Source organism: Ancylothrix sp. D3o, assembly GCF_025370775.1.
Classification (GTDB): Bacteria; Cyanobacteriota; Cyanobacteriia; order Cyanobacteriales; family Oscillatoriaceae; genus Ancylothrix.
Genome location: NZ_JAMXEX010000002.1, coordinates 173,014 through 230,684, shown reverse-complemented (window position 1 = coordinate 230,684; position 57,671 = coordinate 173,014). Strand labels below are relative to the sequence as shown.

Sequence of the window (57,671 nt, the reverse complement as noted above, 5' to 3'; positions counted from 1 at the left end):
GGTTTCCAAAAAAGTTTGCAATTCACTTTGAATGATGTTATCACCCAAATACATAATAAACGAATCATCGCCTAAAAATGGTTGGGCAACTTTCACCGCGTGGGCCAAACCGGCAGGTTTTTCTTGCAAAATATAAGTGATGTTGACGCCAAATTTTTCGCCATTGCCGGTTTTGGCCTTCACTTCTTCGCCAGTTTCTGGACTAATAATGATGCCAATTTCCGTAATACCGGCCCCGATAATATCTTCGAGTCCATACCACAAAATCGGTTTATTTGCAACCGGCACCAGTTGTTTTGCGCCGGTGTACGTTAGAGGACGTAACCTTGTTCCTTTTCCGCCAGAAAGAATTAAAGCTTTCATTGATGATTGCGTATTGTAAGGTAATTGGGTATGACTACTGGTTTTTTTCTAACATTTTTCTGAGAGATTGTCGCCAGTGTGGAGGGTGAGATCCCAAAACAGCCGAGATTTTTTTAGAAGATAAAACAGAAAAAGCAGGCCGGCGGGCCGGTGTGGGATATTCTGATGTCGTAATAGGAACGACTCTTGCAACTTTTAAAGGAAAATTCCGTTGTTTTGCCTCTTCAAAAATCGCCACCGCAAAATCATACCAACTGGCGACACCGCTATTCGTGTAATGATAAATTCCTGAGTCCCATTTTAACTCAATTAACCTGCCAATCGCCTCCGCTAAATCACCTGTCCAAGTTGGACTACCAATTTGATCGCAAACCACCCGAATTTCTTCTCTGTCGCCTCCTAAACGCAACATAGTTTTGACAAAATTGCCTTTTCCACCTACCCCATAAACCCATGCAGTTCGCAAAATTAGATACTCTCCGCCAACCTCCTCAATAGCTTTTTCGCCTGCTAATTTAGACTTGCCATAAACTCCCAAAGGGTTGGTTTCATCGGTTTCTAAATATGGCTGACTTGCCGTACCATCAAATACATAATCTGTCGAAACATGAATCAAACGCGAATTGATTTTTTTGGCTTCTTCTGCTAAAATACCGGCTGCTTTTCCGTTAATAGCATCAGCAAGTTCGGGTTCGCTTTCTGCTTTGTCCACTGCTGTATAAGCACCGGCATTGATAATAACATCAGGTTTAATTTCTTGCAAAACTTGGCGAATGTTATCAGGGTTTGCTAAGTCTAGTTTGTCACGACTTAGGCCGGTGATGTTATAGGTTTTTTCGCTGAGATGGTGATGCAATTCTTGGCCTAGTTGGCCGTTTGTCCCTGTGATGAGGATTTTCACTTTTTTGATTTTTTAAGAGGAAAAGATTTTTAAACCGCAGATAAACGCGAATTAACGCGGATGAATTGACGATTTTTTTGGGAGTTTAGGGGAAGGTTTCGGCGTTTTTTAAGGGGATGCCGGCTTGATCTTTTGCTGATAATATTGGCGTTTCGCCATTTAAGGGCCAATTAATGCCAATATCGGGGTCATTCCAAAGAATACAACGGTCATATTGTGGGGCATAATATTCGGTTGTTTTATATAGGACTTCGGCAATTTCGGAGACGGCTAAAAATCCATGTGCAAATCCTGCCGGTATCCACAATTGACGATGGTTTTCTGCACTCAAATAATACCCTACCCATTTACCAAAAGTGGGAGAATTTTTGCGGATATCGACAGCGATATCAAAAATTTCTCCCACTACTACCCGGACTAATTTACCTTGGGGTTGTTGAATTTGATAATGCAGTCCCCGCAAAATGTTTTTAGAGGAACGCGAGTGGTTATCTTGAACAAAATCACAATCAAGGCCGGTTTTTTCTGCAAAAATTCGCCGGTTAAAGCTTTCCAAAAAAAAGCCTCGCGGATCTGCAAAAACCTTCGGCTCAATAATTAAAACTTCGGGAATCTCTGTTTGAATTATATTCATTTTGTCCTTTGTCAATTGTCCTTTGTCAATTTTCCTTTGTTAATTCTCCTTTGTCAATGGTTCTTTGTCCACCCTCCTATAGCAATACTTCTGGGTGATTGATTATAACCCAAGACTGGACAAATCAGCCTAAACTATTGACAAATGACCAAGGACAAATGACCAAGGACAATTGACTATTTAACCGTTTCCAAAGTTTTAACTTTGCGGCTCATGCTATCCAAAAACATCTCCATAACCGTGCGTTTGCCAATTTTAATAGTACCTTGAATCGCCATCCCCGACTGAATAGGATATTCCTTTCCATTTAATTCAAACGCCTGCACCGGCAACTCTACCTCCGCAGGAAACGCATAAAAAGGACGTTCGTTAGGAACAGGTGACAAAGCATCCGAACCAATTGATTTTAATTTCCCCTTAATTGTCCCAAACTGCATCGACGGATACGCCTCCACATTAATTTCAACATCCATCCCTGGCTGCACCAAAGTAATATCTTTGTTATTGATATAAACCTTAGCAATTAGGCTATCTTGGGGAATCAATTTCATCATCGGGTTTTGGTCAACTTCCCGCGCCACAAAACCTGGTGAAGCTTTTAAATCAAACACAAACCCATCCACCGGCGCTTTCACTTCTTGATATTGCAGCGCTTGTTGGGCTTTAGTTAACTGTCCTTCAATTTGAGAAATTTGCTTAGAATTCTCTTGTTTCTTTTGACCAATTTGCGAATCAACTTGAGCAATTCTTTGCTTATTAGTTTGCAGTTTATCTCGCATATTTCTCATCCAAGATGCTCGTTTACTGTCTGCATCTTTGCGAGCCACATCAATTTCTGCTCTCACTTGATCTTGTTGGGAACGCAAGCGATCTACTTCAGCTTGACGCGCCGTAACCTCATCTTGAGTTTGTAAAATTTCCCGCTGTCTGGCTTCAATTTCTCCCCGCAAGGTATCTAATTCTGCTGTTGCAGAAATCACACTTCCTTGCTTAGTCAAAACTTCTTGTTGTTGACGCTGTTGTTGCAATTTTGACAGAGCCCCTTCATCCACCAAAGGATTAATTTGCCCTAAAATTTCCTCGTTAATAGTAAGCACTTGTTGATCAGTTACCAGCTTATCTTGGGCTTTCGCTAACTGCGCCTGTGCCGAAGAAAGCCGATTTTGAGCCCTTGGCATTTGTTCGCGCGAACGAATCAAACGTTCCACACCGGCAGCCAACTGGCCATCAATTTCATTCAGCTTTTCATTAAGATTGCGAATTTGCGCTTGCTCTTGCTCTTGAATAGCCAAATATTCGCGCCGGTTTGCCAAAAAAAGCGCCTGTTGCGTGGCACTAAAACCACCACCGCCGCCGCCAGTCCCCAAATCAAACTCATTTAAAAGCGCTTGATAAACGTCATTATCCCCCACTAACGACAATCTTTCCCGCGTCAGCGTTTCCAAATCTGTATTCGCAGCGGCCAGAGTTTCCCCATTGACCGCCTTATCATAAAATTGGTTTTCTTTCAAGAGAGATTCTTTTACATTTCGTAAAGACTCCACATCAGCTTGAGAAGAAGTGGGGTCAAGAGTCAGCAAAACCTCACCTCGTTTGACCAGTTCCCCTTCCTTGACCAAAACTTCTCGCACCACACCGCCGGCGGCGGGACGCACATCTTGCGGAGCTTGTTGCGGTTCCAGTTTGCCGGCAGCCGGCACAGCTTGCTCAATTTGGGCAAATGTAGCCCAAAGTAAACCAAATCCCGTGACACTGACAATTGCCCAGACAAAAATTTGTGTCCAATAAGCCGGTTTCTCTAAAATTACCGGCTGGTCGTAAACTGAATCAGAAAAGGAATTTGAATTAAAAGAATCGCTTTTCATTGAAATAACTCCTAAATGTCATTTGTCATTTGTAATTGGTCATTTGTCATTTGTCATTTGTCATTAGTTTTTTTCTTTAACAAAAGACAAAGGACTCTTGACCAATGACTTTTTACAATTGTGATTCCTGTTGTTGATAAAGAGCGTAATAACGGCCTTTAAGTGCCATCAATTCATCATGCTTACCTTGTTCAACCACCGAACCCTGATCCATCATTAAAATCACATCAGCATCTCTGACCGTATTCAGCCGGTGAGTAATAAAAAACACCGTCCGATCTCTAAAAGCTTTCTGCAAGTTATCGCACACCTGACGCTCTGTGTTGTAATCTAGCGCACTCGTCGCTTCATCCAGAATCAACAATTTGGGATTTTGTAAAATCGTCCTCGCCAGGGCAATACGCTGACGCTGACCACCCGATAAAGAAGAACCCCGCTCTCCCACAATAGAGTTATAACCATTGGGCAAAGACATAATAAAATCGTGAGCCACCGCAATTTTTGCCGCCTCAATAATTTCTTCCGTCGAGGCTTCTGGGTTGTTGAGAGCGATATTTTCTTGAACCGTACCATTAAAAAGCAAAGTGTCTTGTAAGACCATCCCAATTTGCCGGCGCAGAGAATATAACTCTACTTTAGCAATATCATAGCTATCAACTTGAATACGCCCCGAAAGAGGTTCATAAAGGCGCTGAAGCAGTTTCATCAACGTACTTTTTCCCGAACCGCTTTGCCCAACAATACCCACAAATTCACCCGGAGTGAACTCGAGGTTAATATTCACCAATTGCAAAGCCCCGGCTTCTTTAAAACGGAAAGAAATGTTTTCAAATTTAACGCCCCCTTCAATTTCCGGGATAGGAATATTGGTGCGATTTTCTTCTGTGACTTCCAGAGGAGCATCGAGAATATCGCTGAGTCGTTCAATAGAAAGAGCAGTTTCTTGGAAGTTTTGCCAAAGTTGAACCAAGCGCAAAAGCGGGCTGGTGACATAACCGGCAATAATGCGGAAAGCAATAAGTTGACCAAGACTAAGTTGATTTTGGATAACCAAGTGAGCGCCAACCCAGAGAATAAGTAAACCAGAGAGTTTTTGTAAGAAACCGCTAATACTACCGGCATTGCTGGAAGTCAGAACCGATTGAAAACCGGCACTCACATATCTCGCGTAGCGTTCCAGCCATTTCCAGCGCGAGAGCATTTCAATATTTTGGGCTTTGACAGTTTGAATACCGTTGAGAACTTCCACCAGATAAGATTCAGCATCGGCGTAACGTTCGGCCCGTTGTCTGAGTTGACCTCGGATAATGGGAGAAACCATGAGGGTGAGGGCAGCAAACAGAGGCACAGTGGAGAGAGCAACTATAGACAGCAGCCAACTGTACACGAACATCACAACGATGTAAACCACAGAAAAGACGGCATCAAGCACAACGGTGAGGGCGGTGCCGGTGAGGAATTGACGGATGCGTTCAAGTTCGTTCATCCGACCGGCCAGTTCGCCAACGCGGCGGTTATCAAAAAAGTTCAGAGGCAAGCGGACGAGGTGGTTAATGACTTCGCTGCCTAAACTCAGGTCAATACGGTTAGTAGTGTCTACAAAGAGGTAGGTACGCAGAGCAGTCAGGAGAGCTTCGAGAAGGCCCACACCCAATAAGAAGATGCCCAAAACGTCGAGAGTTTCGATGCTGCGTTGCACCAAAACTTTATCGATAATCACCTGAGTGATGATCGGGTTGGCGAGGCCAAATAGCTGAACAAAAAACGAAGCAACTAAGACTTGGATGAGGATGCTGCGATATTTGACGACGTAGGGGATGAACCACTTGAGGCCAAATTTTTCTTTGGTGAGTTCATTTTCTGGGGCTGTTAAAAGCAAAACTTGGGTGGCTTCGCCGGCAACATCGGCAAACTCGGCGGGTTTTTTGCGAGAAATTCCGCTTTCGGGGATAGCCATCACCAGTTCTTTTTCGGTGATGTTGTAGATGATGGCAAAGCTGTCGTACCAGGGCACCATTGCCGGGGCTTTGAGTCTGCCGATATAGCTAGAGGGTATTTGAACGAGTTGGGATCGCAGTCCCATCATTTCGGTGATGGCGCCGCAGGTTTGCAGGGTGATTTGGCCTTTGGTTTTGATTTGGCCTTCGAGGACGCGGCGGATGATGTCTTTGCGGAAAGTGGCGCCGGTGTGTTTGCTGAGCATTTGAAAGCAGGCCAGGGGTGCGTCAAGGGGCCCGCGTCCGCGTATAAAGGGGTATTTGATCGGAGTCGTGAAGGCATCACGCGGGGGTTCCGGCGGTCGGGGAGGCGCTTCTGGGATTTGGTACTCGACGATCCGGGGCGTGTCTTGGATGGGGGCTAGGGGGAGGCTGTCGGGTTCGCTGGGTTGGAGGACGGTTAAAGCAGGGGTTGGGGTGGCTTGGAAGTTGAGGGGCAATCCGATCAGTCTGGCTCCCCCTTTCGTTGGGACGGGTAAGGTGCGTGGGGTGCCTTGGAGGGGGAGGCGGCTTGCGGTTTCATATTCGCCGATGGTGCCGCTACTGATCAGCCAGAGGCGGTTTGGGTCGAGTTTGGCGAGGTCGAGTTGAGGAGACTTTATGTTGAGGGCGATTGCTTCGTGGGATAGTTTGGTGGCGACTTCTTTGAGGTTGATGCTTGCGTCGGCTCGTCGTTGCAGTTCGACGCTGATCAGTTCAAAAACTTCGCTTTGGTAGGGTTTGTTTTTGAAGGCGCTTTCTAGGGCTGGTTCGGTTTCGAGATAGTTTAAGAAGTCGGCGGCTGCGAGGCAAATACAAATGACTTCGGTGGAGGCAATGGCGGTTTCACAGGGTTCGCCCCGCACAAGGCCGGCGGCTCCGATCAGTTCCCCAGGGCCGAGGAGTTTGATGCTGACGGGGGTTTGCATCCGTTGGTCATAGCCTAAGAGTCGGGCTTGTCCTTGATAAATAATGGCGATTTGGGTGGGGAGTTTTTCTCGCTCAAAGATTGGCTGGCCTGTGCGGTAACGCAAGAGTTGACATTTGCTGGCAATTGCTTGGAGGCTGTCTACTCCCAGTTGGTCAAAGGGCGCGGTTTGCGTTAAAAATGCGGGGATTTGAGTGGGGGTGATCGGTTGCGTCATAGGGTGGGTTTTAAACTTTGGGGCTGGTCACGTTTATTTAATTTAGGGTGAACTGAACGGTTATCTGTGGTGATACAGGTTTCCTGTTATGTTTCCAAAGCATTGATTCTGTGATGTTAGCTTTAAGCCAGCACTGCTTTTGCTGGATTTAGAAAAATTTATGGGTTTTGGCTTGATGCCCCTGTTGATGCGCCTTTTGTATTGTACCCAAGCTATAGGGGAGAGGTGCTGGTGTGGCCCTCTCGGTTTTTTGCTTTAGGTGGCAGCGGTGACTGCGGCTGTTCGCAGTTTGACTTGTTGAGTTTGTTCTTTGATCCAGTTTTCAAAGAGTTCGTCAATGAGTTGCCGGCGCATTGAGTCATCAAGGCGTGCGGGGATGAATTTTTCAAGCCGGATAATAACAAGCCATTCGGCTAGGGGTCGGGGTGTCCACAGTTGTCCAGGTTGGCTGACGGAGAGGAGTTTGGCGATGGCTGGGTGGGGTTGGGAGAGGGGAACGGGGCCAAGTAGTCCGCCGGTTCTAGCTTCTGGGCCTTGGGAGTATTCACGGGCTAGTTCGGGAAAGGTTTGTTCGCCTTCTTGGATGCGAAAGTATATTTCTTGGGCGAGTCCTGGGTCTTGGGTGCGGATGAGTGAGTACACTACTTGATCTAAGTGAGTTTTGCGGCTGAAAAAGTAGGTTTCGACTTTGGAGTTAAAGGCGGCTGTTTTGAATTTTTCGAGCCGTAGGGGTTGGACGGCGAGTTCTTTGATTTGCTCTAAGGTCATGTTTTGGCTTTGCAGCCATGCGTCTCTTGCTTGGGGGGTGCTAATTTGCTGTGAGGCGAAGAATTTTTCAAGGGCTGCTTGGGTTTCTTCTTCGCTACAAGTGATGTTAGCGATGGCTTGGTCGATGATGATGCCCCTCAATAGTTGGGGCATGAGTTGGTAGCGGATGAGAAGGGCGGGAATTTCATGGTCTTGGATGATTTTGTTGCCGATTTGAAAAAGCTCTGCCATGTCTGTTAATTTACCTAGAATTGGGTGGTTTTTTGTAGCCAATAAAGTTATAGCTAATGTTTGTTGGGTTTTATGACGTAGGGGTGGGTGGTATTGTTTTTTGTGGTTGGGTTTTAAGTCTGTTTATTGATGGTTATTTATTTACGGTATCTTAAGTTCTCATGCGTATTCTCTTTACGATTGCTCATTTTTTTAATCCTAGCGGTGGGGGCCGGCACGCTTCTCTGGCTAAAGACCCCCGGCCTCGTTTGTTGGCTTTTAGTGGTTGTATGGTGGCTTTGCATCAACTTTATGGCCGGTCTCAAGGTTTGATTGATATTGGTTTGCGTTTGGCTGTGCCGGCAAATCAGTCTCAATCTCACGATATTGATATTATCGTCTGTACCACGCAAAATTACCACTTGCTGGATCAGCTTGCTCTGCCTTCTCACTTATATACTCATCATCGCACAACTGTGGAACCGATGCTGTTGGGGTTTGAGTGTCAGGCGGTGTTGCGGGATAATTTGGGCCGGTATGATTATTTCTGTTTTTTGGAGGATGATTTAATTCTTCACGATCCTTGGTTTTTTGTGAAGTTGGGGTGGTTTAGCAAGCAGGTGGGTAATTTGAATTTGTTGCAGCCAAATCGTTATGAGGTGTCGCCGGTGGGGGTTATGAATAAGGTTTATGTTGATGGGGATTTGCTGCCGCGTGTGACGGAGCGTTTTCACAATGTGCAGGATCAACCGCAGTTGATGGGGAAGGTGATGGATATGCCGGTGGTGTTTCGTCGTGCGTTGAATCCTCATTCGGGTTGTTATTTTTTGAATGCTGAGCAGATGCAGTATTGGGTGGATCAGCCGTATTTTTTAGACCGGGATACGAGTTTTATTGGCCCGTTGGAAAGTGCGGCGACGTTGGGAGTTATGCGGACTTTTCGGATATACAAGCCGGCTCCTGAGCAAGCGAGTTTTCTGGAAATTCAGCATTTTGGGACGGCGTTTTTGGGTTTATTGGGGGGTGTGGTGAGTTTGTCGCCGGATGTGGTTGTTCAAAAGCAAAAGTCTTAAGGTGGGGGGTTTTTAGTGGTTTGGGATGTTGGAATTTAATGCTTGAAAATAAAGACAAAAAAATGAAAATGGGTAAGGGCTACTGGCATTTAGCCGTTGTCCCTTACCCGTTAAGTTAAGAAGGCCCTGATTGAACTCAGAGCCGTGTAATGAGAGAAAAGAATTAATTAAAAGAGTTGGAAGTCTGTACCAGTGACGGAGCCGGACTGGAGCGTGAATAAGCCTACAGCGTCGGTCGCACCGTTGGTGCCTCCGGTTGCGTCATAGGACACCAGTTTGGTGTTTGTATCGTAGAAGATTGTTGCTCCCTTCGCGTTAGTAATGGTAGTGGTGAAGGCGACTGCACCAGGGAATAGAGGGTTGGTCAGGCCGGTGAAGGCTGCTGAGGCCAAGAGGATTTTGTCGGAGCCGGTTACAAAGTCTGTGATGCTGTCCCCACCTTGGAGGGTGTTTTCGTAGTAGAACGAGTCTGCGCCATCACCGCCGGTGAGAGTGTCTGCTTCATTTCCACCGTACAGTCCATCTGTGCCGGCTCCCCCATTAAGTACGTCAGTCGAGCCGTACCCGAACAAGAGATCATTTCCAGCACCACCGCTGAGGTTGTCGCCGTTGCTGTCCGAGCCCCCGATTGCGTCATTGCCATCTCCTCCATCTCCAGCGGAGGCATTGAGTAATCGGTCGTCGCCGGCTTCACCGAACAAGAAATCACCAAGTACCCCCACAAGGCTGTCATCGCCGGCCCCACCACGCAACGCGGCTCCACCACCGGCACTGCCTGTGATCGTGTCATTACCATCCCCGGCAATGGCAGTAGCTTTGGTGCTCTTGAGATCCAGGAAGTCGTTGCCGGCACCGCCATCAAGGGTGTCGGTTTCATTGCTGGCCACTAGGCTGTCATTCCCCAACTGACCCGCCAGGTAGCTTTCACCTTTAGTGCCCGTACCAGCCGTGAGGGTGTCATTGCCTTGACCGCCGTAGAGGCTGGATTGGTCGCTCCCAGCTGCCAGCGAGTCATTGCCGCCGTTACCAAACATCATCACTCTGGTGCCGGTACCACCCTTGAGTATGTCGTTGCCGGCACTGCTTGGGTCTGTATCCGCATCACCGATGATGGTGTCTTGCGCTCCACCTCCCTCGATGATGTCAGCACCGCCACCGCCAACTAGGTAGTTGCTGGTCGAGGCTGCCTTTGCTGTTATCGTGTCGTTTCCAAGGTCGCCGTACAAGGAGTCTTTGTTGCCACCGCCAATGATACTATCAGCGCCTTGGCCGCCTCCGACCAGGTTGTTTCCTTGTCCGACTGCTTGTTGTTGTGTCGTGTCACCAAAAATCGATGTGGTGGGTGCGGTTGCGCCGGCTATTATAGTGTCTTCGCCTGCGTTCCCAAACAGCGTATCCCTGCCGAGTGAACCTACTAGGTTATCCTCGTCTTGCCCACCTACCAGCACGCTGGTGCCTTTGGTGCTTTGTAGGAAGTCGTTATCTTTTCCACCGTTTAGGGTGTCGTTAATGCCTCTGGCGCTGAGCGAGTCGTTGTCAAGGTTGCCAAAAATCAGGCTTCCCCCACCGATAAAAGTTTCAATGCGGTCTTCTCCTCCCAGGGCAACTATCACATCTGGGGCATCTATTATTTGCAGGACGTTGGGATCGTCGCTTAGTGGTCTTACCATTTTTTGTTTTTGCTCCTCTGTTGCTCGTCGTAGTTGCTTGCTATGCTTGCCAATTTAGCTAACGCCTTCAACGCTTGACGTTTTGTTGGCATTGGTCTATATCTATCAGTCCGCAGCAAGTCTATCTTAGTTTACAGGTTGGTGTCTAGCCTGTCACTATTGAAAACGTTTGATTGTGTGCGGCTTTAATCATTTATATTACTCTTTGGCTTTGAGTAAGTATATTTTGTTGACCCTCCTAGCGATTTTGCTGTTCCCCAAATTTTTTCAATTTAAACCTTAATGGCTGGTTTGGCAATCAATTTTTGCACAGACGATGCTTGCCTCAAAGACTTTTTTAATTTTATTTGAGAGCGAGCATAAGCTTTTGATTATACCATTCCACAGTGGAACCTACTGGCCGGTGGCCCGCACAAAGCAGTTATTTCTGCCGGTCGAGGACAGGAGACTGTTGTGGGGCTGGCTTTTGGCGGTAGTCTAGTTTTGCGGGTAGTTCCAAACAATTTACCTGCGGGCATTTCTTGCAACAGGATTTTTGGGCAAGCTGCTCTTGTCAGATTGGTCTATTGTCAGTGTTGAGGGAGGTTTTTTGATGAATTCATCTTCTGTTGGTGTTCTCTGCCAAACCGGCTATCAACTTCAGCAGGCCGGTCAGCTAAGTGAGGCGCTTTCTCGCTATCAGGAGGCGCTTTCTATTGAACCGGCTTGTGTTGAGGCGCTTAACGGCATTGGCCAAGTTTATCAGGTTCAAGGTATGTTGCCAGAGGCGATTGCTGTTTGCCAGCAAGCTCTTAAATTGCAGCCTGATTTTGCTGAGGCTTATAAAACTTTGGGAAATGTGCTGCAACTTCAAGGGAAACTAGAGGCTGCTTTACGATCTTATCAAAAAGCTGTTGAGTTTAAAGCTGATTTTGCTGAAGCTCACGCGAATTTGGGGACGGTTTTTTATAAGTTGGGCCGGTTGGATGAGGCGATTGGTTGTTACCGCAAGGCGATTGCTCTTAAACCTAGTTTGGCTGGGGTTTATTGGAATTTAGGCCAGATTTTGCATAATCAAGGTAATGTTTCTGAGGCGAATGTTTATTTACAAAAAGCGGTGCAAATGCAGCCGGAGTTGGCCGGCCCAGATTTTGTTTTTAAGCGGGGAAATGCTCTGGCGGCTGCGGGTGAATTTCAGGAGGCAATTCGCTACTTTAAAAGTGCTGTGAAACTTAATCCGAATTGGCCAGAGGCTTTAGCTAATTTGGGTTTTGCTATTCTCTGTCAAGGGCAACGCCAAGATGAATTTACTCGAAGTAATTTTTTGGAGGCGTTTAATAGTTTGCTCAAGGCAATTGAACTGAATCCAAGTTTAATGTTTCCTCATCAAACTTTGTATTGTTTGTTAACAGTGGATGTTCAAGAGAGTGCTGAGTTTGATTTTTTAAGAAATTTGGCTCAGCAATATGTGGATCGCTGTGGCGATGTGGGTAAAGTGATTGCCCAGACGGCTTTGATGCTACGAAATTTGAATTCTGGTTCAACGGAAGTGGCGAAAGAAACGATGGTTCGGCTTGAAGCAAATTTTGTAGAAAGCGGTCAAAATTTGACGGGCGAGGAAATGGCTATTCTTTATGGAGGATTGCTTTTTGGGGCGCTTAGTTTGCGGGATGATTTGCTAGAAAATACTAGGCTTTTTAAGTCGGTCGGTAGTTTTTATGGCCGGTTGATGGAGGAGAAAATCACTGCTAAAAAAACAGCGGATGGGGTTTCTTTGCTGGGTAGTGATGAAGTTTGGTTGATGTCTGGTGAGGCGACTGAGGAATTAGACCGGCCAAAACAAAAGTTAAAGGTTGGGTTTTTGTCGAAACATTTTTGCCGGCATTCTGTAGGCTGGTGCTGTTTGGATGTTTTGCAAGAGTTTTCTAAGTTGGCGGAGGTTTATTTGTATGTGTCTGGGGGCTTAAAAGCTGATGACCAAACGGATAAATTTAAACAACTTGCTTATCAATATTATGAAAGTGACAAAAATATTTTTGTGGCGGCGGGAGAAGTTGATGCGGATATTTTGCAAAAAATTTTGAGGGATGAGTTGGATGTTTTAGTAGATTTGGATTCTTTGACGGTTCGAGGTCATGCGGAAATTATGTATCGGAAACCGGCCCCTGTTTGTGTTTCTTGGTTGGGTTTTGAGCCGCCTTTTATGTCAAATGAAAATTATTTTTTATGTGATGGTTATACGCATCCTGTGGGGGTTGAGGAACATTATACTGAGCAGTTGGTGAGGATGCCGGCTGTTTGGGTGGCGGTTTCTGGGTTTAAAAGTACGCGGTTGAATGGTGAGGCAATTCGTAAATCTTTGCGGGTTGGTGTGGATCAAATGGTGTATTTATCTGTGACACCGGCTCGCAAGTTAAATCGAGAAATGATTGAGGCTCAAATCAAAATTCTTAAGGAGGTTCCTGAAAGCATTTTAGTACAAAAAGGTGTGGGAGATTCTGAGGTGATTCGCGGGTTATATAAGGAGGTTTGTGAGGCGGAGGGTGTGGGTTTTCACCGGCTTAAGTTTGCGGATATGGCGAAGACGGAAGAAGAACACCGGGATATTTATAAGTGTGCGGATGTTGTGTTAGATTCTTTCCCTTATAATGGCGGTTCTCATACTCTTGAGGCGTTGTGGTTTAATGTGCCGGTGGTGACGCGCAAGGGTGAGGGGGGAATGTCTCGGATGGGGTATTCTTTGTTGAAAAATTTGGGGGTGGAAAGTGGTATTGCTTGTTCTTGGGATGAGTATGTAGAATGGGGGGTTAAGTTTGGCAAAGATGCGAATTTGCGGAATTCTGTTCGGGAACAGTTGAGGAAGTCTAAGCAGGCGGATTGTTTGGCGCCGGTGTGGAATCCTCAAAAGTTTGCTGTTGATTTGTTGGCAATTTTTGAGGATTTGCTTAAAAAAGTTAACCAGTAAAATAGGATGGGCCGGTGGCTGAGCATCGGCCTATAATTTTACCGTTTTTGAGGGGCGAATCCTTTGCTGGTTTTGGGGGGTTTTTGTTGGGGTGTTTTTTCGATTTGTTGGGGGGGTATTTTGCGGCTGGCGATGTCTTTTATAAGTTGAAGATGGCGGGGGAGAAGGTCGGCGAGGGCGTAGCGTTCTAGGGCGGTTTGGCGGGCTTTTTTGCGTATTTCTGCCATGCGGGTTGGATGTTCCATGACTTCATTAACGCGATCTGCTATTTGTTTAGGAGAAAAGAAATCAACGAGTAATCCATTTTCTCCATCGCGGATGACTTCTGTTACGGGGGGGGTGCTTGAACCGATGATTAAACAGCCGGTTGACATGGCTTCTATCATTGACCAAGATAATACGAAAGGACGGGTTAAATAGATGTGGGCTGTGGAGGCTTGAATTACTTTTAAATATAGTCCGTAGGGGAGGGGCCCAACGAAGTGCACTCTCGATAAGTCGAGGGGAACTTTTTTGAGCATATAGTCTTTATAACTTTCCCCGTTGGGTAAAGATTTTCCGTAACAAACGCGCTCTGAACCGACAATTACAACGTGACAATTTGGCCGGCGTTCTTGGATGTAGGCGATTGATTCTATGAATTCTGGAAAGCCTCTATAGGGTTCCATTCCTCTGCCTACATAGGTAACAATTTCGTCTACTCCTGATAGATCGAGGTTGGGTAATACGAGTTTTGCTCCGGGGTTTGGTTTGAAGTAGTCGGTATCGACTCCATCGTGGAGTACGGATATTTTTGATTGGAATTCTTTGGGAAATTGTGAGTGTTGCCATTGGGTGGGAGAAATTCCCCAATCGCAGGCGTAGAGGTCTTGTAAGATGGGGGAGTTTTTAATGCGAATTCGGGGGTAGTCGTCGGCATTTAAGGGGTCGGCAGGGTCAAAGTCGGCGTCGGAACCGCGTGCGTTATAAAACCATTCAAAGTAACAGAAAAGGGGGGTGTTTGGAAATACGTCTTTCATAAAAAGTGTTGGCCCCCAACCGGAGTGTCCGCAAATTATATCGGGGATAAATCCTTGGCTTTTTAGTTGTTCTGCGAGGCGAAATACGGCTTGTCCTTGAAGCACGGCTCCTTCGAGGGGGCGTACATAGTGATGGGTTTCGGCGCGGGGTTCTCTACTTTGTGAAAATAGGGCTTTTTTGACACCGGGAATCTCCCATTCGGGGCGTTCATTTTTTGTGCCGAAGATTATTTGATTATTGGGATCGCTACCGAGGGCGGTGATGATGTGCCGGTATTGTGCTGGGAAGTTGGGATGGAGAAATAATGCTTTCATGTTTGTGGGGTTAATTAGGTTTTTTTGAGGCTTTTTAGAATTTTACCAAAAAGTTATTCCTAAATCTTTGGCGAGTTTTTGATTGTGGGGTTGGAAGTAGTTTATTAGGTATTGTTTGGTGGCGGGGTAGATTTCTGGGTAGCTGCCGCTGTTGTATTTTGGATAGCTTTCTATGGTATGGGGCGGGATTTCTAGGAATTCTAAGGTTTGGTTGAGAGTTTGGGCAGGGTTGGCATAAAAATCTTCGCTTTTGAGGATTAAAATTTGCTCTTTCGGGAAATATTGCTGCCAGTTTTTGATTTGTTGGTGGTAGATTCCTCGTGCCAGGTAGCTATAATGTTGGTGGTTGAAGCTGTAATAATTGTCTTCTGCTAGGAGTTTTTCGGTTTCTCCTTGGAGTCTTTGGGGTTCGCTGGCGATGGCTTGTTCAAAGCTAAGGGTTTCGTATTTTAAGCGTATTTCGTGATGGTAATGTGACCAGGTTCTTGCTACGGGTTCTCTGAGAAGGATGATGAGTTTTATTTGGGGAAAGTGTTGGTGTACTCGCTGGGGTACGCGGGGGTGAAATAGGTAGTAGGGGCTGGATTCTCCGGTTATGGTGTTTTGGCCGGCTTGTTGGGGAAATTGGGCTTTATACCAGTCGATTTCTTGATGATAGTTTAGGTCAAAAAAGTGTATTTCTTTTGTTTTAGCTGGGGATATTTGGGGGTGTTGGATGAGGTAATTGTAGAGGGATGTGGTGCCGCTTTTTTGGGCTCCAATTATTAGGAAATGGGGGTTCATAGGTTTATGCTGTAGTCTTCTCTGTCTTTGGTTAAATGGGGGTTGTAGCAGGGATCGTTTTGGAAAAATTGCGGCCATCGGCTTTTGAGGATGTTGGCTTCTTTTTGCCTTCTGGCTTCTTTTTCTGGGGTGTCTTCGTAGCCTCTGGTTTTTGATTCGTAATGGTACAAAATGACGTGGGGTAGATAGATGTTTCTATAGCCTTTTGCTATCATTTTTAAGCATAAATCTACGTCGTTATATGCTACTGCTAAGTCTTCGTTGAATCCTCCTATGCTTTCAAATACTTCGCGCCGGCACATTAAGCAAGCGCCTGTGACTGCGAGGTAATTGTTGATGGTTTTTACTTGACAAACATAGCCGGGAGTGTCGGCTGGAAAATGCCGGTGGCTGTGACCGGCTACTCCTCCTATTCCCAGGATGATGCCGGCGTGTTGAATTGTATCATTTTCGTATAGCAAAAGTGCACCGGCTGCTCCTATTTTTGGCCGCTGAACTTGTTCTACTAATGCGTCTATCCAGTCGGGGGTGAGGACTTCTGTATCGTTGTTTAAAAATAGTAAATAATCTCCTTTTGCTTTGGTGACAGCGTAGTTATTGATTTTGGAAAAGTTGAAGGGAATATCTAAGCGATGAGATTTAAATCTGTCTGGTTCTTTAGTTTTCCATTTGTTAATAAGTTCGGCGGTTTCGGGTTGTTCGCTGTTGTTGTCGATGAGAATTACTTCATAGTTTGGGTAAAGGGTTTTGGTAAAAATTGAGGTCAAACATTGGTTTAAGAGTTGGTGTTGATCTTTGGTGGGAATGATGATGCTAACGGGTTTATATTCATCAATTGTGTAGCGGATAATATAGTGTCCTAAGTAGTCTGGTACGCCGCTGACTTTGCCTTTTTCTCCGCGTCTTTGTAAGGCTTCCGTGATGGCTTTTTCGGCGGCTTGATAGGCGTATAATTTGACGGTGCCGGTGCCGGTGGCGGTGGATTGGGGATGAATTCGCCAGTGATATAAAATTTTGGGTATGTGATAGATTTTGTTTGTTTTTTCGGTTAGTCTTAATACAAGGTCGTAGTCTTGGCTGCCTTCATAACCGGCCCGAAATCCGCCGATTTCTTTGATAAGAGAATGCCGGTAAATTCCCAGGTGGCAAGTGTACATTCTGGAAAGGAAAGAATCGGGACACCAATCGGGTTTGAAGAAGGGATCTTTGAGGGTGTTATTTTCATCAATTTTGTCTTCATCAGAGTAAATCATATCAGCTTCGGGGTGCTGATTTAAAAGTAAGGCAACTTGATATAAGGCATCTGGGGTGAGTAAGTCGTCGTGATCGAGTAGGGCAATAAATTGGCCGGTTGCTAGTTCTAAGGCTGAGTTTGATGCGCGGGCAATATGTCCGTTTTCTAGTCGAAATTTTATTTTTATTCGGGTGTCTTTTTGGGCATATTCTTTTAAAATTGTTTGAATATGAGGTTCGGTTGAGCTATCATCAGCGATGCACAATTCCCAATTAGGATAAATTTGATTTAAAACCGATTCTATGGCTTCTCGAAGGTAAGTTTCGGGGGTGTTATACACCGGCATGATGATGCTGATGAGGGGCCGGTATTGGAAAATTTGCACGATTTCTGACATTTGGTTTAAGTCGGCGGGTCTGGGGACGTTGCGGCTAGACCATTCGTAATATAAACTGTTATTAAATATTTTTTGGTTTTGGCTGATTAGTGCTTCGGGTTCTAGTTTAAAAGAAAGTTTTCTGAAAAATTTTGCTACAACAATTCGCGGGCCTTTTTGTTGCCATACTTCGTAGCTGCGCTTGGAGAAATGTTGGATTTTTGAGAATAAATTAGTCATAAAGATTCCCCTGGGTTTTGTAAACGCGCCGGTTAATATCAAGTTTAATTTCTAAAGGTTGTTTAATTTCCCAAGATGTGCTGAAGTGGGAAAAGTTGGGGTGAAAATAGGGATCACCGGCTTCTATGAAAGGCTGCCATTTTTGCATGAATAAGGCTGTATCGTGGGGATGTTTATCTATTCCATCAAGGGTTTTTCCTCTGGTGTAAGATTCGTGATGAATGAGAAGAGATTGAGAACAAAAGATAATACGATAACCGGCTTGTCGGGTTCGCAAACATAAATCAACATCCCCAAAACCAACAGCAAAGTTTTCATCAAAACCGTCTATTTTTTCAAAGGCATCTTTTCGCATTAACATACAAGCGGCGGTAACTGCGGAGACTTCTTTGTTAATAACAAATGTGCCATAATAGCCATGTTCAAAGTTGCCGTTTGGGGATTTGTTGGGGAGAAATTTACCGTAGTGTTCGGCATATATGTTAATGCCAATTCCGACACCGGCGTGTTGAATTGTGTTACGGTCGGGGTAAACTAATTTGGGTGCAGCAATGGCAATATCGGGTTTTTGGACGAGTTCGAGGAGCCGGTTTAACCAGCCTTCTTCAATGGCTTCGATGTCGTTATTACAGAAAAGATAGTGGGTATAATCTTGGGTGTTTAGCTGAGAAATTGCCCAGTTGTTGATAGCAGAAAAGTTAAATGCCGCTTCATAACGGAGAACTTTGTGCCGGTCTTTTAGCGAGTAAAAGTATTCTAAAGAATCGAGGTCATCTGAAGCGTGATCGATTAAAATAATATCAAAATCGATATCTTTGACGGTGGTTTCAATGCTTTCTATGCACTGGCGGACAAGCTCACCACAATTTTTTGTAGGAATAATGATAGCTATTTTTTGATTGGGTTGTAACTTGTAACGAACTTGAAAAAAGTTAAAGCACATTTCGCCAACTATTCCTTGCTCATTACAGCGTTTTAAGTGTTGAGAAATGACGCTTTTAGATATTTCCATAACTTGATGTTGTTTTTGGTGACCGGCACTTGTTTGATGTTGTCTCCAGCAGTAAAGAATTTCGGGAATATGGACGATACATTTGGCTTGTTCGCAGGCTCGCAAAATCAGGTCGTAATCTTGGGAAATGGTTAATTCATTGCGAAAACCGCCGATGTTTCTTAATAATTCGGCTTTGAAACCAACAAGGTGAACGATGTAAGGGTGGGATCTCAAAAATTCTAAGGAAAATTGAGGCCGAAAAACAAAGTCTCTGACTTCTCCGTTTTCTGTTATTAAAACTTCATCCGAGTAAAGCAGATCGGGGGAGTCTTCTAATATTGATTCGGCCACGCGATATAAGGCTTGTTTTTCTAACAAGTCGTCGTGATCCATTAAGAGAATAAACTCGCCGGTGGCTATTTTGAGGGCGTGGTTTGAGGCTACAGAAATGCCGCTATTTTTTGCGAGAAAAACTACTTTGATGCGGGAGTCTTGGCGGGTGTATTCTTGAAGAATTTTTTTAACGTGAGGTAGGCTTGAACCGTCGTCTGCAATACACAGTTCCCAATGGGGGTAAAGTTGCGCTAAAACAGATTCTATGGCCTCTTTTAGCCATTTTTCGGATGTGTTATAAACGGGGATTAAAATTGAAATTAGGGGCTGGCGGTGGAGTTTTTGGATGCGTTCAATAATTTGGGGGGTTGATTCTTGGTCAAATTTGCGTTTTGCTTGCAGCCAGATATCATTATAAGTGGGGCCGGTGGGGATAGGATTATTGTTGGGTTGAGTTTTAATTTGGATATATTGGCGGGTTTTTTTGGCAATTTCTTTAAGTCCGCCGGCTTGCCATGCACGGTAAATTTTGCCCCCTACTTTGAATAGTTTTTCTGGATGTAAAACTCCTTTTATGGCTATTTTGGCCAAGCTTTTTATTCCGCCCATCACCCGCGTCATTTTTATTTTTTCTCCCTTGAATTATTTGGGTTTTACTTATTTACTTAATTGCAACGCCTGCTTGATATTTAACCAAGCCTTGCGGAGTTTCCAAAATTTTGTATTTTCCATTGCTTTTATGAGTTCTTGGGATTGCTCTAATTGTATCAAAGTTTGTTGGTATTGTTTTTGATATAAATTTAAGCATGGTTGAAGCGAATTCGGTATTTTTTCAAGCTGATCTGTTTGTTGAGAAAACCATTCTAATGCTTGTTTCAATTTCTCATCGGTAGGGGGAATTGATGGGGAATGGATGGGATATCTTGTTTCAAATCGATTTACTGCAAAGGTTCTTTTATATTCAGAAATAGTGGTGGGTTCTGTGTGGCATACTTCTATGGTTGTGCCAAATTCTTTGACGATTCCTTTATAGTATTTGATGGCAAAATCTAAGTCAATTTTGTTTTCATAAAGTTCGGTAAGGGTTGCCGGTTCTATTATATAAGTGAATTCTTTTAGCACCCAACGAGTGTTTAAAATGTTTTTCCAAAAATCAACAAACCACAGACAAATATGGTAATAGTGATCTTCATTAAAAAACATTTTGTGGTCAATAATGAAAGCGGAATTCTCCCAGGCGTAGGGTGTCCAAAATTCTAAAGTTGCTCGATCTTGGCAAACTCGACTAATTTCTTGAAACAGTTTAATGGGATTAGAAAGATGTTCTAAGCAGTGAGAAGAATAAACAGATTGTACAGCTTGATCAGCGAAAGGTAGGGGGTCTTTTTCAAAATTTACCACATAGTCTACCCCCGGCTGAGCATGGATATCCAAGCCCAATGTTCCAGGTTTTTTACACGAGCCGCAGCCGAGATCAATTTTTAAGTTTGTTTCTGTTAAAATCAAGTTGGTTTTTGAGATTTTTAGATAAGGATTAGTTATTAAAATTGGATCTTGGCAGACAACGGGATTCATTTTTAAGCAATAGCGTAAGTTTCTTTCTTTTAAGATGTTAAAAACGTTTATGTGGGGCAAGGAATCATCTTCACTATGATAAATTGTGCGGAAATAACGGCTTAAAAAGTTATATAAACTGGCGGCGGAATATTCAATTTTGTGATATTCCCAGTTGGGTTCTAATTCTAAATCTCCGCTACAAGGCGTTGAAAAAAGCAAAGAGCCGGTGCTTTCTAAATGCTCCACCAAATTTTGCATCATAATTTCGCGGTGGACGACGTGCTCTAGGGTATCAAAACTAAGGATACAATCAAATTTTGTATTGCCTATTGTTTCTTGCCACCGCGTACCGTCTCCGAGTTTATATTGCAAGTTTGGTAACTGATAATTTTGTTGAGCATATTCTATAGCGCTGGTGTCATAATCAACTCCCATTACGCTGAGATTTGGGAATTTTTTGGCAATCAAATAACTACCATATCCGGAGCCACAAGCAATGTCTAAAACGCAATTTAAAGGTGATAAATCTGCCAAAACTTCTAAGGCCCAAATATAGCGGATAAGATGGTGAACTCCGCCCACATCTTGATTGTTAAGATAGGTTTCTAAATCTAAACCGGCCAGAGGCACAAAATGCTCATCTATTATTTCCATTATCGTTTCTCCTTCTTAATTTTTTTCCTTCAAACCGGCAGCTTGTTTGATTTTAAACCAAGCGCTTCTGAGTTGCCAAAACTTACTGCTTTCCATTGCCTTAATTAAAGTTTGTGCCTGGTGCAATTGCGTTTGAGTTTCTTGTAATTGACTTTGACAAGATTTATCCACTTTTTTCGCCCAGCCAATTCTGCCGTTATGGGTGATCCGAAAATCTTGAAAATCGGGATGTTGACGCACTGCTAAATCGTACACCATTCCCACTTGAAAGCTATCTAATTCTTTATCAGTATAATGACCAAATTCTTGCTGCCAGTTGGGCACACTTCTGAGCGTAAAATTAATATCATCTAAAACAATCCATCCACCCGGTTTAATGAGTTTAGCTACTAAAAAAAATGCTAAGGCATCAGGCGACCACTCGTGAGCGCCATCTAATAGACAAAAATCAAATAAAGGCTCACAAATTCCGTTTTTTGTTTGCTGGGCAATTAAATCAGCCAAATACCAGTTATAGCCGAGTTTATCAACTGCAATTTCTAAACTATCGCCGATGCCGGTATGTTTTTTTAAAACCTCTCCATTCACCGGCTGATGTAAATACATATCAACCGTTAATACTTTTCCGCCGATTTCTTCCGTCGCTGCGCCCATGACGCAACTGGTGGCACCGAAACCACTTCCCAATTCAATGCAAGAACGAAGTTTATTATCTACAATAAATTTGTAAACGTCAGAAATCACATCTTCTGGGAGAAGAAACGGAGAACTTAAAAACCCCTCTGGTACTGGATAACTTTTTAGAGAAGCTAAAACTGTTTCAAACTTCATAAAGTACCTTAACTATCGAATAGTAGTTAACATTTTTGTTTTAGGTCTTTCCACCACTGACAAAATTGCATTTTGCCATTGTACCGCGCACTGCTGCAAAATTCTACTAGAAAATACATATTCTTGGGCCTGAGTTGCTAATTTGTGCCTCAGCGCATCATCAAATAATAATAACTCCAATGCTTCCCGCCAAGATTGAGTATTATTTTCGCTTAAATAGCCGGTTTCTAAATGCCTGACAGTGTTTTCATAAGCTGGCACCCGACTATAAACCCCCGCAATTCCCAACGCACTGTAATCAAGAAATTTAATATCCGATTTACAGCGTGTAAAAACAGTATCTTCTAACGGCGCAATTGCTAAATCCCACTCTAAGTTTTTGACAATCCAAGGCATAAATTCTGGATATTGAACAGTTTTGTCTTCTATACAGATAACGCGCACCGGCAACCCTTCAAAGCCCTGCAAAACTGCAATGTCAGAAATGCCACCAAGTAACTGCAACTCCAGCTTATCTTGATATTTACGCAGTGTTTCTCGCAACGCTTGTAACACCATCATAATGTCAGCATCATGGGTATAAGTTCCCATGTACCCAATCACTTTACGCGGATTAGATAGCGCTTGGGGAGGTATATTTACCCCCTCTAATAACCGCTCATCTAATGTATTTGAAATCACGAAAATATTAGGATTTAACCGCAAAAAACGCTGTTTTAACTGTTCGGTAGAAACAATCACCGCATCAGCTTCCCTAAGAAAATAACGCACCACCATTAACTGCTCTTGTGACAGTCCGCTGCGAATTATCCCCTCAACTTTTAAATCTAAAAGATTGTCATCAATGGAATAAATTAAACAACCTTGATTAGCTTTAATTTTATCCACCAATTCCTGCGCCACTTCCACCGAAATACCCGGTTTCCAGCAGCGATCAACAATCACCACATCCGCCGGCTCATAACTGCGTCCCCAACTCACATTTATTTTGTCATTAAGGGGGTGAGTGAGAGGACGCAGCAAACGAATTTGTGAACAAGAAAAAGGGTTTAAATCTCCACCATATTCGTAAAGGATATGGACTTTAAGCATTTTTATCACCTCTTATTTCCCCGCCATGAAATAAGGATTTTAAGGTATAAAAAGCCCCTTTTTCTGGATAAAATTCGCACACATCTTTGATGGCTTGGCGCTGAATTTTCGTGCGGAGATTTTCATCAACAATCAGCCTTTCCAAAGCCGCCAGACAAGCTTCTGGAGAACTGCTATCCACAATCAACCCATTTTCTTCATGTTTGACAAATTCCCCCGTCCCGCCGCGCTGGGGTACAATTATCGCACATCCACTACACATCGCCTCCATCGCCGTTAAACCCTGCGCTTGAAACACAGAATAATCAATAAAAATATCAATTTGATTCATTATCCAAGCAACTTGGGAACGGTTTAAAATTTCCAAATTTTGGAAGCGAAAATCTTGCGGTAAATCAAATATATCCAGTTCTTTTGACTCACAGCCAAAAATAACAATATCCACCGCATCGCCATACCGGCGGTCAATTTCTCGCAAAACTTCCATCGTTAATTTTGGGGCGCGGCGCGGAGAAGTTGGCCGAATCATAGCCAGAATTCGTATCGGCTTTTTAGGGGTATTTGGTAATTTTTGACAGCGAGGCCGGTAAGTATCAATATTAACCGTAGCACCCCCGACAAAACTCTCTACTCCCACCTGGTCTTTGACCATTTCCCGATCCCATTCTGTTTTGCAAATTCGCACCAAATCAGGATATAAAGTATAGGAAAGCCAAGCCTCTATAAAATCGGTGACTTGATTGGGGAAAAAATATGGTTCAAAGTCTTGAATATAGTACCCCCGAATCGGAATATTGAGGTCGGGTGTAAGCGGATTCATCCAAAAAACCGAGGCATAATAAGTAGCGAAAATTGCATCACATTGTGGAAATAACCAGGGAATATTCTTCTCTTTTTCCACATAAATCACCGGCACCTTATTTTCAGGATAACCTTGTTCAAATCCCTCTTTAAAAGGAGCCAAATTAACAATTCTGACATCCACCCCCATTTTTATCATCGCCTCCGCTTCGTGGAGAACAATATTTCCACCACCCCCAACTCCCGCAATAGGAAGAATAAAGAAAACTCGTTTTCCTTCCCAAAGTTTTTTACCTTCCTCAATATATTGCCGGCGTTTTAACATTACTTGACAACGCGATCTTATCCCCTGCAAAACCGGATCAAACCGGCAAATTTCCACCCCATCACTAACAATTTCAACCCCATGCTTTTCAGCCAGCGCCAAATTCGCCTTATCACATAATTGTTTGCGGCGTTCGTGATTATAACTCCGTGAACCGTGATGATAAACATACACATCATCAGCGATGGCTAATTGCCAACCGGCCTTTCTTGTTCGCAAACAATAATCATTTTCCTCACCATAGCCCGCCCCAAAATTCACCTCATCAAAGTAACCAACTTGCTCTATTACTTCCCGTTTTATCGCCAAACAAAAACCATTTAAAAACGGAATTCGCGGATATAAACGCCCCGAATATTCCGCCACAATTTGAGCCATTTCTGCCACCCTCATACCTTCGGGAAGCGGATTTTCTGCCCAATCATCCCCCGCCGCATTAAACAATTCAGGAATCGATTGCCAAGTTGCTGAATTAGAAAGGGGCCCAACAATTCCTATTTGCGGATCAGATTCCGCGCAAGCCAGAAGTCTATCCAGCCATTCTGGGGTTACAACCGTATCGCTATTCAATAAAATTGCATAATTAGAAAAAGATTTATTTAACCCTTGGTTGGCAGCAAACGTATAACCTTTGGCGGATTCGTTGCGGATTAAAGTTGCTCCCTGATAATCAGCAAAATTAGCTAAATATTCCCTCGTTTCTTCCCCACTGCCATCATCCACCAAAATCAAACTATACGGCATCCGCGTATAACGAACCACCGCCTCCAGACAATCTTTGACATCATCTAAAGCATTGTGAACACAAACAATAATATCAGCAGTTTTTGTATGAGCAGTTAACGACTGATTTATTCTAGTTTCCGGTACAGAATCTTGATAGGATGCCGGTTCAATCTTCCAAATTTCCGATCTTGTCAGCGCCTCGCTAATTGCTGGTGTTTCTTCCCCAAAACCACTATTTACTATTAGCTTATCGGATTTTTCCCCACCTTTTAAAAGCACAACTTGCTTCAATTTTCCTTTAACTTTAAACCATAAACTTCGCAACTTCCAAAACTTGCTCGTCTCCATTGCAGAAACCAGCGTTTGAGATTGCTCAGCCACGCGCTGAATATGGTCTAATTCTAACTGCGTTTGTCGCAAATGATACCGCAAAGAATTAATTTCCGCCTCAGCTTGCTGCAATTGAAACTGTGAACGCGCCAAACGTTTTTGTGTGCGAATATCTAACGATAAAAACTGTTCATCTTCAAACAAGTTACTCATCCTTACCAACTCCCATCATTTTCTTGACTTTAAACCAGGCGCTTCGCAATTTCCAAAATTTGCTGGTTTGCATAGCAATTATAAGGTTTTTTGCCTGCGCTAACTCAGCTTTTGCCTGTTCTAAGTAACTTTGTATTGTCTCATAATTGGCTTTGCTTTGCTCAAGTTCGCCATTAAGTTGCAAATTAATATTATGGCTTTCTGCTTGCAGTTGCTTATATTCCGATAATTCCCACGCCATTTGACTGAGTTGTATTTGCGTTTCTTGCACAGCAATTTTACTTTGCTCAAACAAACTTTTCATTTGTTCCACTTCTGCTTGCGTTTGTTGCAAAACAACTTGATAATTTTGCAATTCCGCCTGAGTTTGCATTAATTTTTCGTTAGCATTCTGCAACTGTTGTGAATAGTCTCGGTGGACTTCTGCATTATTTTCCAACAATTGTAAGTGCTCTTTTTCTAAATTCTCACATTTTAATTTCCAGCCGGCACTATACGCTTCTTGGCTCAAAAAAGCATACTCTTTATCCGCCGCCACATTAATAAAATTAGCCGCAAACAACCCAATATGCTTAGAATAAATATATCTAATTAATTGCCGCCGATTCTCAGGAACATTACACCGGCTCACCATCGAACCTTCCCGAAACCGATAATCAAAAAGCACTTGGGAAACGTGATAAAACTTCCAACCTTTCTCAATTGCACCCAACCACAAATCCCAATCTTCATAACCCAATTTATCAGGAATTTTGCTATCATAGCCACCGCAATCTTCCCACATACTTTTGCGAATCACCGCACAAGCATCAATAAAATTACCCATGATCATGCGATTTACATCAAAATCAGGAAACTCCCAAATGCCGGTTTTATCACCAAACAACTCAGCATTCCCATAAACCACCCCTACTTCAGGGTATTTATCTAAAACTTCTATTCCTTTGGGGATATAATTTGCCCGAATTTTATTATCAGCATCCAAAGGTAAAATATACCTACCTTTCGCCATTTTAATCCCATTATTTCGCGCCGCTGCTAATCCTTGATTCTTCTGATCAATTACCAGATAACCCTTATCTTTTAAATAACTTAAAACCTTTAAAGTCAGCGCTTCCGTCGAGCCATCATTAACAATAATCACCTCATAAACCGGCTCATTGCAACTTTGCACACTCGAAAGCGCATCAAGAATATACTCGCCTTGGTTATAACAAGGAATCACCACCGAAACAGCGATATCACTATAGTTACTATCTTCAGTTGCAGGCATTTGATATCAGTTCCTCCTCCTAACCTAATTATTATACCCTTGAAGCGGTAACATTTTTTTCAACTTCGATAAACCTTGAGAAACTTTCCAGCTTTTCGACATTTTTATAGCCGAAATTTCCTTTTGTAAGTCCTGCAATTCTTGGTTTTTTTCTTCCTGTTGTTGAGAAAAATTTTTAATTTGTCGTTGAGAGTCTAAAAATTGCCGGTGGAGTAACATTACTAACCCTTCCGCCGGCAAACTTTCCCCCCCAAAATTTCCCACAGAAAAAGCACTTGGAATATCCGCCACCATATCCAACTCCGCCAACAAAGCAAAATATTGCGGCGCAACTTGCCTTAAAATTCCCACAACTGGATGACTATCACCCAAACTCTTAAACAAATTCCCATCATAAAGTTGACCCAACTTTTGAGAATCTGTAGAAGTCGTTATTTTTAACTTTAACTTCGTTTCCAAAAGCTTAACTAACACCTCTGGCGCTTCCAACAAACTATTAATATTTACCAAAATACACCGTTCAGAAAAACGGCTATAAAAATCCAAAATATTACGATTATAAAAAGCCCAAGCCCGCAAAGGATAATCAGGATGCTCATTAAAAATATCCGCATTCAACCGTAAAATTGAATCCGCCACATCCCAAGGAAAACGATAAACCAACAAATAGCGAGCATCCGGTAACAAACCCTGCCAAAAATCCAACATCAAAGAAGTACGAGGATCTTTCCAACCCCAAAAACTTAAACTTTCATCCCGCGACGCAATTAACCTTTTTGCATCTTCCACATATTCATAAAACTTTTCCCGATTTAAACTCTCACTTTCCGTCCAACCCCAATCAATCCAGCCCCCATCATCACACCGGCAACACTTTTGTAAAACCCCCCTTTGAAACTCCAAAAAATCCACATCCTCAAAATACCCCCTCACATTAAAAGCATCCGCCTCATATAAATTTTCGCCAATATTCACCCCCAAAACTTGCAGAAAAGAAGCTAAAAGAGAAGTTCCAGAACGGTGCATTCCCGTAATAATTAAAGGCTGCGACATTATCTTAACTATCCTGAATTAATTGGTTAAACTCCTGACAACTTTTACTCCCTAAATCTCCCATCTTTGGCGAAGACAAAAACCGCACCGGCTCACCCTTAATCGCCACAAACGTACTGCGATCATTTTCCTTCTTAAACCGCATTTTTTCATACTTCTCAACCGCTGGAAAATGACACTCATAAACAGAAGTAAACCCCGCATCCCCCAACAAATTATAAAAAGAAGGCCGGCTCAACCAAAAACTATTAACATTATCCAAAGAAGACCACAAAACCTTCATTCGATCCTCCAAACTCGACTCAGGATCATGCTCCTTATAAAACCTTCCCCAATACTCCTTATCCCCATAAGTGCAACAACTTTCCGCCGTCAAACTAACGTGCGTATCAACAATTGCAAAACCCCGACAAACCTCACCAATACTTTCCATAAACCTGAAAACATCAGGCGCATCCAAATGGTAAAAAATCCCAATACACAAAACCACATCAAACGAGCCATACTTTTCGCGGCTCAAATTTCTAACATCATCCTGAAAAAACGTAATATTTTCAACCCCCAAAACCTCCTTAACAAAACGAGCCTTTTCCACATTCGCCTCGCGCCCTTCAATCCCCACCACCTCAGCCCCTTGCAGAGCCAACTCCAACCCATAAAGCCCCTCCAAACAAGCCAAATCAAGAATTCTTAACTCCTCAAAAGACTTCCCCGAAATATCGGCCACCATTTGCACAATGCGGCGTAACTTCACCTCAGCACCCGTAATTTTTTCCTTACCAATAGTGTACAAATCCTCACCCAAACAAACATTATGATTTGTCCACTCCCCAAACCTCTCAACAACATCCAAAAAACCAGCCCGAATCAACTCAAAATCCGCCATAAAAACCCTCCAAAATTCCTCTTAATCAGCGTTAATCCGCGTTAATCTGCGGTTAAAAAATCACCCACCCAAAACGCTAAAAACCCCCTCCTTTTTTCCCTCATCAACCTCAACAACACTAGGCTCAATCAACAAATCAACCAAAGCACTCGCATGAGAATTAACCTGTGGTTGAACCCGAAACATCGCCGCATCCACACAACGATCCAAATAAGTAAAACCCCCATCAACAACCCCCGAAACCCCAGCATTCAAAAAATACACCCCCGGATTCAACAAACACTTAAACTTAAAGCTAACAACCAACGTCGTATTAGCAGCAACCTCCTCAATAGAATGACCCGAACTAGAAAAAGAAACCCCCCCCAACTCCAAACCCGTCACCGTCTTAATCAACATCCCAAAACGAACCTTAGAAGCCGGCTTATAAAAACTCACCGTATAACTGTAAATATAACTATTTCTTCCCACCAAATGATTAACCCGGCGGCCATCCAAAGTCGTAATAACTGGATTACTAATTTTCGCACCTCTTGGCACATAAGAAATCGTATTTTGCGGCACCATCCCCGGATCATAAAACTCCCGCAAAAGCTTCTCCTCAACCGACATTTTCACAGACAACTTTTTCTCAAAAACCGGCTCATCTTCCTTCCCATTCAAAGCCCGGAACTCCTCCTTTAAAGCAGCCTCCTTATCAGGCGGAGCATAAATCAACTTATGATACTTATCAATCACCAACTTAGGCTTACCAGACAACAAAAGCTCACTCTTATCCATCAAAATTGCCGAATTACACAACTCAATCACCGACGCCGCCGCATGAGAAACAAACAACACCGTCCCCCCGCGATCTTGAATTGCGTGTAAGCGAGCAAAACACTTTCTTTGAAAAGCCTCATCCCCAACAGAAAGAGCCTCATCAACCACCAAAATATCCGGTTCCACACTCGTAGAAACAGCAAAAGCCAGCCGAACAAACATCCCACTTGAATAAGTCTTTACCGGCTGATCCAAAAACTCCCCAATATCCGCAAAAGCCGCAATTTCATCAAACTTACGCTCAATTTCCTCCCGCTTCAAACCCAAAAGTTGACCATTAAAAAACACATTTTGCCGGCCCGTAAACTCAGGATTAAAACCACTCCCCAACTCCAACAAAGCCGAAATTCGACCATTAACCTTAACTTCCCCAGAAGTCGCCGTCAAAGTCCCCACAATAATTTGTAAAAGCGTACTTTTGCCCGAACCATTCCGCCCCACAATTCCAAGCGTTTGCCCCTTGGGAATTTCCAAACTAATATCCCGCAGAGCCCAAAACTCATCCGCGCGACCTTTTCGCGGAAAAAAAACCTCCTTCAGCCGGTCAACAGGATGCCGGTAAAGTTTAAAACACTTCGATACATTCTTCAGAGAAATAGCAATATCAGACATATAATTTCTATCATTTTAAACATCAATCGTAGGCCCTTGCTATGCCCACCAAATTATAAGCCGGTGGGCAGATTTCTACAAAACATCAGCAAAAGCCGGTCGCAACTTCCGATAAAGCCACAACCCCCCATAAAACACAATCAAAGATACCACCGTTGCGCTCATCCATTCCCCCAAATGTTTCACCTCACCCACCAAAACCAAATCCCGATAAACCTCCACAATAGCCGCCATCGGATTTAACCAAAAAACCCAACCTTGCCAAGGCTGAGGAATCACAGCCGCCGGATAACAAATAGGAGTCAAATAAAGCCAAAAATTCAAAATAACCGAAACAGTTTGGGGAATATCCCGCAAAAACACTGTCAACGCAGCCCCAAAATAAGCCAAACCCGCCGTAAACAACAACTGCGGCAACCAAACCAAAGGCAACAACCAGAGAGTCGCGTGTAGCGTATGCGCCACCACCCCCACCAGCAAAATCAGCGCCATCAACCCAAACGTACTTTCAATAAACCCCGACAAAACCGGCACCAACGGCAAAAGCGGCAGAGGAAACACCACCTTTTTCACCAAATTTGGCTGACAAACCACCGCATTTGTTGCCTGCTGGAAACCATTATTAAAAGTCATCCAAGGAAGCAACCCAGCAAACAACCACATACCAAACGTAAAATTATTTTCAGGCAACCCTTGCAAATTCAACTTAACTTGCAAAACTATCGCAAAAACATAAGTATAAACCACCAATTGTGACAACTGACTAATCACCGGCCACAAATTCCCCAAAACCGAACCCTTATATCGCGCCTCCAGATCCCGGTGCACAAGACTTTTCAGCAATTGAACCTGCATCCACCAGCGCGAATTAGCAACAACACTTCGCTTACCGCGACCGGCAAAATGAACCACTCCTTTCATCGGCTTTAACAAAATAGACTCCTCACCATTTAAGCCCACAGCCGAAGCCGTGCATCACCTATTAGATTTAACAACAATTCATCCGCATAACCGAACACTAAAAATTTTTATCCCACCTCCCGAAATACCTAACGGACGGCAACCGCACCGGCTCACCGTCCCAATACATTAAGATTTTATGCAGAATTTTTCAACTTGTAACGCTACATTTTCTTATTTCCCAACCAGCGCTTGCAAAGCCTGCTCGATAGCCTGCCGTTGCTCACCATCATAGCGCCACCTCTGCAAAAAACTCTCCCATTCCCCACCGCCAGAGCGAGCACTTTCTTGTAACTCTCGCGCCATTTGACTTGCCCCAGGAAACTGTAGCCGCGAAAGCAAATCAACAGATCGGCGCGTCACCCGTTGCGAAGAAGCCTCCATCATCTCATCCCCATTACGCCGGTGCGCCACCGCCATTCCCGCAGACATCGCCACATTTTTTACCAACAACGGCGAAACAATCTCCTCAGAAGATGCCAAAGCCTCCACCACCTCAACGGAAGCAGAATCAGCAACAGGCCGGTCATCTGTTAAATAAGTAACAAAAAACCCCCTCGCGCCATTCTCCGTTTTCACTAAATCAGAAATCAGCGATTTAACAGAGGCCGGTGCTAACTCCCCAGACGCCATCTCAGCAAGCAAAGATTGCGTCACCTCAATTGCCTCCTCAAACGAAATATTTTCCGGCACTGATAAAGAAACAGTCATAATCTTACAAAATCTCCCTTTAATCTATGGCAGGCTTTCCGGCCTGTCCCACGTCCACGATTTCAGAAAAAAGTTACGCTGAACTACAGAAACATGATAATTGCTCTCTTGCAATCCTCGCTTACAAAGCACAGCAGTATTTTTAACCGCAAATGTATGGCAGGCAAGATGCCTGCCCCACAGATGTGTTAACTGTTTAGATGTGGTTTTTGGATATCGGATTTTTTATGACAATTGACAAAGGACAAAAAACAAATTATGGCTATCGTCTCGTCTAACAAACAACCAAAAGAACCCCAACCCCCTAAAAAAGCCAAAGAAAAACCGGCCTCCTACAGCGCCGAACCTTCCCTACTAAAACCTGAACCCACCGGCCCCGACGAAACCAACAAACAAGAAGAAAAACTCAGACCCCAAACCCTCGACACCTACATCGGCCAAAAAGACCTCAAACAAGTCCTCAGCATCGCCATCGGTGCCGCCAAATCTCGCCGCGAAAGCCTCGACCACCTGCTTTTATACGGCCCCCCCGGCCTCGGCAAAACCACAATGGCCCTAATCCTAGCCACAGAAATGAAAGTCGGCTGCAAAATCACCACCGCACCGGCCCTCGAAAGACCCCGCGACATTGCCGGCCTCCTCGTCAATCTCCAACCAGGAGACATCCTCTTCATTGACGAAATCCACCGCCTCAGCAAAATGAGCGAAGAAATCCTCTACCCCGCAATGGAAGACTTTCGCCTCGACATCACCACCGGCAAAGGCCAAAGTGCCCGCACCCGCAGTATCCCCCTCCAACGCTTTACCCTCGTTGGTGCCACCACCCGCGTCGGGGCCCTCACCTCCCCCCTACGCGACCGTTTCGGCATTATCCAACGCCTGCAATACTACCAACCCGAAGAACTTAGCCAAATCATCCAACGCACCGCCGACATCCTTAAAACCCCCATCACCCCAGAAGGTGCCCTCGAAATTGCCCGCCGATCACGCGGTACCCCCCGGATCGCCAACCGCCTCCTTAAACGAGTCCGCGACTATTGCGAAGTCAAAAATAGCGGCACTATCACCCACGAAATCGCCTCCGAAGCCTTACAAATCTATAACGTAGACCCTTCTGGACTCGATTGGACAGACCGGCGTATCCTCAGCGCCATCATCGAAAACTTTTCTGGCGGGCCGGTGGGTTTAGAAACCCTCGCTGCTTCCACCGGCGAAGACACCCAAACCATTGAGGAAGTGTACGAACCTTACCTCTTACAAATCGGCTACCTCAACCGCACCCACCGAGGACGAGTCGCCACCCCCGCCGCTTGGAAACATCTAGGTTACGATCCACCGGCTCATCAGTTATCATTTTTTCGTTAGACCCCAAAAAAACTTGCTTCCCAACCTAATCGCCCCATGTTTCGCAAAATTATCCTGCTTTTTCTAACTTTTTTTATCGGCTTTGTTTCCCCAGCAATGGCTGAAACTAACCCCAATTTATCGCCCGAAGAAATCATCACCAAAGCCTATCAAGCCAGCGATAAAGGTGACTATTCCACCGCCGAAAAATACTGGAATGAATTATTAGAACAATACCCAGAAAACCCGGCAGTTTGGAGTAATCGCGGCAATACGAAAGTCGGTCAAAATAAATTTGAAGAAGCCATTGCCGATTATTCTAAATCGATTGAACTAGCCCCAGAGCAACCCGATTCTTATCTTAATCGTGGCGCAACTTTGGAAGTTATGGGCCGGTTTGATGAGGCTATTGCTGATTACAATCACCTCTTAGAATTAAACCCCAAAGATGCCGGTGCTTACAATAATCGTGGCAATGCAGAAGCCGGTTTAGGCTTATGGGAAGCTGCCCTGGAAGACTATCACCACGCCGCAGATATGGTGCCAAACTTTGCCTTTGCTCGCATTAATTATGCCCTAACTTTATATCAAACCGGCCAAACCCAAGAAGCCCTCCGTAATCTGCGAAATCTTGTCAGAAAATATCCCAAATTTGCCGATGCGAGAGCCGCCCTCGCTGCCGTTCTTTGGGAACAAGGACAACGCGGTGAAGCTGAGAGCAATTGGGTTTCTGTTATTGGTTTAGATAGCCGGTATAAAGATATTGATTGGGTAACAACCGTGCGCCGGTGGCCGCCAGCAATGGTCGATGCTCTCGATAAATTCCTGCATTTACAATAAAGGCTCTATCATTCCAGAATTCTAACGATTTTCAGTTAGGTGAAGAAGTACAGAGCGAGTGTTTTAAAACCCCGGTTTCTTTAATAAACAGGGGTTTTCAGGAAATTAATAAAAAGGCTAGAAGTGCTTAATTAAATCGGGTGTTAATTCTTGAATGTTTTTCAAGACAACCTCAGCACCGGCCTTTTTTAAAATCTCGCTGTAGGATTCTATTTGCTGAGCGTTTTGTTGAACGTGCGGCGGTAAAATTCCCACAGCAACCCACCGGCGATCTGGATATTTTTCTCTGGCATTTTTCACCGTCATCATATCCGCTACCGTATCGCCTGCATACACTACCGGTATTAACTCTTCGCTGAGTTGAGAAACTGCATTAAACAAGCCGGTGGGATCTGGTTTATCTGGTACGTCTTCCATTGCTACTAAAACAGGGGTTTCTATCAAGAGCCGGTTTAATACAAATTTCGCTTCTGCTCTCGGTGCCCCGCTGAAAAATCCCCAGCCTATTCCACTTTCGGTTAATGTTTGAAAATACTTAGAATTAACTAATAATTTCTCTTGACAAATATAGCCATTCCATGCTATAGAATCTGAACCAAGATAGCAAGATTGAAAGTAGGAAACGATGTCTTCGTATTGATGGGTAAAAGGTTGTTGGCGGTTGGCAAAATAGCGGCGAATAAGTTCAAAAGAAGCTTTCCAGTCATTATTCCAGATGCCTTCAGATTTTAAATTATCAATATCGGGGCCGGTGGGCCGATACTGGCCGGTGGTGAAGTGTTCAACCGTATCAGCGATGGCTCGCCGGTAAGATCCACTGACATCTCGTATTACACCGTCAATGTCAAAAATCGCTAGGGCGTGGTGTTGTGGGGTAAGGTTGCTCACGGTTTTTCTGGGGGGCTGGGTGGGCGAAAAGTCGATTCAGCTTGAGGATTTTAGCAGTTTGTGCCGGCTGAACAATAGAAAATTTAAAATTTTAATGTGGCAATTGTACTGGGGTGGGGTAGAATGTAAGACTGTAAAATTTGTAACCTGAATCCTGGGTTTGCCCTGGAGGTTTGTTTGTCGAAGTTTATTCTAAAGGTTCTCTGGCTAGAAGAAAATGTGGCCCTTGCTGTTGACCAAGTGGTAGGCAAAGGTACTAGCCCGTTGACATCTTATTTTTTCTGGCCTCGTAATGATGCTTGGGAACAGCTAAAAACGGAATTAGAAGCCAAACACTGGATTTCTGAACTAGATCGGGTGGCGCTGTTAAACAAAGCCACAGAAGTTATTAACTATTGGCAAGAAGAGGGCCGGCGTCGTCCTTTGTCAGAAGCTCAGGCTAAATTTCCTGAAGTTACCTTTACGGGTAGCAGTTGATATTATTTCACAGTTATTTCTTAAGCTGCGGATCTCTGTTGCTTTTTCTTAAAGTGCTGGAGATCCGCTTCTTGTTAGAGGTTGATTTTCTGGTTATAGTTGTTTTCTAAGTGGCCGGCAATTTAAGTTTTTTATGAATTTTGATCCTAAGACCCTGCAACATGAGCCTTTACCTGTCGTTACCGAACCGGAGGCGCTGCAAAGTATAATTTCTAATCGGCTCGATACTTGGACGGTGGGAAAAGGAGAAATTTCCTGGCCCTGTGCGCCTTCTCTGCTGGATGAGTATATGCGCCGCCTAGAAGTGTTATTTGTGATTTTGGGTAAAGCTTGGTCAAAAGATGAACTGCAACGTCTACGGGTACTTTTAGAAAATAAGCTAAAAGTCGGTTTTGAAGCTTCGCCTCACACCCGGTTGCTAATTAAGTTTGAAACTGATAAGTTTCCTTCGCTCCCAACGACTCGCTTAGGGCTGGGGATTTCAACGTTGGTTTCTACTCTCGAAGATGAGTATAAAAAATGGACGCAATTACGTCAACCGCCTCTTTTTGGTTCTCATCCTGATGCAAAGGTGATGAAGACGGCTGCTGAATTGGGGGAAGATCCGGGTACGGTTGCTGTTTTGGATGTGGGGGCTGGAACCGGGCGTAATACGTTTCCTCTGGCGCGGTTGGGTTATGCGGTGCAGGCGCTAGAGCCGGTTCCGGCTTTTGTTCAGCAAATGGCGGCGATAACTCAGGGGGAAGGTTTGCCGGTGATGGTGACGCAAGGCAATATTTTAAATGAAAATCTTCCTCTCCCCCCGGCTCATTTTAAGTTGGCAATTGTTGTGGAGGTGGTTTCTCACTTCCGCTCTTTTGAGCAGTTGCAACAGTTTTTGAGAAAAATGTCTCAGGTGGTTCGTCCGGGTGGTTTGTTGTTGTTTAATTCTTTTGTGACGGTGGAAGGATACGAACCTACTCAGCTTGTGCGGGAAATGTCGCAGGTGATGTGGTCTTCTGTTTTTACTCGTGCTGAGTTGGCGGCGGCGTTGAAAGATTTGCCTTTTGAGTTGGTTTCGGATGAGTCGGCTTATGAGTTTGAACGTCAGCATTTGCCGGCTGAGGCTTGGCCACCGACCGGCTGGTTTGAACAATGGGCAACGGGGCGTGATCTTTTTCCAATCAAGGAAGGTTCTCCGCCGGTACAGTTACGTTGGTTGCTTTATCGCCGGTTATAAGGTGGCGAATTTTGGTTTATTTGTCTTTCCAGACAACTAAAATCACACCGGCCACAATGAAACCTAAACCAATGACTCGTCTAAGGGGGATGGGTTCTTTAAATACAAAATATCCTAATAAAACCGAAAAAACATAGACTATTGCTAAAGCAGGGCCGGCAATACTGAGATTGACGCGAGACAATAGCAAAATATAAAACACAACGCCCAAAGCGTAACAAGTTAAACCGGCCAGAATTTCTTTTGTGGTTAAAATTAACCAAATGAGTCCCAAAGGGTTCTCTGCATTAAGTCCTGCTAGTTTCAATGCACCGGCTTTGAGCAAAAATTGCCCTGCTGCGCTAACAATTACTGAAATAAAAAATAAGACAAATTCTTGCAGGGACATGGGATTTAGTAATTTTTTTGGTTATCTATTTTAAAGTTTTGAAGTTAGCGATTTAATGCTACAAACCTCTTTTCTAGTTTCAAATTTTACCACGTTTTTTGTGTAGTTTACTACAGAAACGCCAGAGAGCTAATTTTTATAACCTGATGGCTGGGCAAGCGAAATTGATGTAAAAATTGGGTAATTTAAAAGTCAACAATTATCTATAAGCTTTGATGTAGTTTTTTGCTTTTTTTGATGCAAATAAGAGCCATAAGGGCTGAACTAATTTTAGAGAAAAGCTTAAATCCAGATGACCTCAGCAGGAAGGGAAAGCTAAAATCGACTTAAATAGCCCTTCTGATATAAGAACCATGACAAGTGTTGTAAAATCACCCTTGACAATTGAACAAATTTCTGTATGGTTGCGAGGACTGCTGACGATAGCTTGGGCAGACGGACACTTTGATCAGGAAGAACAAGACCTAATTGCTGATTTGACTCAAAGCGAATTAGCACCCTGCATAGAGTTGGGTTCCCTTGAGCCGGTGTCCGCGCAAGAATTAGCCGCTGTTTTGGGCAAAGATCCAGTTTTGGCGGAAAACTTTTTAAGAACAGCAGTAATGGTAGCTATCGCCGATGGGGTGTACTCGAGCAGCGAAGCGGAAACGTTGCAGCAATTTTGTGAAGCTTTGGGGCAAAAAATTGACGCAATTGAGGCTTTACGGCATACGTTGTGGGATGGAGAATCGACTCCCCCGCATGAAACTGCTCTTTCACCGGCCCAGAAAAAACACCATTTGGATCTGCTGCATCCAGTACGCGATTGGATGGAGCAATTAGAAATTCACGATCCGAGAGTAGCGCGGTTTTTGTGCAAGATGATTCCGCCGCAATGTCCGTTTGAGCGGGATGTTAAACTCTTTGGCCATAAAATCGTCCACATTCCGCCGATGTGTAAACTCAACCCGCTTTATGATCAACTGGTGGGGTTACGTTTCCGGGCTTTATCTTATCTTGCCGATGAACGCGGGGAAGATATTTCTCGTTACTGTTAAAAGTGGGTGCTGGTCTTAGGCTAGTGGCCATTAGGCTGCTATAAGCGTCGCTTAACGCAGTACAATAGACTTTCTACAAGTGGCGTTCGTGTAAGTAAGTGAGCAGAAATAAACATACCAGCCAAAAACCCGGTTTTTCTAACAGAACCGGGTTTCTCAGCCTCTTGGTTTGATCAGCAAATGTCGCTGCCTTACGAGCACGTTACGGAAGACCTATTAGCGATTAGCAGTTAAGTTTTATGCAGTTTATCGACCAAGCAGAAGTTGAAGTGAAAGCCGGCAAGGGAGGCGATGGGTTGGTGGCCTTCCGGCGGGAAAAATATGTGCCGGCGGGGGGGCCGGCTGGTGGGAATGGTGGTAAGGGTGGCTCTATTTATTTTGTGGCGGATGAGGGTTTGCAGACTTTGCTTGACTTCCGCTATGCTCACACCTTTAAGGCAGAAAATGGCGGTCGCGGCGGGCCAAATAACCGCACGGGAGCCAATGGCAAGGATACGATTGTTAAAGTCCCCACCGGCACGGTTGTTTATGATGCAAAGACCGATGAAATGTTAGGGGATCTGGTGGAACCCCAGCAAACGCTTTGTGTGGCTCTTGGTGGCAAAGGAGGTTTGGGGAATCAGCATTTTTTGAGCAACCGCAACCGTGCCCCTGATTATGCTTTGCCTGGTTTGGATGGGGAAGAACGTTTGCTGCGTTTGGAGTTGAAGCTTTTGGCGGAGGTGGGAATTATTGGTTTGCCAAATGCGGGTAAGTCTACTTTAATTTCGGTGCTTTCGGCTGCTAGACCAAAAATTGCTGATTATCCTTTTACGACGTTGGTGCCAAATTTAGGGGTGGTTCGCAAACCCAGTGGCGATGGTACGGTGTTTGCGGATATTCCGGGTTTGATTTCTGGTGCTCATTTGGGGGCCGGTTTGGGCCATGAGTTTTTGCGGCATATTGAGCGGACTCGTGTTTTGCTGCATTTAATTGATGCGACGGCTGAGGCTCCTCTGGAAGCCTATCATACGATTTCTGATGAGTTACAAGCTTATGGACGGGGCTTAAGCGAACGTCCGCAAATTCTGGCGCTGAATAAAATTGATGCGGTTGATTTGTCGGAGGCTGAGGTGGAGGATCTGGCGCAGAAGTTGGCAGAGCTTTCTGGTGGGCCGGTTTTTTGCATCTCTGGGGTTGCTCGCATTGGGTTGGATGCTTTGATGCAGAAGGTTTGGGAGTGTTTGGATGAGATGGCTTTAAGCTAGGGGGCGGTTTTAATTTGGCCGGTTTTTTAAATAACTCCTATTTTATAGGGGCAATTGGTGGCTGTGGTTGTTCCCTGTGGTGCGGGCAATCGGTGGCTGTGGTTGCCCCTAATTACCCAGGCGAACTCTGTTAATTGCAAAAAAAATCCTCCTAATATTCAGCTAATTAAAAAGGCTGTCAGGAAAAATATTTAGAAATTAAAATTATCAGAAATAAGGAACTCGCAGACAGTTCTAGGGTCAATTTAATCAGCACAGCGATAAGAGAAAAACAGGCTGTGCCTCTACAAGAAAAAGAATTTTTGGAGACTGTATTTTATGACGATGAATCGCTGGCAATCTGGTACTGCTGCTTTAATTGCTATGACAATGGTGGGTAGTGCAACGGCACCACTTATTGCCCCGGCACCGGCTTTTGCACAAGTTGCTTTTTCTGATGTTTCTTCTACTTATTGGGCCAGAAGTTTTATCGAATCTTTGGCAGCGAGAGATATTATTAAAGGCTTTCCTGATGGGACTTTTCGCCCTAATGAGCCGGTGACGCGGGCCCAATTTGCAGCGATGGTTCGTAATGCTTTTCAAAAAACCAAAATTCGCAATGCTGTGAATTTTGTTGATGTGGGTTCTAATTATTGGGCAAGGGGTGCAATTGGCGAAGCTTATGAAATGGGTTTTCTCACCGGCTATCCTGGTAATGTTTTTAGCCCTGAGCAAAATATCCCCCGTGTACAAGTGCTTGTAGCTCTTTCAAATGGTTTAGGCTATACTCCTGCTACGACATCTGCTTTGCAAGCTTATAATGATAGCGCTGCTATTCCCGATTATGCGACCAATAGTATTGCAGCAGCTACAGAAAAAAGCATTGTTGTTAATTATCCTGATGTGCGGTTTTTGAATCCTAATCAAGTTGCGACAAGAGCGGATGTTGCGGCTTTTATCTATCAAGGTTTGGTGAGTTCTGGACAAGCTTCTGCTATTTCTTCTCCGTATATTGTGGCTGGAAGAACGACTCCTCCGCCGGTTGATAATCGGATTGTTTTGAGTTCTGGTAGCCGGATTTTGGTTGGGTACGATAAATCGGAGAAGATTTTGTTAGCGCAAAATGAACCGAAACCGGTGCCGTTGACTTTGAAAGTTACTCAAAATGTGGTGGCACAAAATACAGTGGTAATTCCTGCGGGTAGTCAGGTTGTGGGTGAGTTGAGAACAAGTCAAAATGGCGCTCAATTTTTTGCAAAAGAGGTTATTTTGCCGAATGGTTCGCGGGTGCCGGTGACTGCGACTTCTGGAGTTGTGACGCGCACAGAAGAAATTACTAAGGGTATAAATATCGCTAAAGTTCTCAAAAATGCGGCTTTGGGTGCAGCGGCGGCGGCTGCGATTGCCGGTGTGACTGGCGACCGAGCAATTGCGACGGAAGAGGTGTTACTGGGTGCCGGTTTGAGTACGGTTTTAACGTTGATTGGTGTGTTCCAAGGTCGGGATAGGGTTGATTTGATTTCTGTTGACCCGAATACGGATTTGAATTTAACTTTGGGTTCAGAGTTGGTGTTCCGCCGCAATTAATTGTTCTTTGTTAATGATTGATAAAAAGGCCGGTTTCTTGAAATGAACCGGCTTTTTCATTGTTTAGTTTTTAAAATTCGCTCCACATTCCCCAGCCTACTAGGTATTTCCAAAAAAATCGCGCAAACAATTCCACGCTTGTTCGTCTGCAATGTGCCCCAATTCGTAATATTCACGGGCCATAGAAGCCAACACCTTAGCTTGATATAAAGGAAATTTAATTGCTTTAGCTGTTTCAAAAGCGCGAGGATAAAGTCCTATTTTTGCATACAACTCCGCAGCAGATATCAACGGAGAAAGGAGATACGAACTATCCCCAATTTTTTCCGAAATGGCAAAGGCTTGATTTAAGATTTCCGATGCTTTTTCCCTTTCTCCAGAATCTACATATTTTCTGGCAATATTAACTAAAATATACATTTTATGTTCGTCATCTCCAAGCAGCTTTAATAGTTGAAGGGCTAGATCATACTGACCAAGTTTTACGAAACTTCTTACTAAATCAGCTGAGGCAAAATCCTTATACAACTGAGGGTCTAATCCTGCTGGTACGTCAGTCATATTTGGTATCATTTCTAGGGCTTTGTTTACGGCTTCTTCGGCTTTTTCAGTCAGGCCGGCTGTGGTACACTGCGCCCCAATTTCCGCCAGCAATCTTACTTTTTCAATCATCGGTACTGGCGCTTGTATTTGCTCAAATAAGCTCAAAGCTTGGTCATATTGTCCGGCTTGTATATAACTATAGGCAAGTTGATTAAAAGCCATAGATTTCTGAATATTATTCTCAATGCTATTTCCTGCTTGTAAGGCTTGGGATAACACCACACTAGCTGTATTTTTTTCACCGGCTTCTGCATATTTTCGAGCAATTATTTCCCCAGCCCACGCTGCTGCGGTTTTATCTTCAATGGTTTCTGATATTTGCTGAGCTTGCGCTAATAATTCTAAGGCTTTGTTGTGGTTGCCGGTTTTGGTATAGGCGCTGGCTAGTTCCGATAAGCCTAGGGTTTTTGTGTAAGGGTTTTGAACGGTTGAAATGATCTCAAAAGCGCGATTTATTTCTTCATTTCTTGTATAACTTGTGATCGCTTCTTGCCATAGCCAGCTTTGGTAATTTTCATAACTTTGAATAACGCGAATTAATTGCTCATGCTGGCCGTTTTTTGCATAAAACCAAATTAGGGGAATAAATAGATGAAGAACTCGTCTATATTCATCTTTGATGAGGGATGCTATTTCTAAAGCTTCGTCATAATAGCCAAGTTCTCCATAATTATCGGCGATATCCGCAAACAAGAAGTCAGTATCATCAACATCTTGAATTGTTTTAGCAATTTCTAGGGATTGCGATAAAATTTCTAAGGCTTGATTGTTAAAATCGGCTTCTGTATAGCGCCATGAAATAGCATTTAATGCCAGACACTTTAGAGCGGGTTCTTGTATTGTTTTTGCTTTTTCTACTGCTTCTGCTAACACTTCTAAAGTTCGTTGCTTTTGGTTTATGTTTTTATATTGATGAGCAATTTCATTCAAAGCATCAATGTTATCTTTGCTATCTGGGATGCTGTTGGCTATTTTGAGTGCGGTTGTCAGGAGGGCGGTTGAAAAATTATCTGTCATTAGTAGTTGGTAATTGGGAATTTAGGATTAGCTGTTAACCACCGGCAACCAAACGACAAAGCTTGTACCAGGTTCAGAGGTAGGCAGTTCTCGTAAAGCAGGGCTGAAAACTTCTATTTTGCCTTGCATTTGTTCGATGAGTTGTTTGGCAATGGCTAAACCTAAACCTGTGCCCGGAATATCTGTTTCGGCTTGAATGCCTCGATAATGCCTCTCAAAGATGTGTTCTAAGTCTTGAGGAGGAATACCTTTGCCGGTGTCTGTGATCGAGATTGTTACCCAATGTGAGAGGCTTTGGGAGGGGGCGTGAAGTGAGGAAGCTTGAGAATTATCGGGTTGTGTGGTAGTTGAGACTTCGGCCTCGCTTAGTCGAACGCCTGTCGAAACTTGTGGCTTCGTGGTATCGTTTCTGGCCGGTGGCTCAAAAATTTCGCTGACTTCTATAAAAATATGTCCTGGGATAGATGTATATTTAAGGGCATTGTCTGTCAAATTACTTAAAACTTCCCGCAGAGCTTGGGGGTTGGCTTTTACCGGCGGTAAGTTAGTGGGGATGTGACTGTGAACTTGTAACTGGCGTTCACCGGCAATAGCGGTGGCCGAGACAACCAAAGGTTCTAGCACTTCGGCAACAAAGCAAGATACAACGCCCGATGGGGGTAGCAGGGGAAGAGGAGAAGCAACCGGCCCATCTTCTTCTGGGGGGAGTAGCTGAGATGCGGCATCGTGTGGCTGGTCGGTGACGGCATCCATTTGGGTGAGCAGTTCTTGCAAGCGGTCACTTTCTCGTAAAATGTGTTGAGCGATATCACGGTTGCTGTCGGTGGGTTTAAGGCGTTTGAGGAGCAGTTTGCCAAAGGTTTTGAGAGCAGTAAGGGGACTGCGTATTTGGTGAAGCAAGTTGTCGAGGATATCGTATTGCTGGCTAATTGAATACTGCTGCTGGCGGTAGGCGATTTTCCAGTAGGCTTGTCGGCGGTCGAGGAAGCAGGCGAGGGCGATGGTGTGGGCGATACGTTCGATTTGCAGGCGTTCTCGTTTGTTCCAGGGCCGGTCTTCCCGGTTAGTCACGAGTAACCCCATGACGGTGCCTTCGTGGATGAGGGGTAAAACGATTTGACGTTTTGAGAGGCCGGTTTGTGTTTTTTCTTCGCTGTAATAGCCGGTGCTATTAAAGTCAAAAGCAGCACTTTGCCAGTCTCCGAGTTCGACCGGCTTTCCTGGGGCGAGGTTTCCAGAGGGCAAGCGGCGCAGTTGGGAAGCGGTATCGCTGGGGTTAAGGGTGAAGGTATTATTGTCTTCCCACGACCCTGCTGTTTCTGGGTAAGCAACGATAGGGATTAATTTGGCCTCGCTGTCTTCTTCGAGTTCTACCTCACTATCCTTGTGTACCTTCTCTGTGGTCAAGTAAACCACGATCCAAGACGCTCTCAGCCCTTGAGCCAGCAGGGCAACCTGTGACTGGCAAAGCTCTACAAATTCGGGACTAACGGGCATTAACATCAAGTCTTTTGGGGTGTTGTAAAGGATAAGCAGGGGAGGGAAGGGAAGCGGCCAAAGGCTCTGTTTTAAATACTTTCAACCAAGAATGTGTCGATTTCGCGGCGATTTTTTTGTAGTTTTATTAAGACTTTTATATTTTTATTACGGCTTTTGTTTTGTTTGAGGGCATCCTGGGTGTTTCAAATACCTCTAAGCTTTGCCGGCACTGGGTTTTCAGCCTTTAAATTTTTCACAAAAAAACGATTGATTTTTTGGACAGAAACGGATATACTGGCGACGGTTTTTGTAACTATCACTACACCCCGTCGGCTGAAAGAGGAGGTAAAGAGGTTGGCCAGGAGACGTAAACGTAAAAGCCGCCGTCGCCAAGAAGGGCGTCGCATTCTGGAGCATGTGCCTCAATATAGTATCGAAAGTGGCGAAGATAAACCAGTCACCGCCGCTAGAAAATTTATACACGCCGAAGGCATTCTCCCACCGGCCTTATTGTTAGTCAAACGAAACGAGCATACCACCGACCGCTATTTCTGGGCAGAAAAAGGGTTGTTTGGGGCGCAATATGTGGAAGAAAACCACTTTCTGTTCCCCAGCCTGAAAATGCTTGAGGGTAACACGGTTAGTAATTCTAACACCGTATTGACGCCTCGTTAACAAAAAAACAGGAACCAGCCCTCTGCCAATCTTTCTAGGGAAGTAAGTTTCTAGCCTGAATTTTCACCCCGTAAAGGTTCAGGCTTGAGTCTTATTCAACTATAAAACAGACGTGGTAGCTTATGCGCTATCTGTGTGAGTGTCTGTTGAAATGTACCCTTTTGTCAACAAGGCTGCTTCCGGTTGGGTGCAGCTATGTACTTGTTGGTTGGTGTGTTGGAAATAAATTTATGAGAAGAGTTTTTGCTCTTGCCAAATTGTGGTAAAGAGAAGCTGCACTTAAGCCAGATGCTGGGTTTTGGTGCAGCTTTTGCTGCGGGGCAAATTTTAGAACAATGGCCATAATCCCTTTAGCGCTGGGTTGATAAGACTGAATGTGAGATTTTAGATTTAATGGGGCCAGTAAACGAGAGTATGGCCAGATAATGGAAATCTAAAATCTAAAATTTTAGGCTAAGTGGCCCGACTTAAAGGGGAAAGTTTTGGTGAGTTCGGCAATTTCGTCGCGGTGAGCTTTGATGGTAATACAAGTAGGGGCCGGTTCGTCAATATTTTGGCTTGTCACCGGCATTTGGGTAAACCCGCCGTTAGCCGCCGGCGATGGGGGGGTAAGAATTTCGACTTTGAGGGAAACTTGCTCTTTTCGACCGGCCCGGCGCCAGTAAAACCAACCGGCAGCCGGTGCGAGTAGCAACAGAGCCAGACAAGCGAAACCGACTTGAGGCAATAAAATGGCCAACACCAGAGCCAAACAAAGAATACCAACTGCGGCCAGTAAACTTAAAAACACAGCTAAAAACCAACTAGGGCGGACATAGCCCTCAAAAGTGACTTGGTTCGCTAACCCATCAATCGCAGCCATACGATAGGCGCGACGGGAGAAATATTCTTGAAGCTGAGTCAAAACTGAGTCAACCGCTTGGTCGGAAATAAGCTTAACTTCCTCGGTTCTATCTTTGACGGAAGCACGAATAAAGAAAAATAATCCAACTCCTAACAGCAGCGTCAGCAGGAAAGTGGATGAAAGAATCGCAGGGGTCATAAAGGCAGTTTTCCAAGCGCGGACTTTACATAAGTTTACTGTTTACGACGGCGATCTGCCAGAGTCTTGATGAAAACTGAAGTCGAGCGCTCTAAGCGAACGGATAGAAGTGTGACCGCTGATATATTCCTCCCAGAGCCAGGCAAGTTCTTCAGCGCGTGATTTCCATTGGGAGCGAATAAGGTACATCCGGCGGGGACGTCCGCGCCCTTCAACTTTTTTCCAGTAACCGCTAATAGCGCGTTCGTCTTCAAGAAAATTGAGAGCGCTGTATAGCACGGTGTCTGAGAGCCGGTAGGCAGGATAGTCTTCTTCGAGTCGCTGAATAAGTTCTGTGCCGTAGGAGTCCCTTTGCAATAAGACAAAAACTACATAACAAACAGTTAGCTCTTTATTGAGATAAATCGGCGGCGGCGCTTGAAAAAATTGGTAAATGTCTTCAATTCGCATGAGCATACTCATTTTTTTTCCTCTACAAAAATGGCTTGACTTATTCAACTGCCAAACCTAAGCCTTTTGGTTTTAGGAATGGTTAATAAACTTTTAAAGTCACCGATATCAGCTTTCCTCACCGCTTCCGGCCACTGGGTCAAGCTTTGATTGCCAAAAATCTATCTAAAGATAGATGACAAAAAGCTATATAACTCAAGCAGCCGAACTCTGGTAAGATGTGTACCCAAAGGTAGAGACGGCGTTGCAAGCCCTTGGCTGGAAAACCCTAAAAAGCCCAATCTATCTAAAGGTAGATAGAAAAATGCCAGCAGGCACGATGTTGGAGACTCGGCTTTGCAAAAATGAACCGCGCCCTGGGAAGGGTTGCAGGGGAATGGCTGTTTTTGTGACGGCAACCCCCAGAATGATGAATCAATTGGATTGGCTTAGATTTTTGCGGTCGAGCGTCTGGATTTCATTGGCTCTAAAAATCTAATCTTGCAATTAAAAATAACACAAAAAAAATAAATTTTTCCTTCAGAAGATAAACAATTTTTTTAAGGTTGTCAAACAGTAGTCAACGACCAGTTTTACAACTGCGAAAGAGTAATTCCTCTATGCTGTCTAAACCTTGTTTTAAAAAGACTGAACCGCCAACAAGTTCTTGGGACTCAGGCGGACTGAAAAGCCGTAATGCTTTGCCCTAAAAGGCTTACAGCTTTCTGATGTCGGTAACTCGAAGCCCGCCTAAAGGCTGGTATCTATCTAAAGGCATAGACGACTAAAAGAGGTAGATTGCTGTTTCTTACGGTATTTTTTTTGGCCCAAAGTAAAATCCTGCCGGTCATTTTTCTTTGAGAGAAAAAAAACATTTTCGGACTGGTTGTGCTTGTTTTGGGCTGGGTTTCATAGAGAAATATTTCTAAATATTTTTGCGTAATTTCACGGACAAAATTGCCCTTGATACTTCCAGAGACTTCTTAAAGAGGTATAGAGACAATCAGACTCTAACAATAAGAGTTTTTGATTAATGCGTGACAGGGGATAAAAGTAAAGGTAGTTTATACGGATACTGCTCGATTGCTTTTAGGAAAAAGGCTTTAAAGGTGTAACAAAATAGGCCAATAATGGCAGTAACCCCCGCGAAATTGTCAGAAAATATCAGCCTAGCGGCCTGTGGAAAATACGGAGAATTTGTTGCAAGTTACCGGCCTATTTCCAACTTTGGCAACGGTCTAAAATCAAAAAAAATGGCCTCATCCGCTTTGCTTTTTGTGGCATTAGCGATGGGGCCGATTTAGTTTACGCTATGTGAGTTAAGTTGATAGTGAGATTAAAACTCTATGGTTAAAGGTGCGCGGGGGAAAGGAATCACATCTCGTATATTTTGCATACCCGTCATAAACTGCACCAAACGCTCAAAGCCCAAACCAAAACCGGCATGAGGAACCGTCCCAAACCGGCGCAGATCCAAATACCACCAATAATTTTCGACATCTAGCCCTTGAGCTTTAAGCCGTCGTTCTAAAACTTCTAAACGTTCCTCACGCTGAGAACCGCCAATAATCTCGCCAATTTTCGGCGCGAGAATATCCATTGCGGCTACAGTCTTGTCGTCATCATTCAAACGCATATAGAAAGCCTTGATCCCCACCGGGTAATCGGTAACAATCACCGGCTTTTTAAACAAATCTTCAGCCAGATAACGCTCATGTTCCGATTGTAAATCTAAGCCCCAGCTTACCGGATACTCAAACTGCTTATCCGCTTTTTCCAATAACTTAATCGCCTCGGTATAGGGCAAACGCTCAAACTGATTATTAATAATATTGTCTGCGGTTGCCAAAACCGTGTTATCGATACGCTGGTTAAAAAACTCCATATCTTCTGAGCATTTCTCCAAAACATATTTAAAAATGTGTTTGAGAAACGCCTCGGCGAGATCCATATCGCCTTGAAGATCACAAAAGGCCATTTCTGGCTCAACCATCCAAAACTCTGCCAGGTGGCGGGATGTGTTGGAATTTTCGGCGCGGAAAGTCGGGCCAAAAGTGTACACATTGCTAAAAGCCATTGCCATGACTTCTGCTTCTAGCTGTCCGCTGACTGTTAGGTAGGCCGGTTTGCCAAAAAAGTCTTTACTGTAGTCTATGTCTTTGCTTTCTGTCACCGGCACATTTTTTAAGTCCAAACTGGTGACTGCAAACATCTCACCGGCCCCCTCGCAGTCACTCGACGTGATAATAGGAGTATGCACCCACAAAAAACCACGCTCTTGAAAAAACTCGTGAATGGCGGTAGCGCAAGCATTTCGCACCCGAAACACGGCCCCAAGAGTATTGGTGCGAGCTCGCAAATGGCCTATTTCCCTCAGAAACTCGAAGGAGTGGCGTTTTTTTTGTAGGGGGTAGGTTTCGGGGTTCGCTTCGCCGTACACTTTGAGGGTAGAGGCTTTGAGTTCGATGCGCTGACCTTTGGCCGGGGAGGCGACGAGGGTGCCAGACACTTCAAGGGATGTGCCGGTGTTTAATTGTTTGACGAGGTTGGCGTAGTCGGGGATGTCTGGGCTGAGGACGACTTGCAGGTTAGCCATTGATGAACCATCATTGACTTCGACAAAGGCAAAGTCTTTAAGTTCTCGTTTGGTTCGCACCCAGCCTTGCACGGTCACGGTTTCGTCTGGTTGACCACTTCGCAAAAGTTCTGCGATTCGTTGCGTTGCCATTGGGTTCTGTGAATTTTTGATATCTTGATTACTCTTACAAGATATCAGGTATGAATAAGCTTCTGAGTTAAAGCCGTCTGTTTGAAAATCTGATAAATTTGGTTGGCTTCTTCCAACATTGCGGCGTATTTATTACTTTGGATCTCTTCAATTAATTTTCTCCGCCTTTCTTCTTCAGCGTTATTTTTTATTTTTAAAATTTTTGAGGGAAAACTGGTATTGAGTTGACCGCCCATTATATCGTAAACTTTTTGCTTGTTGGCCGGTGTATTTTCCCAAACAGCAAAGTTAGTGTTAAATTTGGTATTAATTCGCTTAATGATTTGGTCATAGTTTTGAGTAACTTCTTCAAATTCTCCGATTATGTAACTGTCTTGATAGTCATAAATCGCCGAATAAAAAGATATATAATAGGATAATGATCTATAAATGCTATATTGCGGAAATGCGCTAATACTAGAAAGTGCGGCATCTTTAGGATTTCGTAGCAAAACTAAGGTAGGAATTTTCCATTTCACTGCACGAATGATTTGAGCCGCTGCGTGCAAATGATGAGCCATCTTAACTGGTTCTGGCTGAGATTGAAAAAATGCAATCACAGCAAAAGTATTAGCAGAACGGGGAAATCCTTCGATGACTATTTGAGTATCTTCTTGGACAATATTAATCTTTTGGTTAGGGAAATAAGCTCTACAGAGAGGATAGAATATGGCCGGATTTTGGCGAACTAAAGTTCTAACCGGAACCGTGATATCGATCCAACTATTAAGCATAATAACCCTCCTGAAATGTTTACTTACTGCCTAGCAATAGCTTTTATGGCATAAATGATTCCCCTAAATCGAGATAATTTTAATCAACCGGCCAAAGATTTCAAAATCCACCCTACCACAATACCTGCACCAGCAAAACGCACGGCTTGCCAAAAAGGCTCTTTCAAACTGCCCCAAGAAAAAAGGCTGCTTTCTAAGTTCAGTTCGATCTTTTCGAGTTGTTCTTGAATGCTTTGCAACTCTTTTAGGAGTAAATCATTACGAGTAAGACGAGATTGTTTGTTGAGTTGTTCCTGACGTTGCAAAAGTTCGCTTTGTCTTTGCCGGTCTTGTTGAATTTGGGTGTAGCGTTGTTTTAATTGCTGCAAAGATTGTTCGACTTCGGCGAGTTGTTGCTCAAAGTCGGGTTCTTGGGAATCGTTGGGGTTTGGTTGGCCTACGGGCATACCGCTGTTGTAGAGTAAAAGAAAGTATAAACCACTTTATGCCTAACCCTACCCCAAATAGCACTCCCACATCCACCGGCCTGCAAAGTCCAGAGGCCGGCAATTTGCAAAACATCAGTACCTTAGAACTAGCACAAGCCCTAGCCCAAAGACTTGCCATCACCGAAAAAGACTGGCACCGGCTTAAATCTAATCGTAAAGCGCGGGCCGGTGAACAAGCTGCTGCTGCTTTAGTTTTTTTGCTCAAAGATAGCCCAGAGGAAGCCTTACCGAGACTGCAACAAGCGGTAGGCTGGCTGGATCGTTCAATTTCTGCACCGCCTTGTCCTACACATGGACATCAGCGGCAAAATTAATCAGTTGATTTGCGCTCGTTGATTTTGGAAACTGTGCCCCTCGACCAGCAACGATGATTTTTGTGTACAAGTGTACACAAATTTCTGTAATCGAATAAGCGCCTTTAAAACTTAAAATTTAACAAACAAGGGGTAGCCGCGAACGACTACCCACTTGTTTACAGAGTTTCAACTCTGTGCCTTGAGAATTCCAATGTACTTGGTCAAATATTTGATAGAGAATAAATAAACCTCTGCCACACTCACCTTCGTCACAGGGGAGATGTTCGCTGTAGTCTGTACTGCAAGTGCAAGGGGGAGTAAAGCCTGAGCCTTGGTCTGCAATTTCCCACCAATATTGATCCCCAATTACCGAAAAACGAACTAAAACAGTTTTGCTGGGATCAAGTTGATTGCCATGTTTGGCGGCGTTAACCAATGCTTCTTGCAGTCCGAGACGTAATTCTGCCCGCCATTGTTGGGGGATCTCTGCAAGCAGCAAATCCAAAACTGGACAAAGATACAGCGTAGAAGCAAAGCTTATAGTCCCCAAGGTACGTTCCTGGGTGCGATTTGAAATAGCAATCACTGGAAAAACCCCGCAGCTTTGACGTGAATAAACTTATGGTTGCTGTGCAATGGCCCTGATGGCAAAGTAATGGTTGTTTTGCACTTGTTGCCGTGAATTACTCAAACTCTTTGCGCTCACCAGCCTATTCAGGTTGGTTTGAAATGCTGGTAATTGTTATGGATAAGATTTTTGGGTGCCGGTGAGGCGAAGTGCTGGTTAGATCCAGCAGGCCGAAAAGCAAAACCATTAATTTTTTTTGCCCGAAACAGCCGATTTGATAGTCTTGATGAGTTCAAAAGTTTTCTCGCAAGATGGCTATCGTGGGCTAGTTTGGGTGCGGTCACGGTATTTTTTGACGGCAGATGAGAGTCCCCATTCTTGTGACCTGAATCACTTCCTTTTCTCTCATTCTACAGAAATCCTCTGGAAATAAGATAAAGCGATCCATAAAATCTTGCAAGGATTTTATGTAGGCAGCATCGCAGAGGAAGGCCGGCATCGTTGCGGCTAGGGGGTTTGAGCAATAGATTTAAGGATTTGTGGTGAGGAAATTTTGTAGGTTTTGCAGTTGTTTTTCGGCGTTGGCGGCCCATTGGGGGTTATTTTGAGAGGTATAGAGGTTTTTGGCATATTCCAAGACGTTTTTGGCTTCTTGATACCGGCCTTGTCGCAGAAAAACTAACCCGGCACCATAGTAAGCGTTGGCATAGTTGGGATTTTGTTCTCTGGCTTTGCGAAAGGCATCTAAGGCGGGTTGTAGTTCCCCTTCATTAAACAGCAGGGAACCCAAGTTATAGTGGGCTTCGGGGTAATTTGGGGTAATTTCAATGGCTTTACGAAAGGCTTCTTTGGCTTTATCAAGTTGGGCTATTTGCAGGTAGGCAAGTCCAAGGTGATAGGGAGCTTCGGGGGCTTTGGGACTGTAGAGCATGGCGCGTTTTTGGGCTGTGATGGCTTGATCCCAGAGTTTTTGTTGGGCGAGAACTAATCCGAGGTTATAGTGGGCGATGCCCAGTTGGGGATCAAGTTCTGTGGCGCGTTGCAGGTATTGTTGGGCGAGGGTGAGGTTGTTACCTTCGAGGAGGGCGGCACCGAGGTTGGCGTAGGCAAGGGCAAAGCGGGGATCAATTTGCGTGGCTTTGTAGAAGGCGCTGGCGGCGGCTTGCAGTTGTCCTTGTTGGCGCAGCGCCAGCCCCAGGTTGTAGTGGGCTGCTGCCTGGTTGGGGTCTAGTTCTGTGGCTTGTTGGAATAGGCCGGTGGCTTCGCTGAGGTTGCCTTTTTGAATTAGTTGCAGTCCTTTGTTTACTAAGTCGGCGGCTTTTTGGGGGTTTTGTTGAGTTTGGGCGTTTGTTTTGAGAGGTGAAAGGGTGATCAGTCCGCAGACCAAAAGTAGGGCTAACCAGTGGGTTTTGAGTTTGGGTTGGGATGGCATTAGTTTCGGGGGTTAGTTTTATTAATTTTTTTAACGCTTATGGGGGCAAATGTTAAGGGGTTTATATTTGGGGTGAGGAAAGGCAAAAATCTATCTTTTGGGGGATGTCGGGGAAGTTGAGTTTTTGTGGATTGTTTGACCGGCCTGGTTTTTTTTGAGTTTGGTTGCTTGTTTTTCTTTAAGGTGGTGGGGCTTCGGTTGGCTGTTTGCTAAGTTTAATTATCGAAAATATTACAAAATTTAGCAAAAATTTACAGGATTTGATAAAGGTTCAAATTAAGTTAAATTAACCTTAAGAGAAGCTGCAATTTTTGTTTCAGTACCGTAAAAATAAGGTAATCTCAAATAAAGAGAGCAAGAAAAAGAAAGAGACTCGACCGGGTGGATCTCGATGCGGATTGCCTGGTTATAGCGAGATTTTTGCCCAAAAAATTTAATTTATCAAACCGTTGGTTTCCAATTGCTGAACTGGAGGATTTATGAACGATAAAGTTATTTCGGGCTTGCGTAATGTGGCGCTGGTTGGCCCGTATTTAAGTGGTAAAACAACGTTGTTAGAAAGTTTGTTGTCTGTGACGGGGACGATTTCTCGTAAGGGGAGTGTAAAGGATCGTAATACGGTGGGGGATAGTTCTGCGGAAGCGCGGGAACGTCAAATGAGTGTTGAGGTTTCTGTGGCGAGTGCGGTTTATGAAGGGGTGCGGTTGACGTTCCTTGATTGTCCGGGCTCGGTGGAGTTTGCTCAAGAAAGTCATAATGCTTTGATTGGGGCGGGGTTGGCTGTGGTAGTTTGTGAGGCTGATCCAAGTCGGGTTTTGACTTTGGCTCCGCTTTTTAAGTTTTTGGATGATTGGGAAATTCCCCATGTGGTTTTTATTAATAAGATGGATCGGGCTTGTACGGATGAGGCTCGCTGTAGTTCTAATTTTATGGAGGTGCTGAATGCGCTTAAGTCGGTTTCGAGCCGGCCGGTTGTGCCTCATCAGTATCCTATTGGAGGCGGGGATAAGATTGTTGGGTTTATTGATTTGGTGACGGAGCAGGCTTATCATTATCATGCGGGGGCGCAGGCTGATCCGGTGCCGATGCCGGAGGAGTTGCGGGAGCAGGAACACGCGGCGCGGGCGGTGATGCTTGAGGAGTTGGCGAATTTTGATGATCATTTGCTTGAGGAGTTGCTGGAGGAGATTAATCCGCCGCAAGAGGAGATTATTGCGGATCTGAAAATGGAGTTGGGCGCGGATTTAATTGTGCCGGTGTTTTTTGGGGTGGCGGAGCAGGATTTTGGTGTGCGTCCGCTGCTTGAGGCTTTGTTGCGGGAGGCTCCTGAGCCGGTGGTGACGGCGGAACGTCGCGGTTTAGGTAAGGCTAGTGAGCCGCTGGCTCAGGTTTTGAAGACGTTCTATACGCCGCAGGGTGGTAAGTTGTCTCTGGTGCGTGTTTGGCAGGGGACGCTTACGGATGGGATGGTGTTAAATGGTGTGCGTCCAAGTGGGATGTACCGGCTGATGGGTCAGCAAACGGTGCCGGTGCAGTCTGCGTCTGCGGGTGATATTGTGGCGCTTGGTCGGATGGAGGCGATTAAGACGGGGGATACGCTTTCGCCTGGTGGTGTGGCTGTGGCTTTGCGGAAGGCGGAGGTGATGAGGCCGGTGTTTGCTTTGGCGATTGCTCCTGAGAAGCGGAATGATGAGGTGAAGTTGACGGGGGCTTTGGCGAAGTTGATGGAAGAGGATTGCTCTTTGGCTTGGGAGCAACATGGTGATACCCATGAGATTATTTTGTGGGGACAAGGTGAGATACATATAAAGGTTGCTCTGGATAGGCTGCGGCGCAAGTATAATTTGCCGATGGTGACGCATTTACCTCAAGTGCCATATAAGGAGACGATTCGCAAGCCGGTTTCTTCTGTGCATGGCCGGTATAAGCACCAAAGTGGCGGTCATGGCCAGTTTGGGGATGTTTATCTGGATATTAAGCCGGTGGCTCGTGGTGAGGGCTTTACGTTTGGGGACAAAATTGTGGGGGGTGTGGTGCCAAAGCAGTATATCCCTGGTGTGGAGATGGGGGTGCGTGAGTTTTTGGTTCAGGGCCCTTTGGGTTTCCCGGTGGTGGATGTGGCGGTGACGCTGATTAATGGTTCTTATCACAGTGTGGATAGTTCGGAGCAGGCGTTTAAGCAGGCGGCTCGTTTGGCGATGCAGGAGGGAATGGCGAAGTGTGAGCCGGCTTTGTTGGAGCCTATTGCTTCGGTTACTATTTGTGCGCCAAATGAGTTTACGTCGAAGATGTTGCAGTTGGTGAGTGGCCGGCGGGGTCAAATTTTGGGTTATGAGGGGATGGCTGAGTGGAAGGGTTGGGATAAGGTTTCTGCTTATTTGCCGGTGGCTGAGATGCAGGATCTTATCGTTGAGTTGCGTTCTCTGACGATGGGTGTGGGTTATTTTAATTGGGAGTTTGACCATTTACAGGAGGTGCCGGAGCCTTTGGCGAAGCGGGTTTTGGCTACGTCTGGAAATGGTAAGAGTTAGTTTTTGATTACCCCCCCTGAAAAAGGGGGGTTGGTTTTTAGGGGGTGATTATCTTGTTTTAGGGTTGTTTTTTAGGGTTGTTCCGAGTTCGCCACCAGTACGTGAAGCCGGCACAAAATCCACCAAACAATAGGCAAAGGATGAAGAAACCAATCCAGATGGATAAGGCTTGATTAGATGGGTTTGTGATTTTGGTAGGTTGATTTGTTGGAGGTGTGGTAATTTGTTGGATTAATGGGGCGATGCCGGTGGCTGTTAATGAAGCGGTGGAAATTCCTACACCGGCCACTGCAACGAGGTTTTGAAAGTTGCGGTTTTGGGTTTCTATGCGGCTGTTAATTTGGGTTTGTTCTATTTCTACTATGCCTCGGATCGTATTAATTAGGTTTTCTAGTAATCTTAAACCAGGACTAAGGCTGGCATAATCTTTATCTATTTGTTGGCTATATTTTTTCTCTGTTAATTCACTAAAATCTTCTAAAAATTTTAAGTTATTTTGGCCAACTCCTACTTTATCGCTAACAGTTTTTACCGCTAGTTTGTAGTTGTTTAGGTTAACCTCTATCGTCTGTTTATACATTTCTAAAGAGTTTAATTGATTGCCATAATCATATAAGTTCGCTAAGTTGGTTTTTAAGATTTTTTCGAGTTCATTTAATTGGTCGTGGGTTAGCTCGTTAGTATTGAATTTTCCTCTGATTCCTTCAATGGTATTACGGATAGATTGATACACCTTTTGCAGTTCGTGTTTACATTCACGGGTTTGTTGATAAGACCAGATAATTTTATGGCGATAACATAATAATTTTATTAAAGTTTTTGTTAATTTTCCTAGCTTTGCCTTGTCTTCGGCAGTGGGAAAAAGTATAATTAAAACATGACTTTCTTCTCTTGATTTTCCTGCTGTGGGTGGTTGGGAAATTTCAAAGATATCTGCATTGAAAAACTTGCCATCCTGTTTGTTTTGCCACCGCATCCCCGGAAACGTTTTTTCATAGATATCTTTAGCTACTGTTTCTGCATTATCGCCGGTTTGTAAGCAAGCAGAAATCATCCAAGTTTTGCCGATATCTCCGCTTTTGTCGGTAACTTGTTTTTTCAAATTTTGCAGGCAAGAAATATCTTGTGGGGTGGTGTCATCGGTGAGGCAAGAGGTGTAAAATAATCCGTAGGTATCTGCTAATAAAACGGCATAGTAATCAGCGGGGATTTTATATCCGTTATCTTCTATATCGGGGATTGTTGATGAGGGTTTGAGTAAAGGCAGATATTCGGTTGATTCGGCGGTGCTTTCTTTCGTGAAATCGGGTTTAACATTGTCTGGAAAATTGGCGGCAAAATTAGCTTGATTTTTGGCAATTTCTGTTTCTTCATCACCACCTGCACCTCTTTTGTGGTAAAGAAATAAATCTAGGGTTGGATCAATAATGTCAGTCATTATAAAAACGAAATTCCCATAAAAATTTCTACAAATGTATTCTCTTCCGTGTTTTGTTCTTCGGGAGGTTGAGTGCCGGTGGTGGCTAAATCTTGGAGCAGTTTTCCTGGGTTGGGTTGGCTGAGAATTTCTCCCAGTTTAGGTAAAAGTGGCGGTAGTTGATTTTCTAAAAAATAATTGAAGTCGCTTTCGTCTTCCTCATCGTCTTCTATGCGGGTTTTTGCTCTTTTTTGGGCATTGTAACGGGAAAATAAATCATCATAAGCTGATTGATAAGATTCCTTGAGTTTATCGTAGCTTATCACCGCTTGCCGCAACATAGAAATAGCCGTTTCTTCGTCTGTGGCTAAGAGTTTTCCGGCTTGATTTATTTTTTCTTGCACTTGCTCAGGGAGGGTTTCTTGAACTTTGGCTAAGCATTGCAAACAGGCAATAAGTGTGAAGTATTTTGTTGCGTTCATAGGTTGATTTTTCCCGTAATAATAACCCCAGCCCAGTGATAAGGGTGCTTGTAGGGAGTGTCATCTTTACCCATTATAGCAATTTGTTGTTTCGCTTGGTTGGCTTGGGCAATTAAGGTATCGTAAGAGTCGTTGTCTTCTCCTATTTCTGAGGCGAGTTCTTCACACCATTGGGCGAGTTTTTCTAAGGTGACAGTGCGTAACCAGTTTTGGGCGTTTTTGAGGGCGATAATTGGGGGATTATCTTTGTTTATTTCTCGGTAAAATTCTATCATTATTAAAGCTGCTGATAATTCTTGCACTTGCCAAAGGGTACTGAGAACGTAACTTGCTTTTGAGGATAAAAATCCGCTGACTAAACCTACATATTCATCTATTAGATTTGGTTTGCTGGTGAGGCCGGTTTCACAGGCGGATAAACTAATGATAAAATATTGGCTGAAATCGAGTTTAAAGATTTCTTCGAGGGTGAAATGTGGTTTTTGCTTTAAGTTGAGGGCGGAGTTTTTAGGGTTGTTGAAATCGTGGCCGGCGTGGCCGGTAAAATGAAAGATGCCGATGTTTGTTTGCAGGTTGTTGATGACGTTTTCTAGGGTGGCTTTTTTGCTGGGGATGAATGTTAGATTGTTTTGGTAAAAATGGGCAATTACATTTGATTCTAATTCAGCAAAAAGTAAGGGACTGGGGCTTTGGACGTTGAGGAGGTGTTTGGCTGAGTTGGGGGAGTTTTCTAAATCTATTCCCATTTGCAAACTAGGCAGCCGGCTGATGGTAAATTTTTGATTTTGAAAGAAGTATTCTAGGGGTAATAAATGTAAGTGCCGGTGGGGAATTAGGATGAGGTGGTCAATGCCTCTGAGGTGGCGTAAAATTTGATCGTCTATTTGGAGGATTTTACGGAGTTTTTCTAATTCCTCAACCATTGCATTTTGCCATTCCTGGGTTTCGGTTTGGTCTTCTTTTTTGCCGCGTTGCTTCTCATAATTTTCTTGCCATTGTTTCATCCATTCTTCAAA

47 protein-coding genes (2 of these 47 only partly in view) are annotated in these 57,671 nt (G+C 44.3%); 12 read left to right on the top strand and 35 right to left on the bottom strand.

The window, feature by feature from the left end; translation table 11 throughout:
- The 6 genes from NG798_RS05155 to NG798_RS05130 all read right to left on the bottom strand — a co-directional run.
- Positions 1-363: the 5' end (the start) of a glucose-1-phosphate thymidylyltransferase gene (locus NG798_RS05155; RefSeq protein ID WP_261220771.1), read on the bottom strand. Its footprint begins 711 nt before the window's first position; 363 of the gene's 1,074 nt are visible here — the first part of the coding sequence; its start codon is at positions 361-363; the stop codon falls past the left edge of the window.
- A gap of 34 nt (positions 364-397) precedes the next feature.
- Positions 398-1,264 (bottom strand): dTDP-4-dehydrorhamnose reductase, encoded by an 867-nt coding sequence (gene rfbD, locus NG798_RS05150; protein ID WP_261220769.1) that lies wholly within the window; start codon positions 1,262-1,264, stop codon positions 398-400.
- Between the two features lie 85 nt (positions 1,265-1,349).
- Positions 1,350-1,898: a dTDP-4-dehydrorhamnose 3,5-epimerase gene (gene rfbC, locus NG798_RS05145; protein ID WP_261220767.1), complete on the bottom strand. Its 549-nt coding sequence runs from the start codon at positions 1,896-1,898 to the stop codon at positions 1,350-1,352.
- Positions 1,899-2,074: 176 nt separating this feature from the next.
- Positions 2,075-3,763, bottom strand: a complete 1,689-nt coding sequence (locus NG798_RS05140) for an HlyD family secretion protein (protein ID WP_261220765.1) — start codon at positions 3,761-3,763, stop codon at positions 2,075-2,077.
- A gap of 112 nt (positions 3,764-3,875) precedes the next feature.
- The gene (locus NG798_RS05135) at positions 3,876-6,884 is read right to left on the bottom strand and encodes a peptidase domain-containing ABC transporter (RefSeq protein ID WP_261220763.1); all 3,009 of its coding nucleotides are present in this window, start codon (positions 6,882-6,884) and stop codon (positions 3,876-3,878) included.
- Between the two features lie 255 nt (positions 6,885-7,139).
- Positions 7,140-7,883: a peptidylprolyl isomerase gene (locus tag NG798_RS05130; RefSeq protein WP_261220761.1), complete on the bottom strand. Its 744-nt coding sequence runs from the start codon at positions 7,881-7,883 to the stop codon at positions 7,140-7,142.
- Positions 7,884-8,044: 161 nt separating this feature from the next.
- On the opposite strand from NG798_RS05130, the gene NG798_RS05125 reads away from it, so the two are divergent.
- A complete protein-coding gene (locus NG798_RS05125; protein ID WP_261220760.1) occupies positions 8,045-8,935 on the top strand; it encodes a calcium-binding protein in 891 nt (296 codons plus the stop codon).
- 167 nt (positions 8,936-9,102) lie between these two features.
- Here the strand turns inward: NG798_RS05125 and NG798_RS05120 are convergent, their stop codons facing one another.
- Positions 9,103-10,605 carry a calcium-binding protein gene (locus NG798_RS05120; protein ID WP_261220759.1) on the bottom strand — a complete coding sequence of 501 codons (1,503 nt, stop codon included), beginning with the start codon at positions 10,603-10,605 and terminating at the stop codon, positions 9,103-9,105.
- 592 nt (positions 10,606-11,197) lie between these two features.
- Here NG798_RS05120 and NG798_RS05115 point away from each other — a divergent pair.
- Positions 11,198-13,549 (top strand): glycosyltransferase family 41 protein, encoded by a 2,352-nt coding sequence (locus NG798_RS05115; protein ID WP_261220758.1) that lies wholly within the window; start codon positions 11,198-11,200, stop codon positions 13,547-13,549.
- A 38-nt stretch (positions 13,550-13,587) separates the two neighbouring features.
- Here NG798_RS05115 and NG798_RS05110 read toward each other — a convergent pair whose 3' ends face one another.
- The 14 genes from NG798_RS05110 to NG798_RS05045 all read right to left on the bottom strand — a co-directional run bounded on the left by NG798_RS05110 (position 13,588) and on the right by NG798_RS05045 (position 31,689).
- Positions 13,588-14,883, bottom strand: coding sequence for a glycosyltransferase family 4 protein (locus NG798_RS05110; RefSeq protein WP_261220756.1), 1,296 nt, complete (start codon positions 14,881-14,883; stop codon positions 13,588-13,590).
- A gap of 42 nt (positions 14,884-14,925) precedes the next feature.
- Positions 14,926-15,666 (bottom strand): sulfotransferase domain-containing protein, encoded by a 741-nt coding sequence (locus NG798_RS05105; RefSeq protein WP_261220754.1) that lies wholly within the window; start codon positions 15,664-15,666, stop codon positions 14,926-14,928.
- Positions 15,663-17,516, bottom strand: a complete 1,854-nt coding sequence (locus NG798_RS05100) for a glycosyltransferase family 2 protein (RefSeq protein WP_261220753.1) — start codon at positions 17,514-17,516, stop codon at positions 15,663-15,665. Before NG798_RS05100 ends, NG798_RS05105 begins: the two co-directional genes overlap by 4 nt.
- On the bottom strand, positions 17,509-19,464 hold the full coding sequence (locus tag NG798_RS05095; RefSeq protein WP_261220751.1) for a glycosyltransferase: 1,956 nt from the start codon (positions 19,462-19,464) through the stop codon (positions 17,509-17,511). The genes NG798_RS05100 and NG798_RS05095 overlap by 8 nt, the downstream gene beginning before the upstream one ends.
- 36 nt (positions 19,465-19,500) lie before the next feature.
- Positions 19,501-21,054: a class I SAM-dependent methyltransferase gene (locus NG798_RS05090; RefSeq protein ID WP_261220750.1), complete on the bottom strand. Its 1,554-nt coding sequence runs from the start codon at positions 21,052-21,054 to the stop codon at positions 19,501-19,503.
- A gap of 15 nt (positions 21,055-21,069) precedes the next feature.
- The gene (locus NG798_RS05085; RefSeq protein WP_261220747.1) at positions 21,070-21,885 is read right to left on the bottom strand and encodes a class I SAM-dependent methyltransferase; all 816 of its coding nucleotides are present in this window, start codon (positions 21,883-21,885) and stop codon (positions 21,070-21,072) included.
- Positions 21,886-21,897: 12 nt separating this feature from the next.
- Complete coding sequence (locus NG798_RS05080; RefSeq protein WP_261220745.1) at positions 21,898-22,977, bottom strand: hypothetical protein; 1,080 nt, start codon at positions 22,975-22,977, stop codon at positions 21,898-21,900.
- Positions 22,970-25,372 carry a glycosyltransferase gene (locus NG798_RS05075; protein WP_261220743.1) on the bottom strand — a complete coding sequence of 801 codons (2,403 nt, stop codon included), beginning with the start codon at positions 25,370-25,372 and terminating at the stop codon, positions 22,970-22,972. The genes NG798_RS05080 and NG798_RS05075 overlap by 8 nt, the downstream gene beginning before the upstream one ends.
- Positions 25,365-26,645, bottom strand: coding sequence for a glycosyltransferase (locus NG798_RS05070; protein WP_261220741.1), 1,281 nt, complete (start codon positions 26,643-26,645; stop codon positions 25,365-25,367). The genes NG798_RS05075 and NG798_RS05070 overlap by 8 nt, the downstream gene beginning before the upstream one ends.
- Before the next feature lie 24 nt (positions 26,646-26,669).
- The gene (locus NG798_RS05065; protein WP_261220739.1) at positions 26,670-27,698 is read right to left on the bottom strand and encodes a sulfotransferase family protein; all 1,029 of its coding nucleotides are present in this window, start codon (positions 27,696-27,698) and stop codon (positions 26,670-26,672) included.
- Between the two features lie 4 nt (positions 27,699-27,702).
- On the bottom strand, positions 27,703-28,584 hold the full coding sequence (locus NG798_RS05060; RefSeq protein ID WP_261220737.1) for a bifunctional 2-polyprenyl-6-hydroxyphenol methylase/3-demethylubiquinol 3-O-methyltransferase UbiG: 882 nt from the start codon (positions 28,582-28,584) through the stop codon (positions 27,703-27,705).
- A 60-nt stretch (positions 28,585-28,644) separates the two neighbouring features.
- Positions 28,645-30,018 (bottom strand): ABC transporter ATP-binding protein, encoded by a 1,374-nt coding sequence (locus NG798_RS05055; protein WP_261220735.1) that lies wholly within the window; start codon positions 30,016-30,018, stop codon positions 28,645-28,647.
- A 75-nt stretch (positions 30,019-30,093) separates the two neighbouring features.
- Positions 30,094-30,939, bottom strand: coding sequence for an ABC transporter permease (locus NG798_RS05050; protein WP_261220734.1), 846 nt, complete (start codon positions 30,937-30,939; stop codon positions 30,094-30,096).
- A gap of 213 nt (positions 30,940-31,152) precedes the next feature.
- Positions 31,153-31,689, bottom strand: a complete 537-nt coding sequence (locus NG798_RS05045) for a hypothetical protein (protein WP_261220732.1) — start codon at positions 31,687-31,689, stop codon at positions 31,153-31,155.
- A gap of 258 nt (positions 31,690-31,947) precedes the next feature.
- Here NG798_RS05045 and ruvB point away from each other — a divergent pair, with 258 nt between their 5' ends.
- A complete protein-coding gene (gene ruvB / locus NG798_RS05040; protein WP_261220730.1) occupies positions 31,948-33,054 on the top strand; it encodes a Holliday junction branch migration DNA helicase RuvB in 1,107 nt (368 codons plus the stop codon).
- Positions 33,055-33,150: 96 nt separating this feature from the next.
- The gene (locus NG798_RS05035; protein ID WP_261220728.1) at positions 33,151-33,873 is read left to right on the top strand and encodes a tetratricopeptide repeat protein; all 723 of its coding nucleotides are present in this window, start codon (positions 33,151-33,153) and stop codon (positions 33,871-33,873) included.
- A 117-nt stretch (positions 33,874-33,990) separates the two neighbouring features.
- Here the strand turns inward: NG798_RS05035 and NG798_RS05030 are convergent, their stop codons facing one another.
- Positions 33,991-34,761 carry a TIGR01548 family HAD-type hydrolase gene (locus NG798_RS05030; protein ID WP_261220726.1) on the bottom strand — a complete coding sequence of 257 codons (771 nt, stop codon included), beginning with the start codon at positions 34,759-34,761 and terminating at the stop codon, positions 33,991-33,993.
- A gap of 165 nt (positions 34,762-34,926) precedes the next feature.
- Here NG798_RS05030 and NG798_RS05025 point away from each other — a divergent pair, with 165 nt between their 5' ends.
- Positions 34,927-35,238, top strand: coding sequence for a 30S ribosomal protein PSRP-3 (locus NG798_RS05025; protein ID WP_261221527.1), 312 nt, complete (start codon positions 34,927-34,929; stop codon positions 35,236-35,238).
- Between the two features lie 133 nt (positions 35,239-35,371).
- The gene (locus NG798_RS05020; RefSeq protein WP_261220724.1) at positions 35,372-36,457 is read left to right on the top strand and encodes a class I SAM-dependent methyltransferase; all 1,086 of its coding nucleotides are present in this window, start codon (positions 35,372-35,374) and stop codon (positions 36,455-36,457) included.
- Between the two features lie 16 nt (positions 36,458-36,473).
- Here the strand turns inward: NG798_RS05020 and NG798_RS05015 are convergent, their stop codons facing one another.
- Positions 36,474-36,845 carry an EamA family transporter gene (locus NG798_RS05015; protein WP_261220722.1) on the bottom strand — a complete coding sequence of 124 codons (372 nt, stop codon included), beginning with the start codon at positions 36,843-36,845 and terminating at the stop codon, positions 36,474-36,476.
- Positions 36,846-37,198: 353 nt separating this feature from the next.
- Here NG798_RS05015 and NG798_RS05010 point away from each other — a divergent pair, with 353 nt between their 5' ends.
- The 3 genes from NG798_RS05010 to NG798_RS05000 all read left to right on the top strand — a co-directional run bounded on the left by NG798_RS05010 (position 37,199) and on the right by NG798_RS05000 (position 40,695).
- Positions 37,199-37,882 carry a Mo-dependent nitrogenase C-terminal domain-containing protein gene (locus NG798_RS05010; protein WP_261220720.1) on the top strand — a complete coding sequence of 228 codons (684 nt, stop codon included), beginning with the start codon at positions 37,199-37,201 and terminating at the stop codon, positions 37,880-37,882.
- A 239-nt stretch (positions 37,883-38,121) separates the two neighbouring features.
- Positions 38,122-39,129 carry a GTPase ObgE gene (gene obgE / locus NG798_RS05005; RefSeq protein WP_261220719.1) on the top strand — a complete coding sequence of 336 codons (1,008 nt, stop codon included), beginning with the start codon at positions 38,122-38,124 and terminating at the stop codon, positions 39,127-39,129.
- Positions 39,130-39,447: 318 nt separating this feature from the next.
- Positions 39,448-40,695, top strand: a complete 1,248-nt coding sequence (locus NG798_RS05000; protein ID WP_261220717.1) for an S-layer homology domain-containing protein — start codon at positions 39,448-39,450, stop codon at positions 40,693-40,695.
- 99 nt (positions 40,696-40,794) lie between these two features.
- Here the strand turns inward: NG798_RS05000 and NG798_RS04995 are convergent, their stop codons facing one another.
- Positions 40,795-42,315, bottom strand: a complete 1,521-nt coding sequence (locus tag NG798_RS04995) for a lipopolysaccharide assembly protein LapB (protein WP_261220715.1) — start codon at positions 42,313-42,315, stop codon at positions 40,795-40,797.
- 27 nt (positions 42,316-42,342) lie between these two features.
- On the bottom strand, positions 42,343-43,818 hold the full coding sequence (locus NG798_RS04990) for a GAF domain-containing sensor histidine kinase (protein WP_261220714.1): 1,476 nt from the start codon (positions 43,816-43,818) through the stop codon (positions 42,343-42,345).
- 330 nt (positions 43,819-44,148) lie between these two features.
- On the opposite strand from NG798_RS04990, the gene NG798_RS04985 reads away from it, so the two are divergent.
- A complete protein-coding gene (locus NG798_RS04985) occupies positions 44,149-44,469 on the top strand; it encodes a DUF3155 domain-containing protein (protein WP_261220712.1) in 321 nt (106 codons plus the stop codon).
- Between the two features lie 448 nt (positions 44,470-44,917).
- Here NG798_RS04985 and NG798_RS04980 read toward each other — a convergent pair whose 3' ends face one another.
- The 5 genes from NG798_RS04980 to NG798_RS04960 form a co-directional block, all read right to left on the bottom strand.
- The gene (locus NG798_RS04980; RefSeq protein WP_261220710.1) at positions 44,918-45,511 is read right to left on the bottom strand and encodes a cofactor assembly of complex C subunit B; all 594 of its coding nucleotides are present in this window, start codon (positions 45,509-45,511) and stop codon (positions 44,918-44,920) included.
- 42 nt (positions 45,512-45,553) lie between these two features.
- Positions 45,554-45,961 (bottom strand): PadR family transcriptional regulator, encoded by a 408-nt coding sequence (locus NG798_RS04975; protein ID WP_261221525.1) that lies wholly within the window; start codon positions 45,959-45,961, stop codon positions 45,554-45,556.
- Positions 45,962-47,276: 1,315 nt separating this feature from the next.
- Positions 47,277-48,668, bottom strand: coding sequence for an asparagine--tRNA ligase (gene asnS, locus NG798_RS04970; RefSeq protein WP_261220709.1), 1,392 nt, complete (start codon positions 48,666-48,668; stop codon positions 47,277-47,279).
- A gap of 44 nt (positions 48,669-48,712) precedes the next feature.
- Positions 48,713-49,441 (bottom strand): hypothetical protein, encoded by a 729-nt coding sequence (locus NG798_RS04965; RefSeq protein ID WP_261220708.1) that lies wholly within the window; start codon positions 49,439-49,441, stop codon positions 48,713-48,715.
- Between the two features lie 83 nt (positions 49,442-49,524).
- Positions 49,525-49,887, bottom strand: a complete 363-nt coding sequence (locus tag NG798_RS04960) for a GAS domain-containing protein (protein WP_261220706.1) — start codon at positions 49,885-49,887, stop codon at positions 49,525-49,527.
- A gap of 38 nt (positions 49,888-49,925) precedes the next feature.
- On the opposite strand from NG798_RS04960, the gene NG798_RS04955 reads away from it, so the two are divergent.
- Complete coding sequence (locus NG798_RS04955; protein ID WP_261220704.1) at positions 49,926-50,243, top strand: proteasome assembly chaperone 4 family protein; 318 nt, start codon at positions 49,926-49,928, stop codon at positions 50,241-50,243.
- 118 nt (positions 50,244-50,361) lie between these two features.
- On the opposite strand, the gene NG798_RS04950 is transcribed toward NG798_RS04955, so the two are convergent.
- Together NG798_RS04950 and NG798_RS04945 are read right to left on the bottom strand one after the other, a co-directional pair.
- The gene (locus tag NG798_RS04950; protein WP_261220703.1) at positions 50,362-50,811 is read right to left on the bottom strand and encodes an anti-sigma regulatory factor; all 450 of its coding nucleotides are present in this window, start codon (positions 50,809-50,811) and stop codon (positions 50,362-50,364) included.
- A gap of 511 nt (positions 50,812-51,322) precedes the next feature.
- Positions 51,323-52,225 (bottom strand): lipopolysaccharide assembly protein LapB, encoded by a 903-nt coding sequence (locus NG798_RS04945; RefSeq protein WP_261220702.1) that lies wholly within the window; start codon positions 52,223-52,225, stop codon positions 51,323-51,325.
- A gap of 479 nt (positions 52,226-52,704) precedes the next feature.
- Here NG798_RS04945 and NG798_RS04940 point away from each other — a divergent pair, with 479 nt between their 5' ends.
- The gene (locus tag NG798_RS04940; RefSeq protein WP_261220701.1) at positions 52,705-54,756 is read left to right on the top strand and encodes an elongation factor G; all 2,052 of its coding nucleotides are present in this window, start codon (positions 52,705-52,707) and stop codon (positions 54,754-54,756) included.
- 58 nt (positions 54,757-54,814) lie between these two features.
- On the opposite strand, the gene NG798_RS04935 is transcribed toward NG798_RS04940, so the two are convergent.
- The 3 genes in view from NG798_RS04935 to NG798_RS04925 are tightly spaced (each overlapping or abutting the next) and all read right to left on the bottom strand, a layout consistent with a single transcriptional unit that may run on beyond the window.
- Positions 54,815-56,194, bottom strand: a complete 1,380-nt coding sequence (locus NG798_RS04935; RefSeq protein WP_261220700.1) for a hypothetical protein — start codon at positions 56,192-56,194, stop codon at positions 54,815-54,817.
- Positions 56,194-56,655, bottom strand: coding sequence for a hypothetical protein (locus NG798_RS04930; RefSeq protein ID WP_261220699.1), 462 nt, complete (start codon positions 56,653-56,655; stop codon positions 56,194-56,196). The genes NG798_RS04935 and NG798_RS04930 overlap by 1 nt, the downstream gene beginning before the upstream one ends.
- A protein-coding gene (locus tag NG798_RS04925) for a CHAT domain-containing tetratricopeptide repeat protein (protein ID WP_261220698.1) crosses the window boundary here: on the bottom strand, positions 56,652-57,671 show its 3' end. 1,725 nt of this gene lie beyond the right edge of the window; the window shows 1,020 of its 2,745 coding nt (coding positions 1,726-2,745); its start codon lies beyond the right edge, outside the window; its stop codon occupies positions 56,652-56,654. The genes NG798_RS04930 and NG798_RS04925 overlap by 4 nt, the downstream gene beginning before the upstream one ends.

Bases quoted from the DNA above. Each gene is read 5' to 3' on its own strand.
- rfbC (WP_261220767.1), bottom strand. From the start codon at position 1,898: ATGAATATAATTCAAACAGAGATTCCCGAAGTTTTAATTATTGAGCCG.
- NG798_RS05120 (WP_261220759.1), bottom strand. From the start codon at position 10,605: ATGGTAAGACCACTAAGCGACGATCCCAACGTCCTGCAAATAATAGAT.
- NG798_RS05010 (WP_261220720.1), top strand. From the start codon at position 37,199: ATGACAAGTGTTGTAAAATCACCCTTGACAATTGAACAAATTTCTGTA.
- NG798_RS05130 (WP_261220761.1), bottom strand. From the start codon at position 7,883: ATGGCAGAGCTTTTTCAAATCGGCAACAAAATCATCCAAGACCATGAA.
- asnS (WP_261220709.1), bottom strand. From the start codon at position 48,668: ATGGCAACGCAACGAATCGCAGAACTTTTGCGAAGTGGTCAACCAGAC.
- NG798_RS04995 (WP_261220715.1), bottom strand. From the start codon at position 42,315: ATGACAGATAATTTTTCAACCGCCCTCCTGACAACCGCACTCAAAATA.
- NG798_RS04940 (WP_261220701.1), top strand. From the start codon at position 52,705: ATGAACGATAAAGTTATTTCGGGCTTGCGTAATGTGGCGCTGGTTGGC.
- NG798_RS04975 (WP_261221525.1), bottom strand. From the start codon at position 45,961: ATGCGAATTGAAGACATTTACCAATTTTTTCAAGCGCCGCCGCCGATT.
- NG798_RS05050 (WP_261220734.1), bottom strand. From the start codon at position 30,939: ATGAAAGGAGTGGTTCATTTTGCCGGTCGCGGTAAGCGAAGTGTTGTT.
- NG798_RS05075 (WP_261220743.1), bottom strand. From the start codon at position 25,372: ATGAGTAACTTGTTTGAAGATGAACAGTTTTTATCGTTAGATATTCGC.
- NG798_RS05045 (WP_261220732.1), bottom strand. From the start codon at position 31,689: ATGACTGTTTCTTTATCAGTGCCGGAAAATATTTCGTTTGAGGAGGCA.
- NG798_RS05070 (WP_261220741.1), bottom strand. From the start codon at position 26,645: ATGCCTGCAACTGAAGATAGTAACTATAGTGATATCGCTGTTTCGGTG.
- NG798_RS05140 (WP_261220765.1), bottom strand. From the start codon at position 3,763: ATGAAAAGCGATTCTTTTAATTCAAATTCCTTTTCTGATTCAGTTTAC.
- NG798_RS05135 (WP_261220763.1), bottom strand. From the start codon at position 6,884: ATGACGCAACCGATCACCCCCACTCAAATCCCCGCATTTTTAACGCAA.
- NG798_RS05085 (WP_261220747.1), bottom strand. From the start codon at position 21,885: ATGAAGTTTGAAACAGTTTTAGCTTCTCTAAAAAGTTATCCAGTACCA.
- NG798_RS05090 (WP_261220750.1), bottom strand. From the start codon at position 21,054: ATGGAAATAATAGATGAGCATTTTGTGCCTCTGGCCGGTTTAGATTTA.
- NG798_RS04945 (WP_261220702.1), bottom strand. From the start codon at position 52,225: ATGCCATCCCAACCCAAACTCAAAACCCACTGGTTAGCCCTACTTTTG.
- NG798_RS05065 (WP_261220739.1), bottom strand. From the start codon at position 27,698: ATGTCGCAGCCTTTAATTATTACGGGAATGCACCGTTCTGGAACTTCT.
- NG798_RS05015 (WP_261220722.1), bottom strand. From the start codon at position 36,845: ATGTCCCTGCAAGAATTTGTCTTATTTTTTATTTCAGTAATTGTTAGC.
- NG798_RS05095 (WP_261220751.1), bottom strand. From the start codon at position 19,464: ATGACGCGGGTGATGGGCGGAATAAAAAGCTTGGCCAAAATAGCCATA.
- NG798_RS05055 (WP_261220735.1), bottom strand. From the start codon at position 30,018: ATGTCTGATATTGCTATTTCTCTGAAGAATGTATCGAAGTGTTTTAAA.
- NG798_RS04960 (WP_261220706.1), bottom strand. From the start codon at position 49,887: ATGCCCGTAGGCCAACCAAACCCCAACGATTCCCAAGAACCCGACTTT.
- NG798_RS05000 (WP_261220717.1), top strand. From the start codon at position 39,448: ATGACGATGAATCGCTGGCAATCTGGTACTGCTGCTTTAATTGCTATG.
- NG798_RS05080 (WP_261220745.1), bottom strand. From the start codon at position 22,977: ATGCTTAAAGTCCATATCCTTTACGAATATGGTGGAGATTTAAACCCT.
- obgE (WP_261220719.1), top strand. From the start codon at position 38,122: ATGCAGTTTATCGACCAAGCAGAAGTTGAAGTGAAAGCCGGCAAGGGA.
- NG798_RS05100 (WP_261220753.1), bottom strand. From the start codon at position 17,516: ATGACTAATTTATTCTCAAAAATCCAACATTTCTCCAAGCGCAGCTAC.
- NG798_RS05035 (WP_261220728.1), top strand. From the start codon at position 33,151: ATGGCTGAAACTAACCCCAATTTATCGCCCGAAGAAATCATCACCAAA.
- NG798_RS05060 (WP_261220737.1), bottom strand. From the start codon at position 28,584: ATGGCGGATTTTGAGTTGATTCGGGCTGGTTTTTTGGATGTTGTTGAG.
- NG798_RS05125 (WP_261220760.1), top strand. From the start codon at position 8,045: ATGCGTATTCTCTTTACGATTGCTCATTTTTTTAATCCTAGCGGTGGG.
- NG798_RS04965 (WP_261220708.1), bottom strand. From the start codon at position 49,441: ATGCTTAATAGTTGGATCGATATCACGGTTCCGGTTAGAACTTTAGTT.
- NG798_RS04935 (WP_261220700.1), bottom strand. From the start codon at position 56,194: ATGACTGACATTATTGATCCAACCCTAGATTTATTTCTTTACCACAAA.
- NG798_RS05105 (WP_261220754.1), bottom strand. From the start codon at position 15,666: ATGAACCCCCATTTCCTAATAATTGGAGCCCAAAAAAGCGGCACCACA.
- NG798_RS04930 (WP_261220699.1), bottom strand. From the start codon at position 56,655: ATGAACGCAACAAAATACTTCACACTTATTGCCTGTTTGCAATGCTTA.
- NG798_RS05020 (WP_261220724.1), top strand. From the start codon at position 35,372: ATGAATTTTGATCCTAAGACCCTGCAACATGAGCCTTTACCTGTCGTT.
- NG798_RS05110 (WP_261220756.1), bottom strand. From the start codon at position 14,883: ATGAAAGCATTATTTCTCCATCCCAACTTCCCAGCACAATACCGGCAC.
- NG798_RS04990 (WP_261220714.1), bottom strand. From the start codon at position 43,818: ATGTTAATGCCCGTTAGTCCCGAATTTGTAGAGCTTTGCCAGTCACAG.
- ruvB (WP_261220730.1), top strand. From the start codon at position 31,948: ATGGCTATCGTCTCGTCTAACAAACAACCAAAAGAACCCCAACCCCCT.
- NG798_RS04980 (WP_261220710.1), bottom strand. From the start codon at position 45,511: ATGACCCCTGCGATTCTTTCATCCACTTTCCTGCTGACGCTGCTGTTA.
- NG798_RS04955 (WP_261220704.1), top strand. From the start codon at position 49,926: ATGCCTAACCCTACCCCAAATAGCACTCCCACATCCACCGGCCTGCAA.
- NG798_RS05115 (WP_261220758.1), top strand. From the start codon at position 11,198: ATGAATTCATCTTCTGTTGGTGTTCTCTGCCAAACCGGCTATCAACTT.